This window comes from Mycobacterium sp. NGS58 (assembly GCF_059812385.1).
The window spans coordinates 1-57,671 of sequence record NZ_JCALCO010000002.1 but is presented as its reverse complement, the minus strand read 5'-3'; the positions used below and the strand labels follow the sequence as shown (position 1 = coordinate 57,671).

Annotated in this window: 48 protein-coding genes and 3 tRNA genes (1 of these 51 running past the window's edge); 19 read left to right on the top strand and 32 right to left on the bottom strand. The window is 67.5% G+C overall.

Translation table 11 applies throughout. The annotated features are described in order from the left end of the window. The 9 genes from AC5Y4H_RS02190 to AC5Y4H_RS02150 form a co-directional block, all read left to right on the top strand. Nucleotides 1-357: the 3' portion of a phosphatase PAP2 family protein gene (locus tag AC5Y4H_RS02190; RefSeq protein WP_499978212.1), read on the top strand. It extends 186 nt beyond the left edge of the window; 357 of the gene's 543 nt are visible here — the last part of the coding sequence; its start codon lies beyond the left edge, outside the window; the stop codon is at nt 355-357. Beyond that, complete coding sequence (locus AC5Y4H_RS02185; RefSeq protein ID WP_499978210.1) at nt 354-1,262, top strand: decaprenyl-phosphate phosphoribosyltransferase; 909 nt, start codon at nt 354-356, stop codon at nt 1,260-1,262. Before AC5Y4H_RS02190 ends, AC5Y4H_RS02185 begins: the two co-directional genes overlap by 4 nt. Beyond that, nucleotides 1,249-3,222: a terminal beta-(1->2)-arabinofuranosyltransferase gene (gene aftB / locus AC5Y4H_RS02180; protein ID WP_499978208.1), complete on the top strand. Its 1,974-nt coding sequence runs from the start codon at nt 1,249-1,251 to the stop codon at nt 3,220-3,222. Before AC5Y4H_RS02185 ends, aftB begins: the two co-directional genes overlap by 14 nt. Before the next feature lie 391 nt (nt 3,223-3,613). Next, a complete protein-coding gene (gene ag85A, locus AC5Y4H_RS02175) occupies nt 3,614-4,657 on the top strand; it encodes a diacylglycerol acyltransferase/mycolyltransferase Ag85A (protein ID WP_499978205.1) in 1,044 nt (347 codons plus the stop codon). Nucleotides 4,658-4,815: 158 nt separating this feature from the next. Continuing rightward, complete coding sequence (locus AC5Y4H_RS02170; protein ID WP_499978607.1) at nt 4,816-5,718, top strand: esterase family protein; 903 nt, start codon at nt 4,816-4,818, stop codon at nt 5,716-5,718. A gap of 168 nt (nt 5,719-5,886) precedes the next feature. Continuing rightward, the gene (culp6, locus tag AC5Y4H_RS02165) at nt 5,887-6,897 is read left to right on the top strand and encodes a carboxylesterase Culp6 (RefSeq protein WP_499978203.1); all 1,011 of its coding nucleotides are present in this window, start codon (nt 5,887-5,889) and stop codon (nt 6,895-6,897) included. Nucleotides 6,898-7,227: 330 nt separating this feature from the next. Continuing rightward, nucleotides 7,228-9,126, top strand: a complete 1,899-nt coding sequence (gene fadD32 / locus AC5Y4H_RS02160) for a long-chain-fatty-acid--AMP ligase FadD32 (RefSeq protein ID WP_499978200.1) — start codon at nt 7,228-7,230, stop codon at nt 9,124-9,126. A gap of 13 nt (nt 9,127-9,139) precedes the next feature. Further along, nucleotides 9,140-14,578 carry a polyketide synthase Pks13 gene (pks13, locus tag AC5Y4H_RS02155; RefSeq protein ID WP_499978198.1) on the top strand — a complete coding sequence of 1,813 codons (5,439 nt, stop codon included), beginning with the start codon at nt 9,140-9,142 and terminating at the stop codon, nt 14,576-14,578. Nucleotides 14,579-14,589: 11 nt separating this feature from the next. Further along, nucleotides 14,590-16,164, top strand: coding sequence for an acyl-CoA carboxylase subunit beta (locus tag AC5Y4H_RS02150; RefSeq protein WP_499978606.1), 1,575 nt, complete (start codon nt 14,590-14,592; stop codon nt 16,162-16,164). Between the two features lie 27 nt (nt 16,165-16,191). On the opposite strand, the gene AC5Y4H_RS02145 is transcribed toward AC5Y4H_RS02150, so the two are convergent. From AC5Y4H_RS02145 to AC5Y4H_RS02050, 20 genes are all read right to left on the bottom strand, one after another. Then, nucleotides 16,192-17,967 carry an acyl-CoA dehydrogenase family protein gene (locus AC5Y4H_RS02145; protein ID WP_499978196.1) on the bottom strand — a complete coding sequence of 592 codons (1,776 nt, stop codon included), beginning with the start codon at nt 17,965-17,967 and terminating at the stop codon, nt 16,192-16,194. 113 nt (nt 17,968-18,080) lie between these two features. Further along, on the bottom strand, nt 18,081-18,527 hold the full coding sequence (locus tag AC5Y4H_RS02140; protein WP_499978193.1) for an FHA domain-containing protein: 447 nt from the start codon (nt 18,525-18,527) through the stop codon (nt 18,081-18,083). A 122-nt stretch (nt 18,528-18,649) separates the two neighbouring features. After that, nucleotides 18,650-19,165 (bottom strand): hypothetical protein, encoded by a 516-nt coding sequence (locus AC5Y4H_RS02135; RefSeq protein ID WP_499978191.1) that lies wholly within the window; start codon nt 19,163-19,165, stop codon nt 18,650-18,652. Nucleotides 19,166-19,338: 173 nt separating this feature from the next. After that, on the bottom strand, nt 19,339-22,566 hold the full coding sequence (locus AC5Y4H_RS02130; protein WP_499978188.1) for an arabinosyltransferase domain-containing protein: 3,228 nt from the start codon (nt 22,564-22,566) through the stop codon (nt 19,339-19,341). Then, a complete protein-coding gene (locus tag AC5Y4H_RS02125; RefSeq protein WP_499978186.1) occupies nt 22,563-25,898 on the bottom strand; it encodes an arabinosyltransferase domain-containing protein in 3,336 nt (1,111 codons plus the stop codon). Before AC5Y4H_RS02125 ends, AC5Y4H_RS02130 begins: the two co-directional genes overlap by 4 nt. 144 nt (nt 25,899-26,042) lie before the next feature. After that, nucleotides 26,043-26,666 (bottom strand): maleylpyruvate isomerase family mycothiol-dependent enzyme, encoded by a 624-nt coding sequence (locus AC5Y4H_RS02120; protein ID WP_499978184.1) that lies wholly within the window; start codon nt 26,664-26,666, stop codon nt 26,043-26,045. After that, nucleotides 26,663-27,148 (bottom strand): SRPBCC family protein, encoded by a 486-nt coding sequence (locus tag AC5Y4H_RS02115; RefSeq protein WP_499978182.1) that lies wholly within the window; start codon nt 27,146-27,148, stop codon nt 26,663-26,665. The genes AC5Y4H_RS02120 and AC5Y4H_RS02115 overlap by 4 nt, the downstream gene beginning before the upstream one ends. Beyond that, nucleotides 27,145-27,468 carry an ArsR/SmtB family transcription factor gene (locus AC5Y4H_RS02110; RefSeq protein ID WP_499978179.1) on the bottom strand — a complete coding sequence of 108 codons (324 nt, stop codon included), beginning with the start codon at nt 27,466-27,468 and terminating at the stop codon, nt 27,145-27,147. The genes AC5Y4H_RS02115 and AC5Y4H_RS02110 overlap by 4 nt, the downstream gene beginning before the upstream one ends. A 108-nt stretch (nt 27,469-27,576) precedes the next feature. Then, nucleotides 27,577-30,861 (bottom strand): arabinosyltransferase domain-containing protein, encoded by a 3,285-nt coding sequence (locus tag AC5Y4H_RS02105; protein ID WP_499978175.1) that lies wholly within the window; start codon nt 30,859-30,861, stop codon nt 27,577-27,579. Nucleotides 30,862-30,867: 6 nt separating this feature from the next. Continuing rightward, complete coding sequence (locus AC5Y4H_RS02100) at nt 30,868-32,790, bottom strand: galactan 5-O-arabinofuranosyltransferase (protein ID WP_499978173.1); 1,923 nt, start codon at nt 32,788-32,790, stop codon at nt 30,868-30,870. Nucleotides 32,791-32,792: 2 nt separating this feature from the next. Beyond that, the gene (gene dprE2 / locus AC5Y4H_RS02095) at nt 32,793-33,557 is read right to left on the bottom strand and encodes a decaprenylphospho-beta-D-erythro-pentofuranosid-2-ulose 2-reductase (protein ID WP_499978171.1); all 765 of its coding nucleotides are present in this window, start codon (nt 33,555-33,557) and stop codon (nt 32,793-32,795) included. Then, nucleotides 33,557-34,957 (bottom strand): decaprenylphosphoryl-beta-D-ribose oxidase, encoded by a 1,401-nt coding sequence (gene dprE1 / locus AC5Y4H_RS02090; protein ID WP_499978170.1) that lies wholly within the window; start codon nt 34,955-34,957, stop codon nt 33,557-33,559. Before dprE1 ends, dprE2 begins: the two co-directional genes overlap by 1 nt. A gap of 32 nt (nt 34,958-34,989) precedes the next feature. After that, the gene (locus tag AC5Y4H_RS02085) at nt 34,990-35,424 is read right to left on the bottom strand and encodes a GtrA family protein (protein ID WP_499978168.1); all 435 of its coding nucleotides are present in this window, start codon (nt 35,422-35,424) and stop codon (nt 34,990-34,992) included. Between the two features lie 43 nt (nt 35,425-35,467). Then, a complete protein-coding gene (locus tag AC5Y4H_RS02080; RefSeq protein WP_499978166.1) occupies nt 35,468-35,947 on the bottom strand; it encodes a GreA/GreB family elongation factor in 480 nt (159 codons plus the stop codon). Between the two features lie 101 nt (nt 35,948-36,048). Further along, entirely contained in the window at nt 36,049-36,936 is an 888-nt protein-coding gene (locus tag AC5Y4H_RS02075; protein ID WP_499978164.1) for a TauD/TfdA dioxygenase family protein, read from the bottom strand. 97 nt (nt 36,937-37,033) lie between these two features. Then, nucleotides 37,034-37,864: a galactan export ABC transporter permease subunit Wzm/RfbD gene (gene wzm / locus AC5Y4H_RS02070; RefSeq protein ID WP_499978162.1), complete on the bottom strand. Its 831-nt coding sequence runs from the start codon at nt 37,862-37,864 to the stop codon at nt 37,034-37,036. Next, complete coding sequence (gene glfT1 / locus AC5Y4H_RS02065; RefSeq protein ID WP_499978161.1) at nt 37,861-38,844, bottom strand: galactofuranosyltransferase GlfT1; 984 nt, start codon at nt 38,842-38,844, stop codon at nt 37,861-37,863. Before glfT1 ends, wzm begins: the two co-directional genes overlap by 4 nt. Continuing rightward, nucleotides 38,837-39,676, bottom strand: a complete 840-nt coding sequence (wzt, locus tag AC5Y4H_RS02060; RefSeq protein ID WP_499978604.1) for a galactan export ABC transporter ATP-binding subunit Wzt/RfbE — start codon at nt 39,674-39,676, stop codon at nt 38,837-38,839. The genes glfT1 and wzt overlap by 8 nt, the downstream gene beginning before the upstream one ends. Before the next feature lie 20 nt (nt 39,677-39,696). Beyond that, nucleotides 39,697-40,146: a bacterial proteasome activator family protein gene (locus AC5Y4H_RS02055; RefSeq protein WP_499978603.1), complete on the bottom strand. Its 450-nt coding sequence runs from the start codon at nt 40,144-40,146 to the stop codon at nt 39,697-39,699. 81 nt (nt 40,147-40,227) lie between these two features. After that, nucleotides 40,228-42,201 carry a DUF6541 family protein gene (locus AC5Y4H_RS02050; protein ID WP_499978159.1) on the bottom strand — a complete coding sequence of 658 codons (1,974 nt, stop codon included), beginning with the start codon at nt 42,199-42,201 and terminating at the stop codon, nt 40,228-40,230. A 117-nt stretch (nt 42,202-42,318) separates the two neighbouring features. On the opposite strand from AC5Y4H_RS02050, the gene AC5Y4H_RS02045 reads away from it, so the two are divergent. After that, nucleotides 42,319-43,515 (top strand): cysteine desulfurase-like protein, encoded by a 1,197-nt coding sequence (locus tag AC5Y4H_RS02045; RefSeq protein ID WP_499978158.1) that lies wholly within the window; start codon nt 42,319-42,321, stop codon nt 43,513-43,515. Here AC5Y4H_RS02045 and AC5Y4H_RS02040 read toward each other — a convergent pair. Continuing rightward, entirely contained in the window at nt 43,512-44,480 is a 969-nt protein-coding gene (locus AC5Y4H_RS02040) for an NAD(P)H-quinone oxidoreductase (protein ID WP_499978157.1), read from the bottom strand. The two genes, AC5Y4H_RS02045 and AC5Y4H_RS02040, sit on opposite strands and share 4 nt — an antisense overlap. 37 nt (nt 44,481-44,517) lie before the next feature. On the opposite strand from AC5Y4H_RS02040, the gene AC5Y4H_RS02035 reads away from it, so the two are divergent. Further along, a tRNA-Ser gene (locus AC5Y4H_RS02035) sits at nt 44,518-44,604 on the top strand. Between the two features lie 6 nt (nt 44,605-44,610). Here AC5Y4H_RS02035 and AC5Y4H_RS02030 read toward each other — a convergent pair. The 4 genes from AC5Y4H_RS02030 to AC5Y4H_RS02015 are packed head-to-tail and all read right to left on the bottom strand — an operon-like array spanning nt 44,611 to nt 48,070. Then, on the bottom strand, nt 44,611-45,729 hold the full coding sequence (locus AC5Y4H_RS02030) for an Rv2629 family ribosome hibernation factor (RefSeq protein WP_499978155.1): 1,119 nt from the start codon (nt 45,727-45,729) through the stop codon (nt 44,611-44,613). Between the two features lie 37 nt (nt 45,730-45,766). Continuing rightward, nucleotides 45,767-45,955 (bottom strand): hypothetical protein, encoded by a 189-nt coding sequence (locus tag AC5Y4H_RS02025; RefSeq protein ID WP_499978154.1) that lies wholly within the window; start codon nt 45,953-45,955, stop codon nt 45,767-45,769. A gap of 29 nt (nt 45,956-45,984) precedes the next feature. Beyond that, a complete protein-coding gene (lipE, locus tag AC5Y4H_RS02020; RefSeq protein ID WP_499978152.1) occupies nt 45,985-47,220 on the bottom strand; it encodes a lipase LipE in 1,236 nt (411 codons plus the stop codon). A 25-nt stretch (nt 47,221-47,245) separates the two neighbouring features. Beyond that, nucleotides 47,246-48,070 carry a crotonase/enoyl-CoA hydratase family protein gene (locus AC5Y4H_RS02015; protein WP_499978150.1) on the bottom strand — a complete coding sequence of 275 codons (825 nt, stop codon included), beginning with the start codon at nt 48,068-48,070 and terminating at the stop codon, nt 47,246-47,248. Between the two features lie 23 nt (nt 48,071-48,093). Between AC5Y4H_RS02015 and AC5Y4H_RS02010 the strand changes: the two genes are divergently transcribed. Next, nucleotides 48,094-48,678, top strand: coding sequence for a TIGR03086 family metal-binding protein (locus AC5Y4H_RS02010; RefSeq protein ID WP_499978149.1), 585 nt, complete (start codon nt 48,094-48,096; stop codon nt 48,676-48,678). Nucleotides 48,679-48,805: 127 nt separating this feature from the next. Here AC5Y4H_RS02010 and AC5Y4H_RS02005 read toward each other — a convergent pair whose 3' ends face one another. Both AC5Y4H_RS02005 and hisC read right to left on the bottom strand, forming a co-directional pair. Continuing rightward, entirely contained in the window at nt 48,806-49,270 is a 465-nt protein-coding gene (locus tag AC5Y4H_RS02005; protein WP_499978147.1) for a DUF4334 domain-containing protein, read from the bottom strand. A 9-nt stretch (nt 49,271-49,279) separates the two neighbouring features. Next, complete coding sequence (hisC, locus tag AC5Y4H_RS02000; protein ID WP_499978146.1) at nt 49,280-50,347, bottom strand: histidinol-phosphate transaminase; 1,068 nt, start codon at nt 50,345-50,347, stop codon at nt 49,280-49,282. An 80-nt stretch (nt 50,348-50,427) separates the two neighbouring features. Here hisC and AC5Y4H_RS01995 point away from each other — a divergent pair. Then, nucleotides 50,428-50,519 (top strand) — tRNA-Ser (locus tag AC5Y4H_RS01995). A gap of 37 nt (nt 50,520-50,556) precedes the next feature. Continuing rightward, nucleotides 50,557-50,629: transfer RNA gene (locus AC5Y4H_RS01990), tRNA-Arg, on the top strand. Between the two features lie 106 nt (nt 50,630-50,735). Here AC5Y4H_RS01990 and AC5Y4H_RS01985 read toward each other — a convergent pair. After that, nucleotides 50,736-51,215, bottom strand: coding sequence for a MarR family winged helix-turn-helix transcriptional regulator (locus AC5Y4H_RS01985; RefSeq protein WP_499978145.1), 480 nt, complete (start codon nt 51,213-51,215; stop codon nt 50,736-50,738). Nucleotides 51,216-51,310: 95 nt separating this feature from the next. Here AC5Y4H_RS01985 and AC5Y4H_RS01980 point away from each other — a divergent pair, with 95 nt between their 5' ends. Beyond that, nucleotides 51,311-51,931 (top strand): NADPH-dependent F420 reductase, encoded by a 621-nt coding sequence (locus tag AC5Y4H_RS01980; RefSeq protein ID WP_499978144.1) that lies wholly within the window; start codon nt 51,311-51,313, stop codon nt 51,929-51,931. Between the two features lie 78 nt (nt 51,932-52,009). Beyond that, entirely contained in the window at nt 52,010-52,909 is a 900-nt protein-coding gene (locus AC5Y4H_RS01975; protein WP_499978143.1) for a TIGR03619 family F420-dependent LLM class oxidoreductase, read from the top strand. A 189-nt stretch (nt 52,910-53,098) separates the two neighbouring features. Here the strand turns inward: AC5Y4H_RS01975 and AC5Y4H_RS01970 are convergent, their stop codons facing one another. Genes AC5Y4H_RS01970 through AC5Y4H_RS01955 form a run of 4 tightly spaced genes read right to left on the bottom strand, consistent with a single transcriptional unit; the run spans nt 53,099 to nt 55,575 of the window. After that, nucleotides 53,099-53,671, bottom strand: a complete 573-nt coding sequence (locus tag AC5Y4H_RS01970) for a GNAT family N-acetyltransferase (RefSeq protein WP_499978142.1) — start codon at nt 53,669-53,671, stop codon at nt 53,099-53,101. 9 nt (nt 53,672-53,680) lie between these two features. Further along, a complete protein-coding gene (locus tag AC5Y4H_RS01965) occupies nt 53,681-54,160 on the bottom strand; it encodes a hypothetical protein (protein WP_499978141.1) in 480 nt (159 codons plus the stop codon). An 11-nt stretch (nt 54,161-54,171) separates the two neighbouring features. Beyond that, nucleotides 54,172-55,176 (bottom strand): phosphotransferase family protein, encoded by a 1,005-nt coding sequence (locus AC5Y4H_RS01960; protein WP_499978601.1) that lies wholly within the window; start codon nt 55,174-55,176, stop codon nt 54,172-54,174. Nucleotides 55,177-55,215: 39 nt separating this feature from the next. After that, a complete protein-coding gene (locus AC5Y4H_RS01955; RefSeq protein ID WP_499978140.1) occupies nt 55,216-55,575 on the bottom strand; it encodes a nuclear transport factor 2 family protein in 360 nt (119 codons plus the stop codon). A 125-nt stretch (nt 55,576-55,700) separates the two neighbouring features. Between AC5Y4H_RS01955 and AC5Y4H_RS01950 the strand changes: the two genes are divergently transcribed. From AC5Y4H_RS01950 to AC5Y4H_RS01940, 3 genes are all read left to right on the top strand, one after another. Continuing rightward, nucleotides 55,701-56,645 (top strand): class I SAM-dependent methyltransferase, encoded by a 945-nt coding sequence (locus AC5Y4H_RS01950; protein ID WP_499978139.1) that lies wholly within the window; start codon nt 55,701-55,703, stop codon nt 56,643-56,645. A gap of 98 nt (nt 56,646-56,743) precedes the next feature. Beyond that, entirely contained in the window at nt 56,744-57,157 is a 414-nt protein-coding gene (locus AC5Y4H_RS01945; RefSeq protein ID WP_499978138.1) for an MmcQ/YjbR family DNA-binding protein, read from the top strand. Nucleotides 57,158-57,261: 104 nt separating this feature from the next. Further along, entirely contained in the window at nt 57,262-57,501 is a 240-nt protein-coding gene (locus AC5Y4H_RS01940; RefSeq protein ID WP_064880197.1) for a hypothetical protein, read from the top strand. Nucleotides 57,502-57,671: the final 170 nt, after the last annotated feature.

Here is a 57,671-nt window from a genome sequence, read left to right as displayed (position 1 = left end):
TCGGACTGGCTGGCGGCCGGGGCAGGGGCGTTCGTCGCACACGCGGCCGCCGTCGTCGTCAAGCGGATCGTGCGCCGCAAACGGCCGCACGATCCCGCCGTCGTGGTGAACGTCGGCACGCCGAGCCAGCTGAGTTTCCCGTCCGCACATGCCACCTCGACCACCGCCGCGGCCGTTTTGCTGGGCCGGACCACAGGCCTGCCACTGCCCGCGGTCTTGGTGCCGCCGATGGCGTTGTCGCGCATGCTGCTGGGCGTGCACTACCCCAGCGACGTGGCCTTCGGCATCGCCCTCGGTGCCGTCGTTGCGGCGATCGCGCGCCGCGCACAAGAGGTCGCAAGAGGTGGAGCCGAATGAGTGAGGACGTCGTGACCCGACCGCCGGGCAACCTGGTCACCGGGGTGATCAAGGCGATACGCCCCCGGCAGTGGGTGAAGAACGTTTTGGTGCTGGCCGCGCCGGTGGCCGGGCTGGGCAGCGGTATCCGGTACGACTACGCGCAGATGCTCACGCAGGTGGGGCTGGCGTTCGTGGTGTTCAGCCTGGCGGCGTCGTCGGTCTATCTGGTCAACGATGTGCGCGACGTCGAGGCCGACCGCGAGCACCCGACCAAAAAGTTCCGCCCGATCGCGGCGGGCATCGTCCCGGAGTGGCTGGCCTACTGTCTGGCGGTGCTGCTGGGTGTGGCTTCGCTGGGTATCGCATGGGTCGTGACGCCGAACCTGGCGCTGGTGATGGCCGTCTACCTCGCCATGCAGCTGGCGTACTGTTTCGGCCTCAAACATCAAGCCGTGCTTGACATTTGCATCGTGTCGTCGGCATACCTGCTGCGGGCCATCGCCGGCGGTGTGGCCACCGACATCCCACTGTCGCAATGGTTCCTGCTGTCGGCCGCATTCGCCTCGCTGTTCATGGTGGCCGGCAAGCGCTATGCCGAATTGCAACTCGCGGAGCGCACCGGCGCGGCGATCCGCAAGTCGCTGGAGAGCTACACCAGCACCTACCTGCGATTCGTGTGGACGCTCTCGGCCACCGCCGTGGTGATCTGCTACGGCCTGTGGGCGTTCGAGCGCGACCACCACTCCGGGTCGTGGTTCGCGGTGTCCATGGTCCCGTTCACCATCGCGATCCTGCGCTACGCGGTCGACGTGGACGGCGGGCTGGCCGGCGAACCCGAGGACATCGCGCTGCGCGACCGCGTCCTGCAGCTGCTGTTCCTGGCGTGGATCGCAACAGTCGGAGCGGCCGTTGCCTTCGGTTAGCCCCGAACTGCAGGCTCTCAAAGCGCGGATGATGCGCAGCCGGCCGGTGATCAGGCGGCCCGGCTGGCCGGTGTTTCCGTACACCACCATGGTGCGGGTCAGCTTGTGGATCAGCGTGGCGCTGGTCGCCGTCCTGTTCGGCTGGGGGAGTTGGCAGCGCCGGTGGATCGCCGACGACGGCCTCATCGTGCTGCGCACCGTGCGCAATCTGCTCGCGGGCAATGGGCCGGTGTTCAACCAGGGTGAGCGGGTGGAAGCCAACACCTCCACCGCCTGGACCTACCTGATGTATGTCGGCAGCTGGGTCGGCGGCCCGCTGCGCATGGAGTACGTGGCGCTCGCGCTCGCGCTGGTGGGATCGGTGGTGGGTGTGGCGCTGCTGATGCTGGGCGCCGCGCGGCTGTATGCGCCGAGCTTGCGGGGACGCAGGGCCATCATGTTGCCCGCGGGCGCGCTGGTGTACATCGCGCTGCCGCCGGCGCGGGACTTCGCCACGTCCGGTCTGGAGAGCGGTTTGACGCTGGCCTATCTCGGGCTGTTGTGGTGGATGATGGTCTGCTGGGCGCAGCCGGTGCGTAACCGCGCGGATAACAAGGTGTTCGCCGGCCTTCTGGCGTTCGTTGCCGGGTTCAGCGTGCTGGTCCGGCCGGAACTTGCGCTCATGGGCGGCCTGGCGCTCATCATGATGCTCGTCGCCGCCCGAACCTGGCGACGCCGGGCGCTGATCATCGTGGCCGGAGGTTTCGTGCCGGTCGCCTACGAGATCTTCCGGATGGGCTATTACGGCCTGCTGGTGCCCGGCACGGCCCTGGCCAAGGACGCGGCCGGGGACAAGTGGTCGCAGGGCATGATCTACCTCTTCAACTTCGACGCGCCGTATGCGGTGTGGATACCCCTGGTGTTGCTCGTACCGCTGGGCGTGCTGCTGTTCGCCGCCCGCCGGCGGCCGTCGTTCCTGCGTCCCGCGCTGGCGCCCGACTACGGGCGCGTGGCCCGCGCCGTGCACAGTCCGCCCGCGGTGGTCGCGTGGGTGGTGGTCAGCGGCCTGCTGCAGGCCTTCTACTGGATCCGGCAAGGCGGCGACTTCATGCATGCCCGGGTGCTGCTGGCCCCGCTGTTCTGTCTGCTGGCTCCGGTCGCCGTCATCCCGATCGCCATCCCCGACGGCCAGGACTATTCGCGGGAGACCGGTAACTGGGTCGCCGGTGCCGCCGGCGCGTTGTGGCTTGGACTGGCCGGCTGGTCGCTGTGGGCGGCGAATTCACCGGGGATGGGCGACGATGCCACCCACGTCACCTATTCGGGGATTGTGGATGAACGCCGCTTCTACTCCCAGGCCACGGGCAACGCACATCCGCTGACCGCGGCGGACTACCTGGGCTATCCGCGGATGGCGGCCATCCTCACCGCCCTCAACAACACCCCCGAAGGCGCGCTGCTGCTGCCGTCGGGCAACTACATCCAATGGGATCTGGTGCCGCAGGCCCCGCCGCCGCCGGGTGACAAGTCCGTGCAAAATCCCCAGCATGCAGTGTTTTTCACCAACCTCGGCATGGTCGGCATGAACGTCGGGCTCGATGTCAGGGTGATCGATCAGATCGGCTTGGCGAATCCGCTTGCGCAACACACGGAACGGCTCAAGCACGGCCGCATCGGGCACGACAAGAACCTCTTCCCCGACTGGGTGATCGCCGACGGCCCCTGGGTGAAATTGCCTCCGGGGATCCCGGGCTACCTGGATCAACAGTGGGTTGCGGAGGCCGTCTCGGCGCTGCAGTGCCCAGAGACGAAGGCGGTGCTCAGCTCGGTGCGCGCACCGATGACCCCGCACCGCTTCTTGTCCAACCTGGTGAATTCCTTCCGGTTCACCAGGTATCGGATCGACCGCGTGCCGCGCTACGAACTGGCCCGGTGTGGACTGCCCGTGCCCGAAGAGGCGCCGCCCCCACCTCGCGAGTGAGAGTCGCGCAGAAGAATTTTCGGCACACGGCGAACAAATCACAGCTCGCCGGCCGCGAAAGAATGGCAGCAACATCACATTTGGCCTCTCACCAGCTGGCAACGGACGTCAAGCACATGCAAAATCACCCGCTTTTACACACATGTTCGAATTGAAAACCGCTGGGTAGGAGGGCTGCTCGACGGTTGGTGCCCCTGCCTCGATGCGACCGAATGGTGCAACGTGTGGTTGACTACACGGGCACTCCTGCGCTTAGCGCGGCGACGATGCGGGCCGGGATGGCCCGAGAAGGAGCCGTGCATTCGGGTTCGTGCAGGCAGTTCGACCAATCAAGACAGTGACCGATCGGTGAAATGCGCCGAAAGGCCGCAAGAAGGATGAGGAAGCAAGGATGACGCTTGTCGACAGATTGCGCGGCGCCGTGGCGGGTATGCCGCGCCGGCTCGTCGTGGCGGCCGCGGGTGCGGCGCTGCTCTCGGGCCTGATTGGCGCCGTCGGAGGCTCGGCGACCGCCGGGGCCTTCTCTCGCCCGGGTCTGCCGGTGGAGTACCTGCAGGTTCCGTCCGCCGCCATGGGCCGGGACATCAAGGTTCAGTTCCAGAGCGGTGGCGCGAACTCGCCGGCGTTGTACCTGCTCGACGGTATGCGCGCGCAGGACGATTTCAACGGTTGGGACATCAACACCCCGGTGTTCGAGTGGTACCTCCAGTCCGGCATCTCGGTTGCCATGCCGGTCGGTGGTCAGTCCAGCTTCTACTCCGACTGGTACAAGCCCGCCTGCGGTAAGGCCGGCTGCACCACCTACAAGTGGGAGACCTTCCTGACCAGCGAGCTGCCCCAGTACCTCTCGTCGCAGAAGCAGGTGAAGCCGACCGGCAGCGCCGTGGTCGGTCTGTCGATGGCCGGTTCGTCGGCGCTGATCCTGGCCGCCTACCACCCGCAGCAGTTCGTGTACGCCGGCTCGCTGTCGGCGCTGCTGGACCCGTCGCAGGGGATGGGCCCGTCGCTGATCGGTCTCGCCATGGGTGACGCCGGTGGCTACAAGACGGCCGACATGTGGGGTCCGAAGGAGGACCCGGCGTGGGCCCGCAACGACCCGTCGCTTCAGGTCGGCAAGCTGGTCGCCAACAACACCCGTATCTGGGTGTACTGCGGTAACGGCAAGCCGTCGGACCTGGGTGGGGACAACCTGCCCGCGAAGTTCCTCGAGGGCTTCGTGCGGACCAGCAACCTGAAGTTCCAAGACGCCTACAAGGCCGCCGGTGGCCAGAACGCGGTGTGGAACTTCGACGCCAACGGCACCCACGACTGGCCGTACTGGGGCGCGCAGGTTCACGCCATGCTGCCCGACCTGCAGTCGACGCTGGGAGCCACCCCGGGTGCGGGTCCGGCCACGGCCGCGACCACCAACGCCGGCAACGGCCAGGGCACCTAAACACGCCAAGCAGCACGACCAGCGGCGGGAACCCTTCGGGGTTTCCGCCGCTAGTCGTTGCGGCGTGTGACTTGTTTCACTACCCGGCGCGCGGGGGAACTACGGCCCTGGCTAATGTGCTTGCAGCGACTACACGATGGAGGGTGGACATGACGGTCGTGCGGGGTATGTCGGCGCTTTTCCGGGTGTTCTGCGTAGCCGTGCTGGCGGTCGGGTTGGCCTTCGCGCTACAGACCGCGGCGACTATCGGCAAATCCAGAGCGGCCGGCTACGAAAGCCTGATGGTTCCGTCGGCGGCGATGGGCCGCGACATACCGGTGGCCTTCATGGCCGGTGGGCCGCACGCGGTCTACCTGCTCGATGCCTTCAACGCGGCCCCGGACGTGAGCAACTGGGTCACCGCCGGTAACGCGATGAACACGCTCGGCGGCAAGGGCATCTCGGTGGTGGCACCGGCCGGCGGCGCGTGGAGCATGTACACGAACTGGGAGCAGGATGGCAGCAAGCAGTGGGACACCTTCTTGTCCAGCGAGCTGCCCGACTGGCTAGCGGCCAACAAGGGCCTGGCCCCCGGCGGCCACGCCGCCGTCGGTGCATCGCAGGGTGGCTACGGTGCGATGGCGTTGGCCGCCTTCCATCCGGACCGTTTCGGCTTCGCCGGATCTCTGTCCGGGTTCCTCTATCCGTCGAGCACCAACTACAACGGCGCGATCCTGGCCGGCCTGCAGCAGTTCGGCGGTGTTGACGGCAACGGCATGTGGGGGGCCCCGCAGCTGGGCCGGTGGAAGTGGCACGACCCCTACGTGCACGCCTCGCTGCTGGCGCAGAACAACACCCGCGTCTGGGTCTACAGCCCGACGAACATGGGCGGCGACGACGCCGCGATGATCGGTCAGGCCGGCGCGGCGATGGGCAGTTCGAGGGAGTTCTATCAGCAGTACCGGAGCAACGGCGGCCACAACGGGCACTTCGATTTCCCCGGCGGCGGCGACAACGGCTGGGGTTCGTGGTCGGGGCAGCTCGGGGCGATGTCGGGTGAGATCGTCGGCGCCATTCGCTAGCGACGATCGCAACCCGGCCGGCCCACGCTGCGGGTCGGCGCCATCGGGTAGCGCTAGCGGGTCGCTGCCCGGCCGGCCCACCCGGCCGAGCCGGTACCGTGTATTGGGTGCAGCGGGGGTCGGGAGGACCGCGTAGCTGCGATCCACCGACACTGCTGGCAGGAGAACATGGCTACAAGCGCGCGGCGTAAGCGGCAACGCACCCTCGCCTGGATCGCCGCGCTGTCGGTCGCCGCGGTCGTCCTGCTGGGAATCCTGGCCGCGGTGACCTTGCTGCGCGGGCACCAGTCGGAGCCCAGCGCGGTTCCGCCCGGCGTCCTGCCGCCGTCGTCGACGACGACGCACCCGCACAAGCCGCGTCCCGCGTCGCAGGACGCTTCCTGCCCCGACGTGCTGCTGGTCGACGTCCCCGGCACGTGGGAGTCCTCGGTGCAGGACGATCCCGCCAACCCCGTCCAATTTCCCAACGCGCTGCTGCACAAGGTGACCGCCAGCCTCACCCAGCAATTCCCGTCGTCGCGGGTGCAGGCTTACACCACTCCTTACACCGCGCAGTTTCACAATCCGCTGAGCGGTGACACGCAGATGTCCTACAACGCCAGCCGTGCAGAAGGCACGCGCGCCACTGTGCAGGCGATGACCGACATGAACGCCAAGTGCCCGCTCACCAGTTACGTACTGATGGGCTTTTCGCAGGGCGCGGTGATCGCCGGCGACATCGCCAGCGATATCGGCAACGGACGCGGACCCGTCGACGACGACCTGGTGTTGGGTGTGACGTTGATCGCTGACGGTCGTCGACAGATGGGAGTCGGCAACGACATCGGGCCCAACCCGCCGGGGCAGGGCGCCGAGATCACCTTGCACGAGGTGCCCATCCTGTCCGGAATGGGCCTGACCATGACGGGTGAGCGCCCGGGCGGTTTCGGCAACCTCAACGGGAAGACCAACGAGATCTGCGCGCCGGGTGACCTGATCTGCGCCGCTCCGGAGGAGGCGTTCAGCATCGCGAACCTGCCGACCACGCTGAACACCTTGGCCGGCGGGGCCGGTCAGCCGGTCCACGCGCTGTACGCAACGACGCAGTGCTGGAGCATCGACGGGGCACCGGCGACCGACTGGACGCTCAACTGGGCTCACGGTCTGATCGCAAATGCGCCACAACCAAAACACGGGTGATCTCCGGCGGCGGGACACAAGCGTCAGGTGGCGGTTGCCGATGTCGATCAGCGGTACCTTGTGATTTGGTCTGCCGCAGGCAGCCCCGTAACATTAAGAGGAATTTAAGAGCTATCGGACCGTTGTCGCGCACCCGATCGGGGTGGATGCTGGCTGGGGCTGGCACATCAACCGGCATTCCCCAAACGGGTGCGGTGCGCGGTCTGACGCGTGTGATCAGACATGTAACCGTCGGCGCAGCCGGCATGAAGAACGAAGCCGTCGGCGCAGCCGACCGAGAACAAGGCGTCGGGCGAGCCCGACCCAAGACAGGTGCGACAGGAGAGCGGCATGGTGTACCACAACCCGTTCATCGTGAATGGAAAGATCAAGTTCCCGGACAACACGAACTTGGTCAAGCACGTTGAGAAGTGGGCGAAGGTTCGCGGCGACAAGCGCGCCTACCGGTTCCTGGACTTTTCCACCGAGCGCGACGGCGTCGCCTGCGACATCTCCTGGTCGGAGTTCAGCGCCCGCAACCGCGCCGTGGGCGCCCGGCTGCAGCAGGTCACGCAGCCCGAAGACCGCATCGCCATCCTGTGCCCGCAGAACCTGAACTACCTCGTGGCGCTCTTCGGCGCGCTGTATGCCGGCCGGATCGCGGTGCCGCTGTTCGACCCGAGCGAGCCGGGCCACGTCGGCCGCCTGCACGCCGTGCTCGACGACTGCACCCCGTCGACGATCCTGACCACCACCGAGGCCGCCGAGGGCGTCCGCAAGTTCATCCGCGCCCGTTCGGCCAAGGAGCGGCCCCGCGTCATCGCCGTCGACGCGGTACCCAACGAGGTCGCGTCGACCTGGGAGCCGCCGGAGGCCACCGAGAACACCATCGCCTACCTGCAGTACACGTCCGGGTCCACCCGTACCCCGACCGGCGTGGAGATCACCCACTTGAACCTGCCCACCAACGTGCTGCAGGTGCTCAACGGTCTGGAAGGCAAGGAGGCCGACCGCGGCCTGTCCTGGCTGCCGTTCTTCCACGACATGGGGCTGATCACCGCGCTGCTGTCGCCGGTGATCGGTCACAACTTCACCTTCATGACACCGGCCGCCTTCGTGCGCCGTCCCGGCCGGTGGATCCGCGAGATGGCGCGCAAGCCCGAAGACGCCCCGGACTGCGAGGTCATCACCGTGGCGCCGAACTTCGCGTTCGAGCACGCCGCCGTCCGCGGGGTGCCCAAGGAGGGTGAGCCGCCGCTGGACCTGAGCAATGTCAAGGCGATCCTGAATGGCAGCGAACCGGTCTCTCCGGCCTCGATGCGCAAGTTCTACGAGGCGTTTTCGCCGTACGGTCTGCGCGAGACCGCGATCAAGCCGTCCTACGGCCTGGCGGAGGCGACGCTGTTCGTCTCCACCACGCCGATGGATGAGGCGCCCAGGGTCATCCACGTCGACCGGGACGAGCTGAACAAGCAGCGCTTCGTCGAGGTCGACGCAGATTCGCCGAAGGCCGTTCCCCAGGTTTCCGCCGGCATCATCGGCGTGGACGAGTGGGCCGTCATCGTCGACCCGGAGACCGCGAGCGAGCTGCCGGACGGTCAGATCGGCGAGATCTGGCTGCACGGGAACAACCTGGGCATCGGCTACTGGGGCAAAGAAGAAGAGACCAACGACGTCTTCCGCAACATCCTCAAGTCGCGGATCAGCGAGTCGCACGCCGAGGGTGCCCCCGACGACGGCATGTGGGTCAAGACCGGCGACTACGGCACCTACCACAAGGGCCACCTCTACATCGCGGGCCGCATCAAGGACCTCGTCATCATCGACGGCCGCAACCACTATCCGCAGGACCTTGAATACTCGGCGCAGGAAGCCAGCAAGGCGCTGCGCACCGGTTACGTCGCCGCCTTCTCGGTGCCGGCCAACCAGCTGCCGAAGGAAGTGTTCGACAACCCGCACGCCGGCATCAAGTACGACCCCGACGACGGCTCAGAGCAGCTGGTGATCGTCGCCGAGCGGGCCGCCGGCACACACAAGCTGGACTACCAGCCCATCGCCGACGACATCCGGGCCGCCATCGCCGTACGCCACGGCGTGACGGTCCGCGACCTGCTGCTGGTGCAATCGGGAACCATCCCGCGCACCTCCAGCGGCAAGATCGGGCACCGCGCCTGCCGCGCGGCCTACCTCGACGGCAGTCTGCGAAGCGGCGTCGGTTCCCCGACGGCCTTCGCCAGCTCCACTGACTGAATCTCTAAGGACCATGGCTGACACTGAGCACCCCGAAAACCAGACCCCGGGCCCTGACGGGGAGGTGCCCGCCAAAAAAGTCGACATGCGCGCCGGCGACGAGGCAGAGCGAAGCGATGTGGGGGCACCTCCCGCTTGCGGGGGAGAGAAGCGGCGCATAACAACCGTGCCCGAGATGCGCGAATGGCTGCGCAACTGGGTAGGCCGGGCCGTCGGGAAATCGCCCGACGAGATCGATGAGTCGGTGCCGATGGTCGAGCTGGGCCTGGCGTCGCGCGACGCCGTGGCGATGGCCGCCGACATCGAGGACATGACGGGTGTGACCCTGTCAGTCGCAGTCGCATTCCAGCACCCGACCATCGAATCGCTGGCCACCCGCATCATCGAGGGCGAACCCGAGGTCACCGACGACGAACTCGACGGCGCGGACTGGACGCGGACCGGTCCGGCCGAGCGCGTCGACATCGCGATCGTGGGCCTGTCGACACGGTTGCCCGGGGACATGAACTCCCCGGACGAAACCTGGGCCGCGCTGATGGAGGGCCGCGACGCCATCACCGATCTGCCCGAGGGCCGGTGGTCGGAATTCCTCGAGGAGCCGCGCATCGCCCAGCGCGTCGGCACCGCCCGCACCCGGGGCGGCTATCTGAAGGACATCAAGGGCTTCGACTCCGAGTTTTTCGCGGTCGCCAAGACCGAGGCCGACAACATCGACCCGCAGCAGCGGATGGCGCTCGAGCTCACCTGGGAGGCGCTCGAGCACGCCCGCATCCCGGCGTCGAGCCTGCGCGGCGAAGCCGTCGGCGTGTACGTCGGCTTCTCCAACAACGACTACCAATTCCTGGCCGTGTCCGACCCGACCGTGGCGCATCCCTACGCGATCACCGGGACGGCCAGCTCGATCATCGCCAACCGGGTGTCCTACTTCTACGACTTCCGCGGACCGTCGGTCGCGCTGGACACCGCCTGCTCGAGCTCGCTGGTGGCGACGCATCAGGCGGTGCAGGCGCTGCGCAACGGCGAGTGCGACGTGGCGGTCGCCGGTGGCGTCAACGCGCTGCTCACGCCGCTGGTGACGCTCGGTTTCGACGAGATCGGCGCGGTGCTGGCCCCCGACGGCCGGATCAAGTCGTTCTCCTCCGACGCCGACGGCTACACCCGTTCCGAGGGTGGCGGCATGTTCGTGCTCAAGCGGGTCGACGACGCCCGCCGCGACGGCGACCAGATCCTGGCCGTCATCGCCGGCAGCGCGGTCAACCATGACGGCCGGTCCAACGGCCTGATCGCCCCCAACCAGGACGCCCAGGCCGAGGTGCTGCGCCGGGCCTACAAAGACGCCGGGATCGACCCGCGCACCGTCGACTACATCGAGGCGCACGGCACCGGCACCGTCCTCGGTGACCCGATCGAGGCCGAGGCGCTGGGCCGCATCGTCGGGCGGGGGAGGCCCGCCGACCGTCCGGCGCTGCTGGGCGCGGTGAAAACCAATGTGGGACACCTGGAGTCGGCCGCCGGCGCGGCGAGCCTGGCCAAGGTGGTGCTGGCATTGCAGCACGACAAGCTGCCGCCGTCGATCAACTTCGCCGGCCCCAGCCCCTACATCGACTTCGACGGCATGCGGCTGAAAGTCGTTGACAGTGCCAGCGATTGGCCACGTTACGGCGGCTACGCCCTGGCCGGGGTGTCCAGCTTCGGTTTCGGTGGGGCCAACGCGCACCTGGTGGTGCGCGAAGTGCTCCCCCGCGACGTCATCGAGCGCGAGGCCGAGCCGCAGCCCGTGGCCGCCGCCCCGGCCGCCGACGCGGCAGAAGCGCCGGCGATGGAGAGTCACTCGCTGCGATTCGACGACTTCGGCAACATCATTCCGGACGCCTCCGAGGCGGAGGAGCCGGAGTACGAGCTTCCGGGCGTGACCGATGAGGCGCTGCGCCTCAAGGAGATTGCACTGGAAGAGCTTGCCGCACAAGAGGAGTCGGAGCCGACCAAGCCACTGATTCCGCTCGCGGTGTCGGCGTTTCTGACGTCGCGCAAGAAGGTCGCCGCCGCCGAGCTCGCGGACTGGATGGAGACCCCGGAGGGGCAGGCGTCGTCGCTGGAATCCATCGGCCGGGCGCTGTCGCGCCGTAACCACGGCCGCTCGCGCGCGGTGGTGCTCGCCCACGACCACGAAGAGGCCATCAAGGGTCTGCGCGCGATCGCCGAGGGCAAGCAGCGGCCAGGCGTGTTCAGCACCGACGGGCCGGTGACCAGCGGCCCGGTATGGGCGATGGCCGGTTTCGGTGCGCAGCACCGCAAGATGGGCAAGAGCCTGTACCTGCGCAACGAGGTCTTCGCCGAGTGGATCGAGAAGGTCGACGCGCTGATCCAGGACGAGCGCGGTTACTCGGTGCTCGAGATGATCCTCGACGACTCGGTCGACTACGGCATCGAGACCAGCAACGTCGTCATCTTCGCGATCCAGATCGCCCTGGGCGAGTTGCTCAAGCACCACGGCGCCAAACCCGCTGCGGTGGTTGGTCAGTCGCTGGGCGAACCCGCGTCGGCATACTTCGCCGGCGGCCTGTCGCTGGCGGACGCGGCCCGCGTGATCGCATCGCGCTCGCACCTGATGGGCGAGGGCGAGTCGATGCTGTTCGGCGAATACATCCGCTTCATGGCGCTCGTCGAGTACTCCGCCGACGAGCTCAAGACCGTGTTCGGCGACTTCCCCGGCCTGGAGGTGTGCGTCTACGCCGCGCCCAGCCAGACCGTGATCGGTGGCCCGCCGGACCAGATCGACGCGATCGTCGCGCGCGCCGAGGCCGAGGGCCGCTTCGCCCGCAAGCTGCAGACCAAGGGCGCGGGCCACACCTCGCAGATGGACCCGCTGCTCGGTGAGTTCTCCGCTGAGCTGCAGGGAATTCAGCCGCTGAGCCCGACGGTCGGGATCTTCTCGACCGTGCACGAGGGCACCTACATCAAGCCCGGCGGCGAGCCGATCCACGATGTCGCCTACTGGGTCAAGGGAATGCGGCATTCGGTCTACTTCACCCACGGCGTGCGCAACGCCGTCGACAGCGGGCACACCACGTTCCTGGAGCTCGCGCCCAACCCGGTGGCGCTGATGCAGATCGGCCTGACCACCGCCGCCGCGGGTTTGCATGACGCCCAACTGATTCCGACGCTGGCCCGCAAGCAGGACGATGTCGAGTCGATGATCTCGGCCATGGCGCAGCTCTACGTCCACGGCCACGACCTGGACATCCGCACCCTGTTCACCCGCGCGCGGAGGGCCCCAGGACCTGAAGATTTTGCGAACATTCCGCCGACCCGGTTCAAGCGCAAAGAGCACTGGCTCGACGTGCACTTCTCCGGCGACGGCTCGGTGATCATGCCGGGGACGCACGTCGCGTTGCCGGACGGCCGCCACGTCTGGGAGTTCGCACCGCGCAACGGCGAGACGGATCTGGCCGCTCTGGTGAGATCCGCTGCAGCACAGGTGCTTTCAGATGCGCAGTTGGTGGCGTCCGAGCAGCGCGCGGTGCCCGCCGCCAGCGCCCGGCTGGTGACGACGATGACCCGGCACCCCGGTGGCGCGTCGGTGCAGGTGCACGCCCGCATCGACGAGTCCTTCACCCTGGTCTACGACGCGCTGGTGTCGCGGGCCGGCCAGAGTGTGGCCGCGTTGCCGACCGCGGTGGGCGCCGGTGCGGCCATCGCCGCCCCGACCACAACCACCGCGGTCCAGGCGGCGGGTCCTGTGTCCGAGCCGCAGGCCGAGGAGGACGACGCGGAGACGTTGTCGGACAGCCTGACCAACCGCTACCTGCCGTCCAGCGTGGGCAGGTGGACACCGGATTCCGGCGAGACGATCGGCGAGCGGCTGGGGATGATCGTTTCGGCGGCCATGGGTTACGAGCCCGAGGACCTGCCGTGGGAGGTGCCGCTGATCGAGCTCGGCCTGGACTCGCTGATGGCGGTGCGGATCAAGAACCGCGTCGAGTACGACTTCGACATGCCGCCCATCCAGCTGACCGCGGTGCGCGACGCCAACCTCTACGCCGTCGAGAAGCTGATCGAGTACGCGGTCGAGCACCGCGACGAGGTCCAGCAGTTGCACGAGCACCAGAAGACGCTGACGCCCGAGGAGATCGCCAAAGAGCAAGCCCAATTGCTCAGCGGGGCAACGCCGATTTCGGCCGCCGCACCCGCGCCGGACCCGCAGGCCGAGCCCGAGACCCAGCCGGATCCGCCGGCGTCGGACGCGTCGATCCCGCCGCCACCGACGGATCCGTCCGGCCCGAAGGGTGCGGCGACCAACGGCGCGAAGCCGGACCTGGCGGGGGCCCTCAGCCAGGAGGCGGTGGCCAAGGCACTGAATTCCGATGTGCCGCCACGTGATGCCGCCGAACGGGTGACCTTCGCGACGTGGGCGATCGTCACAGGCAAGTCGCCGGGCGGCATCTTCAACCCGCTGCCCAAGCTCGACGAGGACACTGCGGCCAAGATGGCGCAGCGGCTCTCGGAGCGCGCCGAGGGAACCATCACCGCCGAGGATGTCCAGACGTCGGAGACCATCGAGGCGCTGGCCGAAAAGGTCCGTCAGTTCCTGGAGGCCGGTCAGATCGACGGCTTCGTCCGCACCCTGCGGGCCCCGCGGAACGAGTCGCAGGTCCCCGTCTTCGTGTTCCATCCCGCCGGCGGTTCGACCGTGGTCTACGAGCCGTTGTTGAAGCGGTTGCCGCCGGACACGCCGATGTACGGGTTCGAGCGCGTGGAGGGCACGGTCCAGGAACGGGCCGCCCAGTACGTGCCGAAGCTGTTGGAGATGAACGAGGGCAAGCCGTTCATCCTGGCCGGTTGGTCGCTCGGCGGGGCGCTCGCTTACGCCTGCGCGATCGGGCTCAAGCGGGCCGGGGCCGACGTGCGTTTCGTCGGGATGATCGACACCGTGCGCGCCGGCGAGGAGATCCCGCAGACGCAGGAGGAGACCCGCAAGCGCTGGGACCGGTACGCGAAGTTCGCCGAGCGCACCTTCAACGTCGAGATCCCCGCGATCCCCTACGAGCAGCTCGAGGAGCTCGACGACGAGGGGCAGGTCAAGTTCGTGCTGGACATCGTCCAGCAAAGCGGTGTGCAGATCCCGGGCGGCATCGTCGAGCACCAGCGGACGTCCTACCTGGACAACCGGGCGCTCGAAACCGTCCAGATCGAGCCGTATGACGGCCACGTGACCCTGTACATGGCCGATCGCTACCACGATGACGTCATCCAGTTCGAGCCGCGATATGCGGTCCGTCAGCCCGACGGCGGCTGGGGCGAGTACGTGGCCGACCTCGAGGTCGTCCCGATCGGCGGCGAGCACATCCAGGCCATCGACGAACCGATCATCGGCAAGGTCGGTGCTCACCTCGCCGACGTGCTGAATAAGGTGGAGGCCGAAATCAGTCAGACGAGTGAGGTGGGCAAGTAGTGACGGAGACCGTGCCAGCTCCGGGGGCAGCTCCCATCCAGCACACCACCGCCGAGAAGCTGGCCGAGCTCCGTGCTCGCCTGGAACTGGCCAAAGAGCCCGGCGGTGAGAAAGCCGCCGCCAAGCGCGACAAGAAGGGCATCCCGAGCGCTCGCGCGCGGGTGCACGCTCTGGTCGACCCGGGCACCTTCCTGGAAGTCGGGGCGCTGGCCAAAACGCCCAACGACCCGAACGCGCTCTACGGCGACGGCTGCATCACCGGCCACGCCATGATCGACGGCCGCCCGGTCGGGGTGTTCTCCCACGACCAGACCGTGTTCCAGGGCACCGTCGGCGAGATGTTCGGCCGCAAGGTCGCGCGGCTGATGGAGTGGTGCGCGATGGTCGGCTGCCCGATCATCGGCATCCAGGACTCCGGTGGCGCCCGCATTCAGGACGCGGTCACCTCGCTGGCGTGGTACGCCGAGCTGGGCCGCCGCCACGAGGCTTTGAGCGGGCTGGTGCCGCAGATCTCCCTCATCTTCGGCAAATGCGCTGGGGGCGCGGTGTATTCGCCGATCCAGGACGACCTGCTGGTCTCGGTGCGCGACCAGGGCTACTTCTTCGTCACCGGCCCCGACGTGATCCGGGAAGTCACCGGCGAGGACGTCACCCTCGACGAGCTCGGTGGTTCGGATGCGCAGGCCCGCTACGGCAACATCCACCAGGTGGTGAACTCCGAGGCCGAGGCCTTCCAGTACGTGCGTGACTTCCTGTCGTTCCTGCCGTCGAGCGCCGTCAGCGAGCCGCCGATCGTCAACCCGGGCCTGGAGCCGGAGACGACCCCGACCGATCTGGAGCTCGACACGATCGTGCCGGACTCGGACAACATGGCCTACGACATGCACGAGATCCTGTTGCGGATCTTCGACGACGGCGACTTTCTCGAGGTCGCCGCGCAACACGGGCCGGCCATCATCACCGGGTACGCCCGCGTCGACGGGCGCCCGGTGGGCGTGATCGCCAACCAGCCCATGCACCTGTCGGGGTCGATCGACAACGAGGCCTCCGACAAGGCGGCGCGATTCATCCGGTTCTGCGACGCGTTCAACATCCCGCTGGTCTTCGTGGTGGATACGCCGGGCTTCCTGCCGGGCGCCGAACAGGAGAAGAACGGCATCATCAAGCGCGGCGGCCGGTTCCTCTACTCGGTCGTCGAGGCCGACGTGCCGAAGGTGACGATCACGGTTCGCAAGTCCTACGGCGGCGCCTACGCCGTGATGGGATCGCGCCAGCTGACCGCCGACTTCAACTTCGCCTGGCCGACCGCGCGCATCGCGGTGATCGGCGCCGAGGGGGCCGCGCAGCTGCTGATGAAGCGGTTCCCCGACCCGACCACGCCCGAGGCGCAGCAGATCAAGAAGGACTTCATCGAGGGCTACAACCTCAATATGGCGATCCCGTGGACCGCCGCCGAGCGCGGCTTCATCGATGCGGTCATCGACCCGCACGAGACCAGATTGCTGCTGCGCAAGTCGATGAAACTGCTGCGGGAGAAGCAACTGTGGTTCCGCACGGCGCGTAAGCACGGCCTGATCCCGATCTAGTCGGCCGCGCGGTGACGCCGCCCAAGCCTAGAGCCGCAGCGTGCCGTCCAGCAGTTCGTCGAAGTGCTCCAACGCCTCGTCGGAGTCGGCGTCGATACCGCGCAGCGCCCCGCGATCGGCGAGATATCGCTGGGTGTAGAGCCGCGCGACGAGCGCCTTGCGTTCACCACCGCGGGTGGTGCGCTCCCAGGCTGCCTGCTCGATGAGCAACGCACCGGCATAGACGTCACCCATGAACTGGGCCAGCGGAAACAGCCGCGCCTCGGCCGTCTGTCTGTCGAGTTTGGTCCACGCGGTGATCGCCGCGTCGAGGTCCTCGATCCGGCCCGCGACCAGCCGGGTGGCCTCGCCGTCGTCGGCGACCGACACCGCATCGCGCAGCCGGGCCAACAGCGTCTCGTGCGCGCGGGTCTGTTCGATCCCGCGTCGCACGTCCAGACACAAGATGTTGTCCGGTCCCTCCCAGATGGTGTTCACCTGCGCGTCGCGTAGCAGCCGCGCCACCGGCCAGGTCTCGATATAGCCGTTGCCGCCGTGGATTTCGATCGCATCCGACGCCGCGGTGATCCCCAACCGGCATACCTTGAGCTTGGTGACCGGCACGGCGATTCGTTGGCGCATGCTGCGCGGCTGACGATGATTCGTGGCGCCGGTGCCGTCGAACACCAACGCCTGTGCGGCCTCGACGTCGACGATCATCTCCGCGAGTTTGCGCCGCATCAGCGGCTTGTCGATGAGCGCGCCGCCGAAGGCCCATCGTTGCTTGGCATAGCACAGCGATTCGACCAGGGCGCGGCGTGCATTGCCGAGCCCGAACAAGGCGATGCCCAGGCGCGCGGCGTTGGTCAGCTCCATCATGCGGCCCAGCCCCTTGCCGTCCGACGGACCCGCGGCCGCGTCGGTGGGCTCGCCGGACAGCAAAAACGCTTCGGCATCGACGAATTCGACCTCACCCGAGGCCACCGACCGGGTGCCCAGCTTGTCCTTCAGCCGACGGACGCGGACGCCGTTGCGCGAGCCGTCGCGGCGGGTGCGCAACACTAGGAAGTTGGCGACGCCTCGCGAAGTATCCGGTGCGCCTTCGGGTTTCGCCAGGACGACGAAGGCCTCCCCGGCGCAGTTGGATGCGAACCACTTGAAGCCGTTCAACAACCACGCGTCACCTTGGCGCGTCGCGGTGGTCTCCAGGGCGCCCAAATCGGAGCCGCCGGTGCGTTCGGTCAGCAGCTGCGCCGTCTCGCCGGCCCATTCGCCCGAGGCGAATTTGGCCAGCACGTGTTCGGCCACGTCGGGTGGCGCGTAGGCGGCGACCAACGACTGGACCATGCCGCCGCCGGTGCCCAAGGCGCAACCCATCCCGATATCGGCTTGATTGAGCAGATAATTCGACGCGAACATGGGCAGCGACGAGCTCACCTTCGCGTCCCGCGCCTCGGTTCGGAGCGCCTGCTGGGCGTCCAGAACGGCACGCTTGGACTGCGTGAAGGATGCCGGCATCGCGACCTCGCTGATGTCGTGACCCCACCGGTCGTAGCGCCGCAGCTGGGGTGGGTTGCGATCCGTCTCTTCGGCCCACCGCGCCACCGGGCCGCCCATCAGTTCACCGATGCGCGTCAAGTGGCGCTCGGCCAGCTCCAATTCGTCGGGCTCGAGGTAGTAGGCCATGGTGAACCGAAGCGTGGGATCGGTGAGGTACCAATTGAGCCCGACGGCTCCGCGGTAGTTCTCCGTCGCGTAGCGCTGGGTTTTCTCGTCGGTGGAAAACGGCAGCCGGTCCACCGCCTCTACGGCGTAGTCGCTCATGGGTCATGACGGTACGCGCCGAGCCGATCGTCAGGCAGTAACACGCGGCGGCCACCGTCGGCGCGGACGCGAAAAACCGTTCGGCCGGAACTGAATTCGTAGGCGGTCGTGGGTCAGTCACCCGGGGCGGTGAGGAAGATCAGCCGGAAATTGCCGACCTGGAGCACGTCGCCGTTGGTAAGCACCGCGGAGTCGACCGCGGCGCGGTTGAGATAGGTGCCGTTGAGGCTACCGAGATCGACGACACGGAATTCGCCGCTCGCGGCGTGGAATTCTGCGTGCCTGCGACTGACCGTGATGTCGTCGAGAAAGATGTCGCTGGCCGGGTGCCGACCCGCGTTCATCACCGGCTGGTTCAACTCGAACTTCGCCCCCACGTTGGGGCCCCGCTTCACCACGAGCATGGCCGAGCCGCGGGGCAGCGTCGCGGCCGCTTCGGCGACGACCGACGACGTGTCGATCTCGTCCCGGGGGTCGGCAGGCGACAGCGAACCGATGTCGCCGGTGGCTTCACCCGTTACTATCGGTTGCTGGCTCGTCTCCTCGTATGACGCCGACACCGCTGCCTTTCACACCATCCCGCCGACACCTACATCGCAGCATCTGCCGTAAGTGTCAAGCAAGGGACGGAAGTCCCTGTTTCGTCCGGGGCGGGTGCTGCCAAGGAGCCTGCCGGCGGAGGTTATGCCCGCACCGGCACCAGGTACTCGGACGTATAGAACTCCCCGGGATTCTGCGAATTGGCATTCGGCCGCTCGATGATCACCCATACACCGGTGGTGCCCGGTCGAATTGCGTCGGTAACGGTGGCCGTTCCGTTTCCGGCGCCGTCCAGATCCATTCCGGTAAAGGCGGTTCCCGGGTCTCCGGGTCCGCAGGTCGACGACGACGGGCGGGGTTCTTCGATGAGGCCGACGTCGTAATGCATGCCCGGCTCGGGACCGTCGACCAGATGCACCTCGGCGACGGCTCGGCCCCCGCCGGTGCGGATGATGGCCGAACCGGTGCCGAGCATCGGGCCCGGCACCTTGGGGGCGATAGCGACCTTGCTGAAATCGCAACGCCGCAGGTAGTTGTCGAACACGACGGTGGTGCCGCCGCCCTCGGCCGCCGCCGTGCCGATGGCCGAAGTCGAGGCCGGGCCGATCAGCAGCGCGCCCGCGGCCGCGCAGGTTCCCAGGCGTGTCAGCGCGTGCATAGGGCCACCCTTTTCCATCATGTGAAATGGATCACAGCGGAATAAGTATTGACCCGGAAATGGCGCGCTTAAACCTCGAAAAGAAATTACTACGTCGTTAATTCACGCGCACTATTCAACCGATGAATAATGACGCGGCGACGCCATTTGCGAGCCGGTGCTCAGTTCGCGCGCTACGGCTTGATGCGAATAGGTCCGGGCGACCACCATCCGGTGCGGACGGCGGTGCCCAGGTCGAGTTGCGCCGGGCGCGCGTCGGCGATGGTGTCGAATTTACGCAGTGATCCCCAGTCACGGCCCCAGTCGTGCGACAAGTACGTCGACATGACGTGGGCCCGCAGCAACAGGTCGGTGATGCCCAGCAGCCCGCCGTTGACGCCATCCTGCCAGGTGTCGGTGTCCTGCTTCTTGGCGTTGTAGTCGGGGGTGATACGGAACTCCGGGATCTCGGTGACGCCGTTGGAATGCAGCATCGGCTGCTGGCAGGGGAATGCCAGCCCAACAGCCCAGTCCATCAGAACCGGCCGCTTGGAACCGATGTACTCCTGCAACGAGCGCAGCTCCGGCACCCGCGGCGGCGTCAGCGCGATCCAGTCGTCGGGTGTCAGCGACAGGTCCTCGGCGACCACCCGCACCGCGATGGCGTCGGCGGGCATCTGGGAGCGCGCGAAGCGCAGGTTCCGCCACACCTTCGGCTGCTCGCCGTACAGGTCGTAGGGCACTAGGCGGCCGGCTGGCTGCACCGCACCGCCCGGGCCGGGCCTGCCGAATTCCAGCTCCACGGTCTGTCCGCTGGTGTGGCCGTGCAGGATGCTATTGCCGGCGATGGTGCCCGCGGCGGTCACCACGACCAGCGGGTGTCCGTCGTCGGGCTTCGGCAGCTGGTACCACGCCGACGTAAGCCTGCTCTGCTGTTGCGCGCCGGTGGTGTAGCTGCCCGCCAGCGGAACCCGGCCGGGGTCGAGGCCGTACGGCAGCGGGACCGTCGAGCCGTTGACGCCCGGGGCCTTCAGCTTGAGCGGCGCGTCCCAGTCGTAGTCGGTGCCGGGCTGCGGCACCTCCGTTTCCTTGACCGACTCCGCCAGCGTGCGATCCGGTACGCCGTTGGGACTAAAGCCCGTGGGGTTCACACCACCCAACGGCCCGAGCGGGCCGAAATTGTCGGGCAGCGGCACCATGAAGCCGGCATTGCTGTCCGGCTCGACGAGCACGTCGTCTGCCAGCCCGCAGCCGCCGCTGAACTCGCGCAGGTTGTCCCAGGCGTTGGAGTAGGTGGGGTACTGGCGCACGATGCCGGCCACCATCGACGCGATGAACACCAGCGCCATGAACCCGGCCGCCAGTGGGATTGGCGCGGCGGTCAGTGCCCGCGCCAGTCGTCCTTCGCCACGGTCCCTCGGTGCGAAATGCAGATACGCCGCGTACAGCGCGACGATCACAAACAGCGCGAAAAAGACTGTGCTGATGCTGATTCCGTGGAACCTCGGCATCACGTTGTTGAACGGGACGCCGAAGCTCGACACGTACCACCAGCCGTTCGTGGTGGCGAAACACAGCGCCAGCACGAACAGCAGCGCCGCCAGGAATGCCATGCGGTTGCGCGACCAGCGCAAGCTCTCGTGCGACACCAGCACCGTCGTCAGCGCGGCCATCGCTGCTCCCACCGCGGCGAACAGCCCGAAGTGGTGCACCCACTTGGTGGGGGTGAACATCAGGAAGAACATGGTGCCGAAGATGACGCCCATCAGCCGCCAGGCCGGCCCGCGCGCAACCCCGGGAATCCGCTTGCGCCGCAGCATGATAAAGACGGCCGTGAACAGACACAGCGCCGCGATCAGGAACCCGAAGCGGCGCGACAGCGAGCCGTCGACGGTGGGCAGGATCAGGTAGTAATAGCGCAGGTTCTCGGTGTACCAGGCCTGGCTGGGACCGATGGCGGTCCGAATTCTAGTTGCTTCCAACACCGTTGACAGCGTCTGGTCGGCGAACACCACGGTAAGGATGACCGTGCCGGCGGCCAGCATCGGCGCCACCAGCGGCCAGGTACCGACCAGGCGATGGCGTTTCACCAGAATGCGCAGGATCGGGCGGCCGCCGGCGACCAGCGCGGCCACCGCGATCAATCCGGTGGGCTGGACGCCGAGGGTGAATGCGGCGGTGATGACCGCCAGCGCCGCGGGCGTCAGCCGGCTGTAGCGCATGGACCGCTCGATCAGCACATAGGTAATCAGCGACCCGACAGCGATGATCGGTTCGGGGCGCAGCCCGTTGTCGAACGGCATCCAGGCCGTCAACAGGACCATGCCCGCCGCCCAGTTCGCGGCCTTGCTGGCGGCCACCGCGGGCCCCAGCCGGGGCAGCACCTCGCGCGAGAGCAGCAGCCAACAGACGATTCCGGCGATCAAGTCCGGCAACCGCATCCACAGGCTGGCGTCGGTCACGTGAGTCATCAGCGCCAGCAGGTTGTAGTACCAGCCGAAGGGGTCCTCGGGGCTGCCGAACCAGCGGAAGTAGTTCGACATGTAGCCGGCGCGGTCGGCGACGCGGGCCATGCCCAGGATGTAGCCGTCGTCGGACGAGTTCGCCCCGATCACATGCCACAGCACGAAGCCGGAGATCACCGTGACGTCGGCAAGGGTGAACGTTCGCCAGTTCGCCGGGATGAGCCGGCGCATCCGGTGACCGTCCAGCTGATCGAGCCGCCACAAGGCGATCAGCGCGACGATGGTGGACACGATCGCCAGCACCATCGCGACCAGTTTCAGCGTCGTCGGCGTGGTGGAGAACCGGGTGTCGATGGTCGCCGAGAGCTTCAGATCCGCCGGGGCCGGCCCGTTCAGGTCGGTGAACACCCCGACGATCTGTGGCCGCAGGTTCGGGTCGGGGAAGCCGCCACCGAGCGGTTTGCCCGCCGGATCGTTGAGCCCGACGAAGTAGGCGAAGGCGCCCGCTTTGGTCGAGGTGATGTCGATGCGCTGACATTGTGGTGAGTCCACCTGATCCCGCGCCGCGCTGGCGATTACCACGTTGCGGTCGGTGACGTCGACGCGCTTGCCGTTGACGACCACGAACAACGCGTTGAGGGCGGCGTCCTTGCCCTTCTTGGGCGCCGTCGAGAGCACGACGCCGCCCTCCGGCGGCAGGGCGCGCACGACCGAGCACGGCACGGTCACGTGCACGTCGACCGGGGTCAGCGAAATCAGTGGCGCGGTAACGCTGTTCAGCTTGCCGTTCTGCGGCCAGTTCAGCGTTGCGGTGGTCTGCACGACGGGCAGCAGCGGCGTCGCGACCGACAGGATGAAACCGATCAGCCCGGCGATCGTCGCGACCCAGCGCGTCACGCGCACGTCTTGGCGGGGTGCCGTTTTGCCCTCGCGGTTGTCGACGGTCGTGACGCTCATGGCAGCGCCCGAATCGGTCCCTGGCGGCTCCAGCCGTGCACTGTCATCACACCCTGTTCGATTACGGCGTCCGGCGCCTGATCAGCCGGCACCAACCGGAAGTACTGCTCCACGGATCCCCAGTCGCGATGCCAGTCGCCACGCAGGTACGTCGCGATCGTCGAGGTACGCAGCATCGCCTGAGTGATCAGGAACGGACCACCGTCCTCGCTGGCCTGCCACCCGTTCGACGACGCCGCCGTTTGTTTGTGATCGGGCAGGATGCGGTACTGCGGAAGTTCGGCAACGCCAAGGTGTTCGGAGAGCGGATGCTGGCAGGGGAAGTTCGCGGCGGTGGCGATGTCCATCAGCACGGGCGTGTGCGAGCCCATCAACTGCTGCAGGGTTTGCAGCACCGGGACGCGCGGCGGCGTGACCGCGAACCACTGATCCGAACTCAGGTTCGGGTCGTACGCGACGATGCGCGCCACATTCGCCTCCGGCGGCGCCCAGGTCAGCGGGAACCGGAGGTTGCGCCACGCCGGCTCCGGCCCGATGTCGATCGGATACACCTCCGCCAGCGGCTGGGTGGTGCCGTCGGGACGGGCCAAGTCGCGGTGGCCCCACTGCAGTTTCAGCTGCTGGCCGTAGGTGAAGGTGCCGTCCTCTTTGTACGACCAGATGGCGCCGGCCGCCGTCACCACGACGATCGGCCGGTCCGGGCTACGCGGCGGCAGCTGGTACCACGCCGAGGTCGCGGTGGCGGCCAGCGAATTCTCGCCGTAGCTGCCCATCACCGGGGTGCGGGCCGGGTCCAGTCCGAACGGCAGCGCGGCATGCGACCCGTTCACCCCGACCGGGCCTTTCCCGCCGGCCGTGCCCGCGGAGTCGCTCATGGTGGCATTGGGTTTGTTTGGTGACCCGGTGGAATTCACCACGCCGGGCTTGGTGACCACCGGATAGGACCTGAGGTCATCGCCGACACCGTCGGGTTTGAACCCGACCGGGTTGCTGCCGCCGAGCGGGCCGTCCGGGCCGAAGGTCTGCCCGGGCGCCGGCTGCAGCATGCCGGCGTTGGGATCCGGCTCGGTCAGCACGTCGTCGGCCATGGCGCAGCTGGCCGGCGAGAGCCCCGAAGTGATCGCGGCGAGGTTGGCCTTGCCGGTCGTGTACAGGGGATAGCGGAACACCGCGCCCTTGGTCAGCGAGGCGACTTCGCCGACCACCATGATCGTCGCGACCACCAACAGCGGGGTCGACGCCAGGACCCGGTTGCGCCGGTTGTCCTTGACCTCGGTGTGCCCGGCGTAGTCCATCCGGAAGTGCTGCCAGGCGGCCAGCAGGCCGGTCGCGATCGACAGCGCCAGGAACATCGACGTCACCGGGTGGCTGGCGATGACCGGCTGGATGTCATACCACGGCACCCCGTAGTTACCGACGTAGAACCAGCCGTTGACGCCGGAGGTCGCCACCGCGAGCACGAACAGCAGCGCCGTCACGTACAGCGTCAGGTTGCGGCGGTTGTGCAGGCCGATCCGGGCCAGGGCGAACGCGGTCACCGCACCCAGCGCCCCGGCCAGCCCGGCGAACGCGCCGAACTGGACCGCCCACTTCGTCGGCGTGAACGTCAACAACAGCAGGCCGAACGCGGTGGTACCGATCAGCCGCCACGCCGGGCCGCTGGCCACGCCCGGGATCCGGCCCCGGCGCAGCAGGGTGACCAGCATCCCGAACATGCACAGCAGCAGCACCAGCACCGCGAATCGCCGTGCCATCGATCCGTCCGGGTTGGATTCCACCGTGAGGAAGTAGTAACGCAGCCAATCCTGGTACCAGGCGATGGTCGGGCCGACCTTGTACTTGATCCGGGCCGACTCGCCGACCGTGGCCAGCGTCTGACTGCGGAACACGACCACGAGGATCAGCGACAGCGACGCAGCCAGCACCGCCAGCGGGGCCAACAACCCGTCGGTCGCCCGGCGGCGCCGGATCGTCTGGGCGACGGCCCGCGCCCCGGTCAGCAGCGCCGCCACGGCGACCAGGCCCTGCGGCGCGAGCGTCGCGCTCAGCAACGCCACGATGACGGCCACCGCCGCGGGCGCCAACCGCCGCAGAGCGATCGCACGTTCCATCAGCATCCAGGTGACCAGCACGCCCAGGGCGATCAGCGGTTCGGGCCGCAGACCGTTGTTGAACGGCAACCACGCCGCCACGAACACCGCACCCGCCGTGAAGACCGCCACCCGGTTGGCGGCGAGGCCGCCGCGGCCCGGCCCGAGCCGGCGCAGCACCCAATGGCTGATGATCAGCCAGCACGCGATCGCGGCGACCGTGGCGGGCAGCCGCATCCACACGCCGGCCGTGCTCACCGTGGCCATCTTGGACAGCAACCCGAGATACCAGTCGAAGGGCGCGTCCGTGGTGCCGAAGTAGCGGTAGTAGTTGGCGATGTAGCCGGCGCTGGGGGCGACGCGCGCGATGGTCAGGTTGTAGCCGTCGTCCGACGAGGTGGCGCCGATGACGTGCCACAGCAGCAGGGTCGCGATCACCCCCGCATCGGCGATCCAGGTCGCGATTCCCACCCGGCGCCAGTTGCCCAGGCGCGTACCGGGGCGGTACCTGGAGAGCCAGGCGATTGGGGAACGCCAGTTGAGCAGCGTGCTGCCGCCTCGGCTGCGCCGATCCAGCACCGCGAGCGCGACGATGGCCGTCAGCACCGCCAGGGCCCCCAGGACCATCACGACTTCCTTGAGGACGGTGGGTGCGGTGATGAATCGGGTGTCAACGTCGATCCGGGCCGACAGCCCCGGCCCTGCGGACACCTTCATGTCGGTGAAAACCCCGCCAACCTGAGGCTTCTTTTCGGCCGGCAGCACCCCGGAGGCGCCGGGTATGCCGATGAATTCGGCGCCCGTCGCGCCGGCGTTGGCCCAGACGTGCAGCGCGCTGCAGCCCCCTGCGGCGACCGCCGAGCGCTGCGCGACCGTGGCGACAGTGTCCCGGAATGCGACGACGACCACGTCGGTGTTGGCCCGCACGAAAAGCCCGTTTTTCCCGGCGTCTACGCCGCCGGGCGGCAGCGTGGAAACCACCAGGCCGCCGGCGGCGGGCAGGGTGGCGATGTCCGGGCAGGGAATGGAGATATCCAGCGCCCGCGGGGCCCCCGACACCAGAGGAGCGGTGATCTGGCTGACGTGCCCGTCCGTGCTGCCTTGGGGCCACAGGACCGTGGCGGTGGTCTGTCGCACCGGAAGCAGCGGGACGGACAGGCACAGCAGCAGGCCCACGATCCCTGCGATCGCGGCCACCGACCGGGGCATCCGCTGCGATCGCTCTTTACCGTCGTGGGGCACGAGGCTCGATCGTAAGCGACGAGGCTTTGTCCGATGAGGACGCGGGGCCGCGCAGCGGCCCGGCGACGGGTCGGACCGCCGCGGTTGTCCGATGCGCACGAGGGACCGCGCAGCGTCTCAACACAAGAAGTCCGCCACCGAAAGCTACGTGCGGACGCGGCTTGCCAGCGTGGGGAGCCCGGGCCCGGCCAGGTCGGGCAGGGCGGCCGGACGCCCCGTCATGGCCAGCAGCAGTGCCTCGCCGGGGCCGGTCACCTCGGGACCGTCGCCGTGCGTCCACTCGACATCGGTCGCGCGCAGGCGCAGGCCCCGGATCCTGCGTCCCGCGCCGAGCCGGGGATTACCGGGCACCAGGGGAAGGATTCGCGCGACCCGATCGGGCGGCACGACGCGCGGCCGATCAAGCGCGCGCCGGATGTCCTGGTGATGGATGGTGCCGTCGACGAGTGCGATCATCCCGCCGAAACCTGCTGTGAGTCCGCGTGGTTGGAGGTGGCTGCGCAGGAAATCCAGCAGTTGCTGCGGGGTCAGGGCGGCAAATTCGTCGACACCCACCTGGTTTGCCCGCACGATCCAGCCTTTGGCGAACCTTTTCAACAACCCCAGGGCGCCGAGCTCCTCGTAACTGATCACGTGCGCGACAACGTCTTTCACGGTCCAGCGGGTGCAGAGGGTGGGCGCATCCCAGTCTCGCGGTGTCAGGGTGGCAAGGAACTCCGCGAGGTCGGCCCGCTCCTCGCGGGCCATGGTCATCAGGTCGGGACTCATCGCGGGTCGCCTACGCTGAACAGCCCCGCGTACCGGTCTAGGTACAACGGCCAACCCGCATCGCCGTCGATGCCGTCGGCGACGGACTCCCAGCCCGGTCCGTGCCGGTCCAGATGGCGGTGTTGCAATTCGACCCGGGTGCGGTCGTCGGACTCGGCGGTGAAGCGCACTTCGACCTCGCTTGTCTTGGCCGAGTCGGTTTCCACCTGCCATGTCGGGCCGATATCCCAGCTGAACATGACGCGGTGGGGCGGCTCGTAGACCAGGATTCGCGCCCATCGGCACACGCTGCCGTCGACGCCGCGGTCGTAAATATGGCCGCCCACTTGGGGTTCGAACACGGTCTCGGCGATCGGGACCGCCAACAGATTGTGTTCACGCGGCTTGAATGCGCCGAACTGTTCGGTAAAGACGGCGAACGCGCGCTCGATGGGTGCGTTGACGACGACGCGGTGGTTGACGTCGGGAGTCCGCTGCGTCATGTTGCTCCTTCGTTCATCTCGTCGATGGTTTGGGCGTAGCCGGCCAGCGCCTGTGTCCAGAACCGGTCGAGATCGGCGCGTAGTGCCTGCAGGCCGGTGGGGTCGAGTTGATAGACCCGACGGGTTCCCGCGGCGCGGTCGCGCACCAGCCCGGCGGACTTGAGCACTTTGAGATGTTGGGACACAGCCGGCCTGCTGACCGGCAGATCGCGGGCCAACTCGCCGACCGCCGACGGGCCGTGGGCAAGGCGCTCCACGATGGCCCGCCTGGTCCCGTCGGCCAGCGCCAGCCAGACGTCACCCGCTTGGTAAGTGACCACGAACCGTAAGTCTAGGCTTACCGATAACGAACCTCAAGGAACGGGGGCTGAGCTGTACACGCCTGACGCGCCAGGGCGAGCGTGCATTTTCGAGATGCGTTGTGCGCCTTAGTGCCTCAGCGGGGCCGGGCCCCACAAGCCGCTACGCGTCGCCCTCCCCAGCAAGAGGTGGGCAGGCTCGGCGTCGGGGTAGTAGGGCGTCAGCCGTTGCAGCGAGCCCCAGTCGCGAGACCAGTCGTCCTTGAGATAGGTGGCCATGGTGGTCGCCTTGGTCAACAGCTCGGTGACGCCTAACGGGCCGCCGCCGTTGTTGTCCATCACCGGTGAGTTGGCCTCGGCGCCGAACCGGTCCGGCAGGATGCGCCATCTGGGCGTCTCGTCGACGCCGTTCTGATGGCCGAACGGTCGCTGGCAGGGGAAGGCCAGCCCGACGAGCCAGTCCAAGAACACCGGGTCGGTGGAGCCCACCACGTCCTGCAGCGTGCGCAACTGGGGAATCCTGGGCGCGGTCAGCGCGATCCAGTGCTGCGGAGCCAGATCTTCGTCGTCGGCGACCAACCGAATCTGGGTGGCGGCGTTGGGAATCGCGGACATCGCCAACCGCAAGTTGCGCCAGGCCGGCGACGCGCCCACGTCCGCGAATTGGAGCGAGCCTTGCGCGTGCCCGCCGGCCGCCTGGTCGTCGGTGGCCCACTGGACCTGGACCTCGCGGGGGTCGAAGCGACCGGCCGCACTCACCACCAGCAGCGGCCCCGCCTTGTCCCGGGCGGGCAGTCGGTACCAGCTGGACCGCAGGTGCGCGGGCACCTGGACGCCGGAGCGCCAGCTGCCCAGCACCGGTGTGCGCGCGGGGTCGAGGTTGAAGGGCAGCTGAGCGGACGAGCCGTTGATCCCGGGTGCGGGGGTGGTGCCGCCCTCGGTGCCGGCCTGGTTACTGCCGGTCTTCTCTTCGTCGTTGACGAAGCTGCGGTCACCCGGGCGTTCCATCACCGGGTCCGCGCGGACGTCGGCGGGAATCCCGTTGGGCGTGAACGCTTCCGACAGGCCCGCTCCCAGGGCTTCTCCCACTGAAGGGCCCACCGACGCGCTCACCGGGGTCAGCATCCCGGCGTTAGGGTCCTGTTCCACCAGCACGTCTTCGGCCAGTCCGCAGGACTTGCCGGTCAGGGCCTGCAGGTTGGAGCGACCGACCGACCAAGCCGGATACTGGCCGGTCATGGCGAGCGTCAGCGAGGCGACCTCGAACACCACCAGCAGCCAGGTCGCAATTGCCAAGGGGGACTGGACGATTCCGGCCGCCCGTGCGCCCAGGCGGGTCTTGGGTGGCCCATTGTCCGGGTCGACGAAGTGGAACCACGCCGCCAACAGCAGCACCACCACCGTCAGTCCGAGCAGCGCGGTGGCGAAGGCGTAATGCCAGGCCGGGAACTCATTCGACCAGGGCACACCGAAATTCGACACGTACCACCAGCCGTTGACGCTGGCGAACGACAACGCCACCAGGAACAGGACCACGGCGGCGTACACGGTGCGGTTACGCCGGGAGCGCATCGCCACGGAGGTCACCGCGACCGCGGCCAGCGCGCCCAGCGGCCCGGCCAGTCCGGCGAACACCCCGAAGTGGTGGGTCCATTTGGTGGGGGTGAACATCATCGCCACGAACGAGATGATGGTGATCCCGACGATGCGCCGGCTCGGCCCGGTGGCCGTGCCCGGAATCCGGCCCTTGCGCAAGGACATTGCGACGGTGATGCCCAGCGCGAGAATCAGCGCCAGCACGGCGAAGCGGCGGGCGACCGACCCGTCGGGGCTGGCCATGAACAACCGCTCGTAGCGGATGTGTTCGTCGAACCAGCTGAGGCTGGGCCCGACGGCGCGCTTGAGCATGCTGGCCTGAATCTCGCCGGTCAGCGTCTGGTCGCGGAAGATCAGGATGGCGGTGACGGTGACCGCGGCCAGCAGGGGCGCGATCAGCGGTAGCGCGCCGAACCGTTTGGAGCGGCGGTGCAGGATGGTTCGCAGCGGCCCGATCGCGACCAGCAGCGCGCCGATCGAGGCGATGCCCGTCGGACCCGAGAACAGGGTCAGCGCGCCGATGATGCAGGCGATCGCCACCGGCAGCAGCCGGCTGGTGGCCACCGCGCGCTCCACCGAACACCAGGTCAGCAAGATGCCCAGGGCGATGATCGGCTCCGGGCGCAGGCCGTTGTCCAGCGGCAGCCAGACGGCCAGGAACATGCCCGCCGCCGTCCAGGCCGCGGCGCGGTTCTGTTTGACGGCATGGCCCAGCCGGGGCATGACCTCGCGACTGATCACCCACCAGCACGTCAGCGCCATCGCCAGGGTGGGCAACCGCATCCAGACACTGGTGGTGCTGACGTGTGCCCACAACGCCAGCAGGTCGTAGTACCAGCCGAACGGCGCCTCGGGCGTGCCGAGCCATCGGTAGTAGTTGGCCATGTAGCCGGCGTGCTCGGATACCCGGGCCATGGTGAGGATGTAGCCGTCGTCGGAGGTGTTGGCGCCGACGAAATGCCACCACACCAGGACGCCGATGACCAGTGCGTCCAGACCGCCGATCGACCACCAGCGGGCGGGCAGGAACCGGCGGTGCCGGGTCCCGTCGGCGGTGTCCAGAACGTGCAGGGCGACCAGGGCGGCGGCCGTGAGCACCAGCCCGAGGATCATCGCGGCCATCTTCAGCGGGGTGGGGCTGCTGCTGTAGCGGGTGTCGATGGTCGCCGAGAAGTTGAGGCCGGACGGCGCCGGTCCGCTCAGGTCGGTGAAGACGCCGACGATTTGGGGCCGGAAGTCGTAGCCGCTTTTCTCGCCGCGCAGCGGCGCCCCGGGATGCTCGGCGTTGGGTCCCTGGGTCAGCCCGACGAACTCGGCGGTGACCCGGTCGGCGTGCGCGGTGAAGGTCAACCGCTGGCACGCCGGACTGAGCACCTGGCTCAGCGGCGCGGTCACCACCGGGACGTTGCGCACCACCAGCACCAGGTCGTTGTTGGCGCGCACGATCAACAGGCCCCGGTCGACGGCCTTCGGCGCCTGCTTGGGCACCGTCGACAACAGCACCGTCTTGCCTGCGTTGCCCCCGCCGGCCAGTCCGGCGGCCGCCTCGCACGGGACGGTGACGGTCAGGTCGGTGGCGACGTAACCGATCAGCGGTGCGTCGACACTGCCGAAGGTGCCGTGCGTGCCATTTTGGGGCCAGTTCAGTTGCGCGGTGGTCTGGTCGACCGGAAGCAGCGGGGTGGCGATCGCCAGCAGCACGCCGAGCAGCCCGGCGACAGAGGCAACCAGCCGGGCGATCCGGTGATTCGCTTCCCTGTCGTTCACGGAGCTAGATGCTAGTTCTTCGGCCCTTGGAGGCGCAGTGTCGGTGCTCATCAGCGGTTACGCCCCCGGCTTGCGGATGGCCAGCACAAATGGGCCGACGCTTTGGACGACGAAGCGCGGATTGTCGAAGAGGGCTCCGCGCAGATCGACGGTGTAGCGCCGCACGTTGGGCTGGTTGGGGTAGACATCCTCGGCCAGTCGCAGCGTGTAGTTTCCCGATGCGCCGCGGCGCATCAGGAAAACGGTCGGCGGTGGCCATGGGCATGTGTCCAGGGCATGGATCAACTCGTCGGCGGTCTTGAGGTTGGACCACTTGTTGATCTGCGCGGCGCGCAGGTCGAACTGGGCCAGCGGGTTGGCGTAGTGCGAGGTGAGTCCCTGGAATCCCCAGTACGGGTAGAAGGACAGGAAGCTGTAGTCGGCCGTCATCACGACGGTCTGATCGCGGGGCTTGCCGGTCACCTGCGTGATGGCGTGATCGATGGTGGCGTAGAACTTCTCGGCGCTGGGCGGCCGGCGGTCCCCGCGCTGCCCGTGACCGTCGGTGTCGGTGTAGGCGATGGTGAGGTCGGGCCGCAGCACGTCGGGGATGTCCTGGCTGAACGCGATCGCGGCGGCCAGGCCGAGGGCGCCGGCCACCGGGGCGATAGCGCGGCCCCAGCTGCGGTCGCGGCCCGCGGCGGCGAGCGCCTGCGCGAGTTCGAGGAAGCCGAACGCCCCGGCGGCGACCAGCAGCACGCTCAGGGTCGGCTGCAGCCGGAACGACAACAGGGTGGTGCGCGCCAGCGTGGTGAGCATCGACAGCAGCGACCACAGATAGATGGCCAGCACGCCGATGGCCAGGGCGCCGGCCCGCACCGAGGAACGGGCCCGCAGCACCAGCCACAGGGTGCCGATCAGGCAGACGACGCCCAGCAGCGTGAACTGCAGCATCGGGAACGTCAACTCGGCGCCGTCGGCCGGCAGGTAGTGCATGGCGCTGCCGGAGTTGCTGACCGGGCTGTGGACGGCTCGCACCACGAACGGGAGCCACGTCGTGCTGGCGATCACCACGGCGATGCCGGCGATGACGGCCAACCGCCGCAGAGGATCGAGCGCCGCTCTGAAGCCACCGGTCTGCCGGTTCCGCCACCAGCGCACGCCGGCCAGCCACAGGGCCATCAGCGCAAGCGTGAACGCGCTGAACCCGGAGAGCAGCGTGTACCAGGTCGCCGTCCAGCCGAGAAACAGCCCGGCGGCGATCACCGCGCCCCAGCCCGCGCGACTGGGCGCGTCCGGGCGGTCACCGGCGCGCAGACCCGACCAGGTCAGCACCAGCATCGGCGGCAACAACATGGTGATCATCGCCGAGTAGGGCTCGGGCGAGCCGTAGGCCAACGTCACGGCGGCCGTCGCGGTGGTGACGATCAGGGCGTATTCGAAGCGGACCATCCGCCACCACAGCACCAGCGCGACCGCGACGGCGATGGTGATCGAGGTGATGGCCCACGGCTTGAAGATCTCCCACGCCGGCGTCCCGGAGAGCGCCGCGGCGCGCCCACCGATCCAGAACCAGCCCGGCGGGTAATACGCCGGCAGGCCGAGATAGGTCATGTCACGCAGGGCGGGGCTGTCCGCCAGGCGGGTCACGTATTCGGTGCGGAACTGCTGGTCGACCGAGATGCCGAACAGATACAGCTTGGTCGCCCCCAGCGGCATGCCCAGCGTGACGACGGTGAACGCGGACACGAAGCCCAGCCCGGCCAGTTGGGTCAACAGCCGGCCGCGCGGACGGGCGCAGCGCCGCCACGCGAAGCCGACGGCGACCAGCCCGGCCAGGCAGCCGACCTGCCCAACGGTGGTCAGCGCGTGCAGTTGGTTGGACGACGGGAACGCCGGCCACTGGACCCGGGCGATGGCGCTCAGCGATACCACCGCGACGGCAACCGCGACCAGCACCGCCAAAGCCATCTGGCCGAGAGTGGCCAGCGCGTTGCGCATTATCAGATGGGAAGCTTGCGGAAGACGGGACGTGGGACGTGTCGCAACACCATCATCACGTAGCGGAATGCTGCTGGTGCCCAAACCAATTCCTTACCTTTGGCGGCCGCGGTCACCGCGAGGTTGGCGACGTACTCTTTGTCGACGGTCAGCGGCGCTTCCTTGACGTGCGCGCTCATCCGGGTACGCACCTGGCCGGGCCTGATCACCAGCACGCGAACGCCGTACTCGCGCAACGCTTCTGAAAGTCCCAGGTAGAAGCCGTCCAATCCGGCCTTGGTGGAGCCGTAGACGAAGTTGGACCGCCGCACCCGCTCGCCGGCCGCCGAGCTCATCGCGATGATCTGACCGAAGCCCTGGGCGCGCATCTTCTCGCCCAGCAGCACACCCACCGAAACCGCCGCGGTGTAATTGATCTCGGCGGCCAGCACCGCCTTGTGCTGGTTCTGCCACAACTCCTCCGCATCCCCGAGGATGCCGAACGCGACGATGGCCACGTCGACGTCGCCCTGGGCAAAGGCCGCCTCGATCATCTTGGGGTGGGTGTCGGGATCGGTGGCTTCGAAATCGATCAGCTCGACCGAACGAGCGCCCGCGGCCTGCATCTGCGCCACCGCGGCATCGCGACCCGGGTCACTGGGCATGGCGGCCAACACAATTCGCGCGTGCGCGTTCTGCAGGTAGCGCTCGCAGATTGCCAGGCCGATCTCGGAGGTTCCGCCGAGCAGCAGGATGGTCTGCGGATTCCCTACGGCATCGAGCACCATTAGAGCAGCTCCAAACGTCGGGCCATGTCCGAGGCGAATACCCGCAAGGGGTCGGCCTTACGGCGCACGGCGATCCATTCGTCGATGCGCGGGTACATGGCGTGGAAGGTTTCGGCGCTCACGCGGGAATCCTTGGCGGTGTACACCCGGCCGCCGAATTCCAGCACGCGCCTGTCGAGTTCGTTGAGGAACTCGTTGATCCCCGGCTTGTTGGGGAAGTCCATGGCGACGTTCCAGCCCGCCATCGGGAAACTCAGCGGCGCGCGGTTGCCCGGACCGAAGAGCTTGAACACGTTCAGCGCGGAGTAGTGGCCGCTGGTCTGGATCCAGCGAATGATGGCCTTGAATTCGTCCATCGCGTCCGGCGGGACCAGGAACTGGTGCTGGGCGAAACCCCTTGGGCCGTAAGCGTTATTCCAGCCGCTGACCAGGTCGAGCATGTGGTAGAACTGCGACAGATTCTGGATCTTGCCGCTGTACGTTCCGCCCAGCCGGTAATACACCTCGCCGATCGCCATGAACGACAGCTTGTTCATCGCGCTGACCGGGAACACATCGGGCACCGTCAACAGCTGCGGCGCATCGAATTTCAGCGGGTTCTTGGCGAGCTTCTTCGGGAGCTGATCGAGCTTGGCCAGGCTGCCGCGGCTGACCGCGGCCCGGCCCAGCTTCGGCGGCGGGCTGATCAGATCGAACCAGGCGCTGGAGTACGTGTAGTTGGCCTCGCTGCCGTCGAGGTGAATGGCGACGGTTTCGTCGAGGTCCTTGGTGGCAACGCCGTCGGCGATGAAGTAGGCCGTCTCCGTCGGCGTCATGGCGATGGTGGCGCGCAGCACGATCCCAGTCAGGCCGTTGCCGCCGACGGTTGCCCAGAACAGCTCGGCCTCTGAAGCGGTTGGGCCCTCGGGGGTGATGGTGCGCACGGTGCCGTCGGCCATGAGCAGATCTACCGAGCGGACGTGGTTACCGAAGCTGCCCGCGCTGTGGTGGTTCTTGCCGTGGATGTCGCAGGCGATCGCGCCGCCGACGGTGACTTGGCGCGTTCCCGGCAGCACCGGGACCCACAGCCCGAACGGCAGGGCCGCCTTCATCAGCTGGTCCAGGCTGACGCCGGCGTCGACGTCGACCAGACGGGTATCGGCGCTGATCGAGTGGATGCGATTCAGGCCGGTCATGTCGATCACCAGGCCGCCGCCGTTTTGCGCGTTGTCGCCGTAGGAGCGGCCCAGCCCGCGGGCGATCACGCCGCGGCTCTTGGGATCGCCAGAGTCGGCCACCCGGGCTACCGCCTTGGCGATCACCTCCGGATCGCGGGTGGAGAGCACCTGGGCCACCGACGGGGCGGTGCGCCCGAAGCCCATCAGCTGGGCGGGCTTGGTCGGGGGATCGGTGCTCGACATCGTCAAAGAGGGTACCGCTTGCGCAGCGCGGCTCAGCGGATGCGGAAGATTACGGCCCGCTGCACGACGAAGTTGATTACCGTCGCGGTGCCTTGCGCGATGACGAACGCGACCAGGGGCGCCCAGCCGCGATAGTGCAGAAGCGCCAGACACAGATGGTTGAGCCCGACCTGGACGGCGAACGTGATGGCGTAAAGAACCATGACCGCGACGAACCGGGCGGTGCTGGGGGTCGCCTGGAAGGTCCAGCGGCGGTTGATCAGGTAGGCCGTGATGGTGCCGACGATGAAGCTGGTGGCCTTGGACAGGTCGACCTGTACGCCCACGACCTTCCACAGCAGCAGGTAGAGACCGAAGTCCACGATCCCCGCCAGGCCGCCGGTGACGACGAACCGGGTGACCTGCGTCGTCAGGCTCAAGTCCGGGCGCACGCCCTGGGACGTGGAATCGGGCAGCGGGGCAACCATCGAGGGGAGTCTAACGGGGTCGCCGGGAACTCCCGGGCAAGCGTCAGCGGGGCAGCTTGACCGAGATTAGCTCGACCTGGTTCTCGCCCTGCGGCGTCGAGTAGGTCACGGTGTCGCCGGGTTTCCGCCCGGCCAGGGCCTGGGCCAGCGGGCTGCGCGCGGTCAGGGTCTCGCCCTCCCGGCCGATCGGAGTCTCCTCGACGATCGAGATCACGTGCATCGTGACGACCTCGCCGTCGGCGAACCGCAGGGTCACCTCGGTGCCGCCGGGCAGCGTCACGGACGCGTCGGTGTGCGACGGCCCGGCCCGCAAGCGCCGGTCCAGTTCGCCGATCCGGTCGGTGAGCACCACCAGTTCCTCGGCGCGCTGGATCGCCTCGGCCGCGTCGCCGTGATCGCCCACCATGCCGCGGTCGTTTTTGACCTCGGCCTCGAGGCGGTCACGCCGTTGCCGTAGCCGGTCCAGCTCCGCTTCGAGGTTGTTCCGCGCGGCGTCCGCTGCCGATGGGACTTTTTTGCTCACGTCGGTGGACCTTTCGCCCGGTTGCTCAGGTGGCGTTCCAGTGTGACACCACGACGAGCGGGCCGCCAGCGCCGGCCGCACAGCCTGCACCGCCCGCGCCGTCATTGCGCCGCCCGGCGCGCGGGCGTCCGCATCGCATCGAGCCCGTCGGCCGCCGTGGCGGCGATTGTGCTCCGCACCATGTAGCGCGGCTCTGCCGCCGGCCACGGCCGGCCGCGATGCATGACCGCGCGGTTGTCCCACATCACCACGTCGCCCTCGCGCCAGGAGTGCAGATAGCTCATGCCGGGTGCGGTCGCCGCCTGGGTCAGCTCGGCGAGCAAGTCCTGCGCGGCTTTCCGCTCCATGCCCTCGATCGAGTAGGTGTGGGAGGCCATGTACAGCGCCTTGCGGCCGTTGACTGGGTTCTTCCAGACAAGCCGCCAACATTGCGGCGGCAACGCCGCGCGTTCAGCCGGTCCGACGAGGTCGGGCGCGATCTTGCCGCGCGAATGAGCGTATTCGTGCCAAGCGAAGGAATTTTCCAGGCGCCGCTGCAATGCCGGATCGAGGCGCTCGAACGCAAGCCGGGTGGAGACGTATTCGGTCTCGCCTCCCAGCGCCGGCACGATGCGCGACGACAGCACCGAAGCGAGCGCCGGCACCGCCTTGAACGAACTGTCGGTGTGCCAGAGCTGGTTCGCCTTGTTTTCCAGTGCGAGCCGGTCGTCTTCCGGCACCACGTTGCCCTGCCCGTCGAGGGTCGTGAGGATCACGAGGTTGGTGCCGTGGCCCTGCGTTTTCGGCTTGGCCACCTCGAGCGGCCCGAAGCGGCGCGAAAAGGCGAGCTGCGCCTCGTCGGTGACGTCCTGGTCACGAAGGACCAGAACCGAATGCTCCTCGAACGCGGCGCGCACCGTCGCGTATGCGGCGTCGGTGCCCGCGACGTCGTGGATGGTGACTCCGCGCAATTCCGCGGCAAAGCCCGGGCCCAACGGCACGATTTGCATCGGCGCCCTCCGTCGTTCGTCTGAGCACGACTGTCCACCCAAGTCGGGCGCCGGGCAAGCACGCGGGCCTTGCGCGGATGGCGACGGAAAACCGCCCCTACACCCAGTAGGGCACCCGGGCGCGGTACTGGCGCATGGCGAAGGCAGCCAGCAGCCAACCAATGGCGGTCAACACCAGCACCACGGCCCAGTGCCGCAGTTCCTGATGCGAACCCAGCAACGGCGCGCGCACGATGTCGAGATAGTGCAGCAGCGGGTTGAGTTCGACGATTTTCGACCAGCGCCCCGCACCTTGCTGTCGCAGGGTGTCGTCGTTCCAGATGATGGGCGTCATGAAGAAGAGCAACTGCACCACCGAAAAGAGCAACGGTCCGATGTCGCGGTAGCGGGTCGCGAGGATGCCGAAACACAGCGACACCCAGATACAGTTGAGCACGATCAGCACCAACGCCGGGATCACCGAAAGGTCGGCCCACGACCAGGGTTTGGGGAAGATCATCGCGATGACGACATAGATGACGATGTTGTGCGCGAACAGGATCATCTGTCGCCACACCAGCCGGTAGACGTGCACGCTCAGCGGCGTCGGCAGTTGCTTGATCAGCCCCTCGTTGGCGACGAACACGTCGGCGCCCTCCAGGATGGCGGCGTTGATCAGGTTCCAGATGATCAGCCCCAGCGTCACATACGGCAGATGCAGCGACAGTTCGAGATGAAAAAGCTTGGAGTACAAGCCGCCCATGGCGACGGCCGTGGTTCCGGTCGCGATGGTGATCCAGAACGGTCCCAGCACCGAGCGGCGGTAGCGCTGCTTGATGTCCTGCCAGCCCAGGTGCAGCCAGAGCTCGTGCCGGCGGAAGCCGTCGACCAGGTCGCCTCGGGCGCGGGTAAGGGTGCGCGACTGCGCCGCCGCGTCGATGAACGTCATCGGGGTCCTCCCGGTGTAGATGGTGGCGACCCGCTTCGCCCGGCTATGCCGCGCTCGCGATCGCCACGAGGCTTGCCGAACTGCTCGCGACGCCCCAAGCGCCGCAACCGGATCCATTCCAACAGGCCGCGCGGGTCGCGACGGGTCACCAGGAAGAACCAACCGAACCGCACCCACTCCTGCACCAGCAGCTTTCGCAGGCCGGGCTGCGACAGCAGGTAGCCGCGGTTGCGGTAGGTGTAGAACCGCTTGGTGTGGTTGTCGGGGTACTGGGTGTGCATGCGGCCACCCAGAATCGGCCGAAACTCCTCGGATCCGCACGGGTGCAGGTAGATCGTGTCCAGGCAGGTGCCGAACGGCAGCCCGGACCGAACCAGCCGCCGGTGCATCTCCACCTCGTCGCCGCGGATGAACAGCCGCAGGTCCGGGACGCCCACCGCGTCCAGGGTTTCGGCCCGAAACAGCGCGCCGTTGAACAGCGAGGCGATCCCGGGGAGCAGGTCCTGGCCCGCTTCTGTGCGCAATTCGCTTGCGCGCCTGCGCCATACCAAGCCGCGGCGCAGCGGGAAAGCCAGCCGCTCCGGGTCGTCGGCGTTGCAGACCATCGGAGATACCTCGGCAAGGCCGTGTTTTTGGGCACAGGCCAACAGGGTGGCCAGAACCCTCGAGTCCTGCGGGCGCCCGTCGTCATCGGCCAGCCATACCCAATCGGCGCCCTGGGCCAACGCATGCAAGATGCCCAGCGCGAAACCCCCTGCGCCGCCGAGGTTTCGGCGTGAGGGCAGGTAGGTGGTCGGGATTGGTTGGCCGGCCACCAGGTCGCGGATCCGCCCGGAGCCCGGGCCTTCGCCGGAAAAATCGTTGTCCACCACGATGAGGTGATCGGGCAGCCTGGTCTGCGTGCTCAGCACATCAAGCGACTTGGCCAGCTCGTCGGGGCGCCGGTGGGTGACAACGACGGCGAAGACGGTCTCACTCATCCCCGGATGCTCTTTGGGCCAGGGGTGTCTCGAGCCGATTCGCGGGCTGGGTCTCCTCCAGCACCTCGCGGACGTGCCGGGCCGCGTCCTCTCCTTCGTAGGCGCGCACCACGTCTTCGATGCCGCCGGACATGCGGATGACGCCATGGTCGATCCACATCGCCGTCTTGCACAGCCGGGCCAGGAATTCGTTGGAATGGCTGGCGAATACCAGAATTCCGGAGCGTTCCACCAGGCTCTGCAACCGCGACTGCGCCTTCTTCAAGAAGTCGGCGTCCACCGCGCCGATGCCCTCGTCGAGCAGCAGGATCTCGGGATCGATGCTGGTGACCACGCCCATCGCCAGCCGGACACGCATGCCGGTGGAATAGGTGCGCAGCGGCATGGACAGGTAGTCACCCAGCTCGGTGAATTCGGCGATCTCGTCGACCTTGGACAGCATCTGCTTTCGCGTCTGCCCAAGGAACAGACCGCGAATGATGATGTTCTCGTAGCCGGAGATCTCCGGGTCCATGCCGACGCCGAGATCGAAGACCGGTGCGACCCGGCCGGTGACCGTCGCCCAGCCCCGGGTGGGTTCGTAGATGCCCGAAAGTAGGCGCAGCAGAGTCGATTTGCCGGCCCCGTTGTGACCGACCAGGCCGACCCGGTCGCCCAGCTCGAGGGACATGGTGATGTCGCGCAACGCTTCGACCACCACAACGTTGGAGCTGTTTCGCCCGATCGTGCCGCCGGCCTTGCCCAGGAAGGCCTTCTTCAGCGAGCGCGACTTGGCGTCGAAGATGGGAAACTCCACCCACGCGTTGTGCGTCTCGATGTGCGGACCCGGCACCGTCAACTACTTAAGTTGGCTTACAGGTACTGGCCGTGCCCGGCCGCGCCGCCCGGCTTACCGAGGCCCGGAGGAAGCGCGCCCTGGCGCATCTTTTCCAGCTGCGCGCGGGCGGCCATCTGCTGGGCGAACAGCGCGGTCTGGATGCCGTGGAACAGTCCTTCCAGCCAGCCGACCAACTGTGCCTGGGCGATGCGCAATTCGGCGTCGGACGGGGCGGCGTCCTCGTTGAAGGGCAGGGTGAGGCGGTCCAGTTCCTCACGCAGTTCCGGCGCCAGGCCCTCCTCCAGTTCTCGGATGCTGGTCGCGTGGATCTCGCGCAGCCGGTTACGGCTGGCCTCGTCCAGCGGTGCGGCCCGGACCTCCTCGAGCAGCTGCTTGATCATCGTTCCGATTCGCATCACCTTTGCCGGCTGCTCGACCAGGTCGGTCAGGGAACGCTCGTCTGCGTCGTCTTCGGTGAGCGCCATCACTCGCGGGTCGACGCCGCCGATGATTTCGACGTCGTCGTCATCGTTGCGGGTACTCAATCCTTCACCATCCTTTGTGGACTATGGGTGTGGCGTTGTGCCGTTTCCGCGCCATTCATAGATTCGGGCACCGCCATTGTCGTAGATCAACGCCCACGACTTCGACTTATCCAGTGACACTAGTCCTTCGGGTACGGCGAACCCCCGGACAGTCGGCGTGCTGGTGTAGATGTACCGAATATTGAGCGCCTTAATCGCTTCGAGGACCCGCGGATCGGATTCGCCTTTGCGGGCCGAGGTCCAGAATATGTACCGGTTGGGACCCGGGCCCATCTGTTGTGGGTAGTCGTAGTGGGTCCACAGCGGATGCAGGTCGGCGACGGCGTACATCCAGGCGGTGCCGTCGGTGTTGGCGTTGCCGATCAACGTGTCGTGTGCGCCGGGCAGCTTGGCGAGATAGGCCATGGCCATCAGGTCGCGCTGGTCGATGATCACCGAGTCGTACTTGTCGCCGAATAACACCAGGTGCCGATACAGATAGTGGCGTCCGGTGAGCACGGTGATCGCCACCAGCAGCACGGCGGTGGCCCCGACCCAGACCGGGGCGGGCAGTGGTTTGAATCGGCCGGTCAGCCGTTTGGCGCCGGCCACGATGCCCATGACGATGGCGAACAGCGCGACTCCGGCCATCGGCTCCAGCAGCAGGGTGATGGCGGCCGAGATCCGGCGCGGATCCTTATAGAAGAACTCGCCGAACATCCCCGCCACCGCACCGATCGGGCCGCCGAGCGGCGTTCCCGCGTCGACCTCGACCACCACGAGGAGCAGCCAGACCGCCAGCGGCCACCAGATCCTCTTGTAGGCGAACAGCAGGCCGCCGAGGATCGCGAGCGCCATGAGCCCGTACTGGTATGGAAAGTCATTGAGGTGGCGGGAGTGCTGGAAGACGGCGTCGAAAAGTCCCCGCTTCTTGCTGAGGTGGGTCAGAAAGGAATGCCCGGCGATGATGTCTTCCTGTCCCTGGACGCTGATGAACTGTGGCAACAGGATCAGGCCGGAGGCCACCGCGACGCAGGCCAGGGCGACGAGGTCTACCAGCCGGCCGCGCACGGGACGCCACACCGCATCGATGAGCCACCAGGCCACCAGGAACAACAACACGATCACCCCACCGGTGATGTGCACGGACATGACGCCCACCCACGCCAGGACGGCCGCCGGAATGCGGTCGCGGTGTCGCAGCGTCGTGGTGATCAGGACGAAAGCCGGAACCGCGACCCCGTAGGCCGCGAGGTTGGGCATCGCGGCCACGCCGAACTCCACATAGGGGACCGCCGTGAACGACGCCGACAGCGCCGCCGCGGTGGCCGCCGCCCCGGCGCTGCGCCATTCGGTGGTGTGCCGCCGCACCAGATGCCAGGTCAGCATCGCCGCACTGGTGGGGAAGAGCCAGACCGAAGCGGCGACCGAACTCAGCGTGTAACCGGTGGTGGGCGCTGCCCCGGTCAGCTGGCAGAACACGGCGGTCAGGGCGTGAAACACCGAGGGGTAGTACAGCGTCTTGTGGGTCTCGACGTTGCGGAGCTCGCCCATGTGCGTCGACGACGCCTGGCCGGTGTCCAGGATGAAACGCACCTCGTTGGCGTGCCATACGGCGTCCCAGGTGCTCGGGATGGTCTGCCAATGGGCGGCGAGCCCGCGGTAGGCGGCCCACATGATGAGCAGCGCGCCCAACAGCACGCCCGCCCCCACCGTGATGGCGGGCCACCGGCTGACCCCGCGGGCTTCCGATTCGCGGTCGCGGTACCTGGCCAGCAGTAGCTGTAGGACGATCATCAGCAGGCACACCACGACCAGCGCCGCCAGCGCGGTCCAGCCGTTCCACGGAATCCCGATGGCACCAAACGGAATAATGGCGAGCGCGACCACGCCGAAGGTCAACGCAGGGCCGACCGCGACAGCGACCGACCAAGACAACTGACTGATGCGTGCGATGATCGCCCCGGGCGCTATCAGCAAGAACAATGCAATGAGCGTTCCGAACCAGAGCCCCACTCGACTAGTATGGCTGGCCGGGTGCCCTGGCTCGGGAGGCCACCAACTGGCCGGAACGACTGTGGGACCCGCTACCGTCACAGTTTCGCGAAAAGCGGAAGCCCTAAGGTGGCCCACATGGCATATGACGTCGCCCGGGTGCGCGGACTGCATCCGTCGCTGGGTGACGGCTGGGTACACTTCGACGCCCCGAGCGGGATGCTGATTCCCGATTCCGTCGCGACCACGGTGTCGACGGCTTTCCGCAGGTCCGGTCCCACTACCGCGGGTGCGCACCCGTCGGCGCAGCGCAGTGCCGCTGTTCTGGAGGCCGCGCGCGCGGCGGTGGCCGATCTGTTCAACGTCGACCCCGCGGGTGTCGTGCTCGGCGCCGATCGTGCGATCTTGTTGTCGGCGCTGGCCGAGGCGTCGTCGTCGCGGGCCGGCCTGGGCTACGAGGTCATCGTCAGCCGCCTGGACGACGAAGCCAACATCGCCCCGTGGCTGCGCGCGGCACACCGGTACGGCGCCAAGGTCAAGTGGGCCGAGATCGACATCGAGACGGGCGAGCTCCCGACGTGGCAGTGGGAGGGCCTGATCGGGAAGTCGACCAGGTTGGTCGCCGTCGCCTCCGCCTCCGCGACGCTGGGCACGGTCACCGACCTGCGCGCGATGACCAAGCTGGTGCACGACGTGGGCGGCCTGGCGGTGGTCGACCATTCCGCCGCCGCCCCGTACCGGTTGCTCGACGTCAAGGAAACCGACGCCGACGTGGTGGCGGTGAACGCCGCGGCGTGGGGCGGTCCGCCGATCGGGGCGATCGTGTTCCGCGATCCCGCCCTGCTCAACTCGTTCAGTTCCATCTCGCCGGACCCCAAGGCCGTCGGGCCGGCTCGCCTCGAGCTCGGCGCGCACCAGTTCGGCCTGCTGGCCGGGGTGGTGGCCAGCATCGAGTATCTGGCGTCGCTCGACGAATCCGCCCGCGGGAGCCGGCGCGAACGCCTCGCGGTGTCGATGCAATCCGCCACGTCGTACCTGAACCGGATCTACGACTACCTGATGGTGTCGTTGCGGTCGCTGCCGTTGGTGATGGTGATCGGCCGCCCGGAGGTGCGGATTCCGGTCGTCAGTTTCGCGTTGAACGGCGTGCCCGCCGAACGAGTCGTTCAGCGGTTGGCGGACAACGGGATCCTGGCCGTCACCAACGAAAGTTCGCGCGCCCTAGATGTGTTGGGCGTCAACGATGTCGGCGGCGCAGTCACCGTCGGCCTGGCGCACTACTCGACGACGGCCGAAGTCGACCAGTTGGTGCGCGCCCTGGCGTCCCTGGGCTAGACGGTCAGGACGACCTTCCCGGTCACCTTGCTCGACGTCAGCTGTTGATGTGCCTCACCGGCCTGCTGAATAGGCAGGCGCGCGCCGATGATCGGCCGGACGCGGCCCTCGGCGATCATCGGCCACACCGACGCGATCACGGCCTGCACGATCTCGGTCTTGCTGTTGGGGCCGGTGATCGGGCGAGCCCGCAGCGTGGTGCCGATGACCCGCGCCCGCTTGGCCAGCAGCTTGCCGATGTTGAGCTCGCCCTTGATGCCGCCCTGCATGCCGATGATCAGAAGTTGCCCGTCGGTGGCCAGGGCGTCGATGTTGCGGTCGAGATAGGAGGCGCCCATGATGTCGAAGATCACGTCGGCGCCGCCGGCCTCCTGCATGCGCGCGACGAAGTCCTCGTCGCGGTAATTGATGGTGATCTCGGCGCCGAGTTCGCGGCAGAACTCCAGCTTCTCCGCCGACCCGGCGGTCACGGCCACGCGCACGCCCAGCGCGCGTGCCACCTGGATGGCGTGGCTGCCGATGCCGCTCGCCCCGCCGTGCATCAGCAGCAGCTGACCCTTGCCGAGATGGGCGGTCAGCACCAGATTCGACCACACCGTGCAGGCCACCTCCGGCAGCCCCGCGGCGTCCACCAGGTCGACGCCAGGCGGAACCGGCATCACCTGGCCGGCCGGCACGGCTACGTATTCGGCGTAGCCGCCGCCGGCGAGTAGAGCGCAAACCTGCTGTCCGACAGACCAAGTCGTGACATCCGGCCCGACATCGGCGATGACGCCCGACACCTCCATGCCGATGATCGAGCTGGCACCCGGCGGTGGCGGGTATTTGCCGGCGGCCTGCAGCAGGTCGGCGCGGTTCACGCCGGCGGCGGCGACCTCGACCAGCACCTCGCCGGGGCCGGGGGAAACATCGGGTACTTCCTGCCACGAAAGCTGATCGGCGGATTCGGCGACGATGGCGCGCATGGTGGCCACGCTACCGAGTCCCGCTACCCTAATCAGCGGTGGCGTGGCAGAGCGGCCTAATGCACTCGCCTTGAAAGCGAGAGACGGCTAACACCGTCCGGGGGTTCAAATCCCTCCGCCACCGCTTCGGTCAGCCGACAGGCTGATGCAGCGTCGGCGCATACCGCAGCACCGCGCCCACGCCGTCGGCCGGAGAGATCCGCTCGTCGGTGCGCACCAGGGCGGCGCCGACCGAGATCGCCGACACCGGCAGCGCCTCGTCGGCCCGTAGGGTCTTGGCGGGGGCCGCGCCCTGTTCGGACAGCACGTTCTCGTCGGGTGCGATCGTCGTCAAGGCCTCATCGGCGACGACGGTCGCGTCGCCGATGTCGCCGATGATCAACGTCTCCACCGCGCCCTGACGCAGCGCCGAGCAAACCGCGCCGAGCCCCTCGGCCGCCAGTCCCGACTGCCGCCCGATCTCGGCGGTAAAGCGCTGTGCCGCATCGTCGATCGTGCGCAGCTGGCGTTTGACGAATTCGCCTTCGATGGCGTGCTCGATCTCGCCGAAGTCGTGACCGCTGTGCCGTGCCCCGATCTCGAGTGCCACCGTGCGCTCCCGCATTCGCTCGGGCAGCGCGGCCAGAAGATCGGAGCGCGAGCGCACCTCGCCCACCACGAAGATCACCTCGATCGCCTTGTCGTCGGCGAGCTCGGCGACGCGGTCAGCGACGGCACGCAGGTTCTTGCGCGCTGCCTCTTCGGTGCGCAGCTGCGGGTCGCCGTAGCCCGCGGTCTCGGCTCCGGCGGATTTGTGCACCGGATAGCCACCGCCGTCGACGGTCTCGGTGCGCAGCGTCCCAGCGATGTGGGTGGTGATGTCGGCGCCGCTGTGGTCGACGATCACCAGCACGTAGTCCGGATGATCGAAGCTCTGCTCGAGAATCGGCACCAGATAGGGCAATTCGGAGACGCGAACGATATCGGTCGCGGCGGGGCGGGCCAGGTGCTCGTTGATCACCACGCCGTCGGCACTGGCGATCACCGCACGTCCGCTGCGGCCGATCGGTGGACGCAGGTTCATGATCGCGTCCTCGATCTGGCCGATGACCGCTGCGCTGGCGCGCAGCCGTTCCAGCTCTTCCTTGACCGCTCGCCACTTCAGCTCGAGTTGGGCCTCGGCGTCGTGGGTGTCGTGTGAGTCGTCGAAGTACACCGAAGCGAACGGCCCCGGTGCGTCCAGCAGCTTGCGGAAGCGTTGCGAGTCCATGCTGTGTTGGTTGCCCCACGAGCCGGGGGACAAACACCTAGCTTCGATCGCCCTCGCTGTCGTCGAAGAAGTGCCATTCGCTGTCGTGCTGGACTTCCATGCGCCAGCCGAGTTCGCTGTTGTCGGCCTTTTGGTCGACGAACCATGCGTGCGCGTCGTCGGCGCTTTCGATGTCTTTGGTCGCGACGACGTCGCCCTTCGGGTCGAGCACTCGATAGGTAGCCATGGATGGCAGTGTTCCCACTGCCGCGGTTGTCAACCGGTCGGGATTTCGGCGGTGATCGTGTCCAGCAGCGCGGTGTACCGGCGGGATTCGGGATCCCGCCCGGGTTTGCCGCTGCTCACCACGCCGGCCGACAGCCCGCGGGCGGGGTCGGCCCAGATCGCGATGTTCACCAGTCCCAGATTGCCGAACGCGTGCGGCGCGTCGCGTCCGAACGGACCCCACCGTTTGGTGCCGAGGATGTACCCGGTGCCCCAGCGGGCCGGTTGCAACCCGACAGCGAAATCCGGTCGCAGCCTTCGGCATTCGGTTACAGCACCGTACATGGTCTCCGGACTGATCACCCGCACGCCGTCGAGTTCGCCTCCGCGCCGCCATATTTCGGCGAACCGCGACATCTCCTGCGCGGTCGACACCGTGTTCGACGACGGAATGATGGTGGTCAAGAACATCGGGGAGTTCGTGTACGGGATCATCTCGTGCACCGTGCCGCCGATCGCCTTGCGGAAGATCTGCGCGACCACCGGCGGGAGCGTCCGCCCGGTGGCGTGGCTCGGGGCGACCAACGGGACATCCTCCTTCGCGACGCCGAAGTTGGTCCAGCGGAAGCCGAGCGGGTCGAGGATCTCGGTGGCCAGGATCTCGCGAATCTCCTTGCCGGTGGCCGCGTAGACGATCTCGCGCACCAGCGGGCCCCAGGTCAGCGCGTGGTAGATGTGCACCAACCCGGGCCGGTAGAGCGGCCGCAACTCGCCCAGCTTCTGCTGCGCGTATTCGTGGTCATCGGCGCGGGTGACGTCCGGCCTGGGCCCGGTGGGGAAGGGCAGCCCCGCGCTGTGTGTCATCACGTGCCGAATGGTGATCCGGTGCTTGCCATGACTGGTGAACGTGGGGATGTATTCGCACACCCGGTCATCGAGCGAGAAGACGCCGCGCTCGACGAGCATGTGCACCACGGTCGCCGCCATCCCCTTGGCCGCCGAATACACGCAGAACGGTGTGTCGGGCGTGACCACGATCTTCTCCGCGTCGGGCGGATCAGTCGGCGCGTTGCCCCAGCCGTGGCCGATCGCACGGTTGAGCACAACGCGGCCGTGCTGTCGGATGCACAACTGGATCGCGGGATGGAAGCCGGCGCGGTACCAATGTCGCGCTGCCTGCCAGATCCGCTCCACGGCGGCGCTGTCGATTTCCGAGTGGTCCTCGGCGCCGATCGCCGTCACAGAGTCCAGGTCTGCCGGGAGGCGGATCTTGCCGTCGGGAGTCACCTCAGCGAGGGTACGTGGCGAAAAATCATTCCCCGGTGAACTGCGGCGGACGCTTCTCGAACGTCGCCGAGATGCCCTCGGTGAGGTCCTTGGACGGCAGGAAGGCCGCGTTCCAGGCCGCGACATACCGCAGGCTCTCCGAGACCGCCGCGATCCGCTGCTGGTCGAGTACGTCCTTGACGCCGTGCACGGTCAGCGGGGGATTGGCGGCGATTTCCGCCGCGGTGGCATGCGCCGCGGCCAGGGCGGCGTCGGCGTCCGCGTACACGTCGTTCACCAAACCGATCTTCTCGGCGCGGGCCGCATCGATGTCCTTGCCCGTCAGCGCCAGTTCGCGCAGGTGCCCGTCGTTCAGGATCATCGGCAGGCGGGCCAGGCTACCGACGTCGGCGACGATGGCGAGCTTGACCTCCCGCACCGAGAACTTGGCGTCGGCGCTGGCGTATCGGATGTCCACCGCGGAGATCAGGTCCACGCCGCCGCCGATGCACCAGCCGTGCACCGCGGCGATGGTGGGGGTCCGGCAGTCGGCCACCGCGCTGATGGCGCCCTGCATGCGCTTGACCTCGCGGTGAAAGACCGCGCGCGGCCCGGCCAGCGCGTCGCCGGACAGCAGCGGGGTGAACGAACCGCCCATCGCCGGCACGTCCAGGCCGTAGCTGAAGTTCTTGCCCGAGCCGGTCAGCACGATGGCCCGCACCTCGGGGTCCGCGTCCAGCGCCGCGAACAGCTCGGGCATTTCCGACCAGAAAGCCGGTCCCATCGCATTGCCCTTGCCCGGCCCGATCAGCGTCACCTGGGCGACGTGGTCTTTCGTCTCGACGGTGACGGATTCGTATGCTTGCGCCATATCGAGACCGTAGCGTGGCGAATATGGCCCCTGACTTGCGACCCGGACCGCATTCCCCGCCCACCGACGAGCTGCACAGCGCCGAGGACACCTTGGGGGTCCTGCAACGGGTGCTGCACCCTATCGCCTCCGAGGACCTGTCACGACAAACGCCGTGCACGGAATTCGACGTGTCGGATCTGACGGGGCATCTGCTGAACTCGATCTCGGCGCTCGGCGGCATGGTGGGCGCGGAGATTCCGGAGCGCGACGAGGGCGACTCGGTTGAGCGCCAGGTGATCGCGGCCGCTCGGCCGGCCCTGGACGCCTGGCACCGCCACGGTCTGGAGGGCTCGGTCCCGTTCGGCAAGGGTGAGATGCCCGCGAAGAGTGGGTGCGCCATCCTGTCGATCGAATTCCTGGTCCACGCATGGGATTACGCCACCGCGGTGGGTCACGACGTCGACGCTCCCGAGCCGCTGTCCGAATACGTGCTGGGGCTCGCGCGTCACATCATCAGGCCGGAGCTACGCGGACAGGCCGGATTCGACGACCCGGTCGACGTGCCCGCGGGCGCCGGCGCGCTCGAGCAGCTGGTCGCGTTCACGGGCCGCAATCCCGCGGGGTAGTTCGGCGCTGGGGCCTCGGGCGCGTCAAGTGTGAATCCTGGGCGTTGAGTGGAAAGCCACGGCGGCGTGTCGCCGCCCTCGACGCACACTCGAGGCCGTCAGTTCACACTCGATGAAGGCGACAAAGCTACTGCTCGCGTTCGAGGTAGAAGTAGTAGTACTTGCCGTTGTCCCGGACGCCCTTGCCGTTCATGATGCCCATTACGGCGTCGTCGTCGATCTTCTTGAAGTGATCGTGCACCGGCTGACCGTCGTAGACCATGGTGGCGGTGACCTCCCCGCGGAAGTCCTCCAGCCACAGGCTGGCCTCGCCCTTGCCCATCTCGACGTTGGAAAACTTGTTGCCGTCGGCGTCGAGGCAGACGAGTGGCTGCACGTCGCGGGCGGACTTGAAGGTCTTGCCGTACCAGCCGGCCTTTTCCAGTTGGCCGTTCATCTTGTGGCCGGTCTGGAACTCGCCGCCCTTCCACTCGCCGAGCATCCCCTCGATCGTGGCGGGAGCCAGCTCCGCCCAGAATCCGTCGAGCTCGGAATCCGCGATGTCGCCGCTGCGCTCCTTGAACTCGGTGAACTTCTTCCGCGCGAGATCCACGGCGTCTCCTTATGATTCGGTGCGGGCTATCCAGTCGCGGGCAAAATGCAGCAGGGCGTCATTCTCCTTCGGCGCCCCAATGGTGACACGGACGCCTTCGTTCGTGAACGGGCGCACCACCAGGTGCGCATCGGCGGCCTGCTCGGTGAAATCCATGGTGCGCTCACCCAGCGGTAGCCAGAGGAAGTTGGCCTGCGACGGGGGCAGCTCGAAACCGGCATCGCGCAGTGCGTCACCGACGCGGGTGCGCTCGACGACCAGCGCGTCAGTGCGGGCCATCAGCTCGTCGGAGGCCTCGAGCGACGCGATCGCGGCCGCCTGTGCGACGTTCGTCACCGCGAACGGCATGACCACCTTGTCCAGCGCGGTGATCAGGTCCGGGTGGCCCACCGCGTAGCCGACGCGCAGCCCCGCCAACCCGTAGGCCTTCGAAAAGGTCCGCAGCACAACGACATTGTTGTGGGTCAGCGCCAGGTCCAAGCTGTTGGGCTGCATGCCGTCGCGGATGTATTCGACGTAGGCCTCGTCGATGGCGATCAGGACGCGGGGCGGCACGGCCTCGACGAATCGCGTCAGCGCGCCCGGGTCGACGACGGTGGACGTCGGATTGTTGGGGTTGCACACGAAGATGAGCCGGGTGCGGTCGGTGATGGCGGCGAGCATCGCGTCGAGGTCGTGCGTGTGGTCGGTCAGCGGCACTGTGACGGTGGACGCGCCGGACACCTGGATGATGGGCCGGTAGCACTCGAAGCTGCGCCAGCCGATCATCACCTCGTCGCCGGCGGCGGCGGTGATCTGAACAAGCTGCTGGCACAAGGTGACCGAACCGCTGCCGACCGCGATGTGCTCGGGGGCGACGTCGGAATCCAGGTGCATGGCCAGCGCGGCCTTGAGGTCGACGCTGGCGCTGTCCGGGTAGCGGTTGACGACGGCGACCGCGCGCTCGATCGCCGCATGCACGCTGGGCAGCGGGCCGTAGACGGTCTCGTTGCTGGCCAGCTTGATCGACCCGGGCACGTTCTTGCCGGGGACATAGACCGGCAGTCCGTCCAGTTCGTTGCGCAGGCGGGCGGTCATTTCGACAGTTTATGTCTCCACTGTGTAAGGTATGGCTCCGCGCGAGCGGAAAGGGGTCCGGTACCCTCAGAAAGTCCAAGGGAGGCGTGCCAGAGCGGCCGAATGGGGCTCACTGCTAATGAGTTGTCCCCCTCAAAGGGGACCGGAGGTTCAAATCCTCTCGCCTCCGCCACGGAAACGGAACATACGCAACGACAACTAGATAACAGGCGCCCGTAGCTCAACGGATAGAGCATCTGACTACGGATCAGAAGGTTAGGGGTTCGAATCCCTTCGGGCGCGCTTCAGGTTTGCGGCCCAGCGATGCTGACGTTTGGTTCCAGGTGATGGCCGGCTGGTCCTGCGCAGCGGTCTCGTTCAATCCTTGACGCTCCCTGCCTGGGAGCGGCTATGAGGGCTGGTCTTCGGCGGAGAAGTCGTCTTTTTCCAAGTGGCGCAGGACTCGTTCGTTGAGGGCGGCCAGCATGTCGAGCTCAGCGGGAGTGAGCAGGTCGATGAAGTTTCGGCGGACATCCTCCACGTGCCGGGGCGCCGCCTTCTCGATCGCGGCACGGCCGGCCGGGAGCAGGCAGACCATGGTGCTGCGGGCGTCGTCGGGGTTGGGCTCGCGGCAGACCAGCCCGTCCTGCTGCATGCGCCGCACCTGATGGGAAACACGGCTTTTCTCCCAGCCCAGCGCGTTGCACAGCTCGTGTGCGGGCATGCGGTCCCCGTCGTGACTTGAGAGCACCGCCAGGACTTCGTAGTCGGACCCGGACAGGCCGGATTCCTGCAGACCCCGGTTCAGGCGCACGCCGAGCTGATGATGCGCGTGCATGAAGGCCCGCCAGGCGCGGTCTTCACGAGTGCTCAGCCAGTTCGGTTTCATCGATCCCATGCTAGCTGTTTGGTTGACGTGTCAACAAGTCTAATTTAAGGTTGAGTCGTCAACCTTTTGAGTCGTCAGTTAGGACGGGACACCACATGAGCAGCATCAGCATCATCGGCACCGGCAACATGGCCCGTGCCATCGGCGCACTGGCTGTAGCGGGCGGCAACACCGTTGAGGTCATTGGCCGCGATCAGGCCAAGGCCGCGGGCCTGGCCAAGGATCTCGGCGGCAGCACCGCAACAGGAGAGTTCGGCGCCGTGCCGGCCGGGGACATCGTCATCGTGGCCGTGTTGTACGCCGACGTCGTTCCCCTCGTCACCCAGTACGGAGATGCCCTCGCAGGCAAGGTCATCGTCGACATCAGCAACCCCTTCAATGCCGCGGCCGACGGGCTCGCCATCCCCGACGACACCTCGATAGCGCAGGAAGTCGCAAAGGCCGCCCCGGCCAGCGCCGGCGTGGTAAAGGCGTTCAACACCACCTTCGGTGTGGTCCTGGCCCAGGGCCGGCCGCTAGACGTCTTCATCGCCGGCGACGCGCGCGCCAAGGAGGGCGTGGCGGAGTTCATCGAGAGCCTCAACCTGCGCCCGCTGGACGTTGGCGACTTGAACATGGCGCACTGGCTGGAAGGCGCGGGCCTGGTCATGATGGGCCTCGCCCGCCACGGGGTGGGGAACTTCGACTTCGCCCTCGGCGCCACCGTTTTCGGCTGAGCCACTGCCCAAGGGGCGAACGAACAGGAGCGACGTGCCCCCCCGCGATGGTTGATACATCATCGAAAGGAACCTCCAATGAAACTAGGATTCGCACTTCCCTTTGTCGGGCCTGCCGTCAGCAGCGCCGCTGGTCTGAGCGCGTTCTGCCGCGCACTGGAGGACCTCGGCTACGACACGCTGTGGGTCGGCGATCGCCTGGTCACGCCGGTTGATATGCACAGCATCTATCCGGGCAAAGAGCAGCCGTACCCGCCGCAGATGACCCGTTACCTCGATCCGGTGCTGCTGTGGACGGTCGCCGCGACGGCAACCAGCCGGGTGCGGCTGAATTCCAGCACGCTCAGCACGTTCTACTACGAGCCGCCGCACCTGGCCCGGCTGCTGACCACGCTCGACGTCCTCAGCGATGGCCGCCTCGACGTTGGCGTGGGAATCGGATGGATGAAGGACGAACACGACATCGCCCGCGGCGCGGACTGGAGCCGGCGCGGGCAGATGCTCGATGACCTGCTGGCGTTCCTGCATAAGTGGTGGACGACCACCCCGGTGTCCTGGGACAGCGAGTTCTTCACGCTGCCACCGGTACATGCCGACCTGCGCCCGGTCCAGGCCGGCGGTCCGCCGATCTGGATCGGCGGTGCCAGCGAGGCCGCGATGCGCCGGGTCGGCCGCAGCGGCACCGGCTGGCTCGGGGTCGAGGGGCTGCAGGACGAGGTCACCGACCACTTGTGGTCGATTGCGCGCCGTGCGGCAGAAGATGCCGGCCGCGATCCTGACGCGCTGAAGACGGCCATGCGGATCAACCTCGAACCGGGCACGTCCATTGACTCGGTAGCCGACAGGCTCGAGCGCTTGGCCGGGTCGGGTACTGATGAGGCGATCGTGGACGCCTTCGCGATGTTCCCCAGCCTTGACGAGTTGCTTGACTTCGCCGCAAAGGTAATCGCCCGACGGAGCGATTATGGGAAAACTTGACGGCAAGCTACAGCTTCGGCAACCCGAAATGATTCGAATCGTTAAGACCCAGTTTCTTGTGGGCGCGGCTCTTCGCCGATACCTTCCGCCCATGACTTACAGCATTGACGGAATCGGCGGTGGCGCCGGCGGCGGCTTCGTGGGTGGGGGCGCCGGTGGCGGTTTCCTCGGCGGTGGCGGCGCGGGCGGCTAAGCCCCGGACTCGTGCACCCGGCCCGGCCGAACGATCGGGCCGGGTGGCCCATCCGGCCCGGCACGGGACAGCAACTCGAGCTGCATCCACGCAACGTCGTGCCAGCTGCCGTGTTTCCACTCGACGCGCCTGTACAGCCCGGCGTCGGTGAACCCGAATGAGCGGTGGAAGGCCGTGCTGGCCTCGTTCGGCTGGGTGATGCCGGCGAACGCCTGCCGGTAGCCCCGCTCGGTGAGCCTGCGCAATAGTTCCGTGTACAGCTTGCGACCCCCACCGCTACGGCGATGGCCGGTGTCGACGTAGATCCCAATCTCGGTCGACCACTGGTATGTGGCAAGGCGATTGAAGGCGTGCCCGTAGGCGAAGCCGATCACTCGGCGATCGCGTTCCAGGACAAGCCATTCGTGGGCGGCCTGGGCGGCGGCGATGCGCGTGGCCATCTCGTTTTCGGTCGGGACGTCGATCTCCCAACTGATGGCCGTGCGCTCGACGTAGAACCGGTAAACGGCAAGGCACGCAGCCGCATCCGTTGCCGATGCCGGCCGGACCAGGTCGCCGCTCGCGTGCACGCCGCCGCGCTACGGGCGTGGCTGGAAGGGGCCGCCGAACGGACCCCGGCGGGGCGGTTGGGTCACGGTCTGCGTGACGGTGCTGGTTTCGGTGCTCGGTTCCACCGTCGTCGACGGCTGCGTAGTGCTCGTGTCGGTGCTCGGCGGCGGGGCCGTCTCGGTCACGGTCTCGGTCGGGCCTCGACCGCCGCCACCCCCGTGGTGCCGCGGCGCCTCCTCCGTGGTGGTCACCGGCGCGGTGGTGGATGGGACTGGCGTCGTGGTTGCGGGGCTGGGCGCACGCGACCCGCTGGTGAGCTTGACCACCGCGAACACCAGCGCGGCCAAGAGGATCACCCCGATGGCGCCGGCCGCGACGAGCACCGCCGGACGGCGGTACCACGGCGTCGGCGGCTCCGGCGGCCGTGGCTCGGGCTCGTAATACCCGCCGTACCGCGCGGCCGCGGTCGGCTCGGAGTAGAAATCCGGTTCCTCGGGATAAGGCGGCACGAGAGGAGATGTTAGTAGGAGCCCTTGTCGGAGATGAGGCCCAGCGCCCGCTCGAAAAGATGCACCGTGGCCGCGTGTAATTGGTCGCCGACCTCCTTCTCGGCTTTGCCGGCGCAGGCCCGGGCCAGCGTCCCCTCGATCACGATCCCGAGCTTGAAGCAGGCCAGCACGGTGTACCAGGTGATGTGGGACAGGTCGCGGGTGGTGTTGGCGGCGTAGCGCTCGAAGAGTTCGCCGGTGCTGGCCAGCCCGTCCTGCCCGCCGAGGGCGTGGCTGAACACGCTGGAGCCGTCGGGCTGACGCCAGGTGGCCAGCAGCCAGCCCAGATCCAGCAGCGGGTCGCCGATCGTGCACATCTCCCAGTCGACGATCGCGACCACGTCCGGGCCGGTGTGGGAGAACATCACATTGGCGGCGTGATAGTCGCCGTGCATGATGCCCGGCGTCCAGTGGGCCGGCCGGTGCCGGTCCAGCCAGGACGACACCTCCTCGATGCCGGGGATGTCCGGACCGGGGTAGCCGTCGTACTCGTTGTAGGACTCCAGCTCCGAAAGCCAGCGCGGCACCTGGCGTTCCAGGAAGCCCTGCGGCTTGCCGAAATCGGCCAGGCCCACCGCAACGTGGTCGACGGCGCCGAGCTTGGCCAGCGCGTCGGCCATCGACAGGCCCATGCCGTGGCGCACGTTGGCGTCGCCGGCGTGCAGGGGTGGCAGACCTTCGCCCGCGTTGAATCCGTCGACCGGATCCATCAGGTAGAAGACGGCGTCGCCCAGCACAACCGGGTCGTCACAGGCGGCAATCAGGTGGGGGTGGGGGACGTCGGAACCAGCAAGTGCGGCAAGGACTTTCGTCTCCCGCAAAATCACGCTGTTGCTGCGCGGACGCAAGTGGCGTGGGCCGCGCCGCAGCACATAGGGCCGGCCGGCCCTGGTGAAGCGCACCATCACGTTCTGGGTTCCGCCGGTGACATTGGAAACGTCCTGTAGCGGCCCCTCGCCGAGTCCCTGCGCGGACATCCACTCCGCTACGGCTTCCAGGTTCACGTAATCCACTCTTCAGCCCTTCGGGTGCGGCGTGTATCGGACGGTTTGCGCGCGGATCATGCCGTCGCGAAACACGAAGGTGTCGACACCGTCATCGACCCGGTTGACCGCCGAGTCGGCGGACCATTGAAGGAACAGCACGTCGTCGTCGAATAGCTGGGTTTTCAAGTCCCACTTGGCATCCGGCAGATCGGCGAGCAGTGTCTCGAAGACTCTGCGAATGGCGTCCTTGCCGCGAGCGACCCCGGCGGGGCTGAGCAGCACGGAATCCGCGGTGTAGTCGTCGACGATCTCGTCCAGGTCGCCCGCGGCCAGTGCGGTGCCGTGGTGGGCGAATACCTCCTGCGGCGTACGTGACGGGGTGGGCGTCATGGCACTCCCTTGCAACCTGTGGACCGTCTGGGAAAAAGACTAGGACAGGGGCGAGGGGCGCCCCCGGCCGGCGGCGACTGGAAGAATAGTGTGCATAACTTACTTTCTGGGGAAGGGAACTGGCGATGCCGCGGACCGACAATGACTCCTGGGAGATCACTCAAAGCGTGGGCGCCACCGCCTTGGGTGTCGCGGCAGCTCGCGCGGCCGAAACCGAGAGCGAGAACCCACTGATCAATGATCCGTTCGCGCGCGTGTTCGTCGACGCCGCGGGCAAGGGGATGTGGAGCATCTACGCCGACCCGGCGCTGCTGGCCAAGGCGGGCGACATCGAGCCGGATCTGCGGAACCGGCTTCAGCTGATGGTCGACTTCATGGCCACTCGGACGGCATTCTTCGACGAGTTCTTCCTCGGTGCCGCGGACGCCGGCGTTCGGCAGGTGGTGATCCTGGCGGCCGGCCTGGACGCGCGCAGCTGGCGCCTCCCGTGGCCCGACGGCACCGTCGTGTACGAGCTCGATCAGCCCAAGGTGCTGGAATTCAAATCCAACACCTTGCGCGAGCACGGGGCGCAGCCCAAGGCGCGGCTGGTCAACGTCCCGATCGATCTGCGTCAGGATTGGCCGAAAGCGCTGCAGGAGGCTGGATTTGACGCCTCCAAGCCCGCCGTGTGGTCGGCCGAGGGGCTGGTTCGTTACCTGCCCGCGCAGGCCCAGGACCTGCTGTTCGAACGAATCGACTCGCTGAGCGCAGAGGGCAGTCGGCTGGCGTCCAACGTGCCCGCCTCGGGTTTCACCGATCCCGCTCGTGTGCAGCGCCAGCGCGACGACATGCGACGCATGCGCGCCGCAGCCGCCGAACTGGTCGACGCCGAGATCACGGACTTCGATGACCTCTGGTACCCCGAGGAGCGCACGCCCGTCGACGGCTGGCTGCGTGACCGCGGCTGGGACGTCACGACGGCCTCGTTCTCGGAGTTGCTGGCGCGGTATGGCCGCAGCGTTCCGCCGGGCGCGGAGGACTCGATGCCACCCACTCTCTATGTGTCCGCTCAGCGGACGGCGGGCTGATCCGCTTGGCGGGTCGCCGCAAGGCTTAAACGTCAACCACCGCAACGTCTCTCGCCGGGACGATGAGCGGTCCCGGGACAGTCGGTACCCTCGCCGTTATGGCTGCGCGACGTGCCCGGCTCGGCGACGTGCATGAGATCGCGGGCGCGATGCCACACGTCCAGCGCCTGGAGGGTCCCAAGGGCAATGCGATTTACCAGGTGGGCGGGAAGTCGTTCGTCTTCTTCCGCACGCCCCGGCCCGACGCGACCGATCCGGACACCGGCGAGCGTTATGCGGACGTGATCATGCTCTGGGTGGAATCGGAAAGCGACAAGTTGGCGTTGATTTCCGATCCCACTTCGCCGTTCTTCACCACCGACCATTTCGATGGGCACCCTTCGGTCTTGGTGCGGGCCAGTCGGCTGGCGGAAATCAGCAGGACCGAGTTAGCTGAGCTGATCCAGGACGCCTGGTTGTCACGGGCGTCGAAGAAGCGGGCCGCCACCTGGCTCGCCGACCACCTCCTCTGACGTCCTGGGCACGCCGACAAGCACTGTTGCATAACCCATTGCATGTTTAGACATAAGTCAAATGGGTAACTTCACGTCCACGAGAAAACTCCTTCTCGTCCACATTGGAGGTCACGATGCGTGGCAGCGGGATCATCGGAACGGTTGCGTTGGTGTGGTTGCTGATCGGAGTATTCGCGGCATGGCAGCGCGACTACTTCAAAAACGACAACACATCATGCGCCTCAGCGGGCACGGTTGCGGTAACCGTGATCGCTGGACCCTTGAATTACTTCGGTGTCAATCCGAAAGTGACGGATTGCCATCTGCCGCAACCAAGTTCAATGCAATCGATCAACCTCTAACCACTCACTCAAAGGAAAGTCGACATGGTTATCTTAGGGATTATCCTGCTTATTCTGGGATTCTTTTTCCACGTACCAATCCTGACCACGCTGGGCATCGTGTTACTGGTCATCGGCGTGATTCTCTGGATTCTCGGCTCGGTCGGCCGCCCGGTGGCCGGTCGCCGCTA

What these genes read in the sequence shown, in the direction of transcription:
- AC5Y4H_RS02185 (WP_499978210.1), top strand. Translation starts at nt 354, where the DNA reads ATGAGTGAGGACGTCGTGACCCGACCGCCGGGCAACCTGGTCACCGGG.
- ag85A (WP_499978205.1), top strand. Translation starts at nt 3,614, where the DNA reads ATGACGCTTGTCGACAGATTGCGCGGCGCCGTGGCGGGTATGCCGCGC.
- culp6 (WP_499978203.1), top strand. Translation starts at nt 5,887, where the DNA reads ATGGCTACAAGCGCGCGGCGTAAGCGGCAACGCACCCTCGCCTGGATC.
- fadD32 (WP_499978200.1), top strand. Translation starts at nt 7,228, where the DNA reads ATGGTGTACCACAACCCGTTCATCGTGAATGGAAAGATCAAGTTCCCG.
- pks13 (WP_499978198.1), top strand. Translation starts at nt 9,140, where the DNA reads ATGGCTGACACTGAGCACCCCGAAAACCAGACCCCGGGCCCTGACGGG.
- AC5Y4H_RS02145 (WP_499978196.1), bottom strand. Translation starts at nt 17,967, where the DNA reads ATGAGCGACTACGCCGTAGAGGCGGTGGACCGGCTGCCGTTTTCCACC.
- AC5Y4H_RS02135 (WP_499978191.1), bottom strand. Translation starts at nt 19,165, where the DNA reads ATGCACGCGCTGACACGCCTGGGAACCTGCGCGGCCGCGGGCGCGCTG.
- AC5Y4H_RS02130 (WP_499978188.1), bottom strand. Translation starts at nt 22,566, where the DNA reads ATGAGCGTCACGACCGTCGACAACCGCGAGGGCAAAACGGCACCCCGC.
- AC5Y4H_RS02120 (WP_499978184.1), bottom strand. Translation starts at nt 26,666, where the DNA reads ATGAGTCCCGACCTGATGACCATGGCCCGCGAGGAGCGGGCCGACCTC.
- AC5Y4H_RS02115 (WP_499978182.1), bottom strand. Translation starts at nt 27,148, where the DNA reads ATGACGCAGCGGACTCCCGACGTCAACCACCGCGTCGTCGTCAACGCA.
- AC5Y4H_RS02105 (WP_499978175.1), bottom strand. Translation starts at nt 30,861, where the DNA reads ATGAGCACCGACACTGCGCCTCCAAGGGCCGAAGAACTAGCATCTAGC.
- AC5Y4H_RS02100 (WP_499978173.1), bottom strand. Translation starts at nt 32,790, where the DNA reads ATGCGCAACGCGCTGGCCACTCTCGGCCAGATGGCTTTGGCGGTGCTG.
- dprE2 (WP_499978171.1), bottom strand. Translation starts at nt 33,557, where the DNA reads ATGGTGCTCGATGCCGTAGGGAATCCGCAGACCATCCTGCTGCTCGGC.
- dprE1 (WP_499978170.1), bottom strand. Translation starts at nt 34,957, where the DNA reads ATGTCGAGCACCGATCCCCCGACCAAGCCCGCCCAGCTGATGGGCTTC.
- AC5Y4H_RS02085 (WP_499978168.1), bottom strand. Translation starts at nt 35,424, where the DNA reads ATGGTTGCCCCGCTGCCCGATTCCACGTCCCAGGGCGTGCGCCCGGAC.
- AC5Y4H_RS02075 (WP_499978164.1), bottom strand. Translation starts at nt 36,936, where the DNA reads ATGCAAATCGTGCCGTTGGGCCCGGGCTTTGCCGCGGAATTGCGCGGA.
- wzm (WP_499978162.1), bottom strand. Translation starts at nt 37,864, where the DNA reads ATGACGTTCATCGACGCGGCGGCGCAGTCGCGCACCCTTACCCGCGCC.
- glfT1 (WP_499978161.1), bottom strand. Translation starts at nt 38,844, where the DNA reads ATGAGTGAGACCGTCTTCGCCGTCGTTGTCACCCACCGGCGCCCCGAC.
- AC5Y4H_RS02055 (WP_499978603.1), bottom strand. Translation starts at nt 40,146, where the DNA reads ATGGCGCTCACCGAAGACGACGCAGACGAGCGTTCCCTGACCGACCTG.
- AC5Y4H_RS02045 (WP_499978158.1), top strand. Translation starts at nt 42,319, where the DNA reads ATGGCATATGACGTCGCCCGGGTGCGCGGACTGCATCCGTCGCTGGGT.
- AC5Y4H_RS02040 (WP_499978157.1), bottom strand. Translation starts at nt 44,480, where the DNA reads ATGCGCGCCATCGTCGCCGAATCCGCCGATCAGCTTTCGTGGCAGGAA.
- AC5Y4H_RS02030 (WP_499978155.1), bottom strand. Translation starts at nt 45,729, where the DNA reads ATGGACTCGCAACGCTTCCGCAAGCTGCTGGACGCACCGGGGCCGTTC.
- AC5Y4H_RS02025 (WP_499978154.1), bottom strand. Translation starts at nt 45,955, where the DNA reads ATGGCTACCTATCGAGTGCTCGACCCGAAGGGCGACGTCGTCGCGACC.
- AC5Y4H_RS02015 (WP_499978150.1), bottom strand. Translation starts at nt 48,070, where the DNA reads ATGGCGCAAGCATACGAATCCGTCACCGTCGAGACGAAAGACCACGTC.
- AC5Y4H_RS02010 (WP_499978149.1), top strand. Translation starts at nt 48,094, where the DNA reads ATGGCCCCTGACTTGCGACCCGGACCGCATTCCCCGCCCACCGACGAG.
- hisC (WP_499978146.1), bottom strand. Translation starts at nt 50,347, where the DNA reads ATGACCGCCCGCCTGCGCAACGAACTGGACGGACTGCCGGTCTATGTC.
- AC5Y4H_RS01985 (WP_499978145.1), bottom strand. Translation starts at nt 51,215, where the DNA reads ATGAAACCGAACTGGCTGAGCACTCGTGAAGACCGCGCCTGGCGGGCC.
- AC5Y4H_RS01980 (WP_499978144.1), top strand. Translation starts at nt 51,311, where the DNA reads ATGAGCAGCATCAGCATCATCGGCACCGGCAACATGGCCCGTGCCATC.
- AC5Y4H_RS01975 (WP_499978143.1), top strand. Translation starts at nt 52,010, where the DNA reads ATGAAACTAGGATTCGCACTTCCCTTTGTCGGGCCTGCCGTCAGCAGC.
- AC5Y4H_RS01960 (WP_499978601.1), bottom strand. Translation starts at nt 55,176, where the DNA reads ATGTCCGCGCAGGGACTCGGCGAGGGGCCGCTACAGGACGTTTCCAAT.
- AC5Y4H_RS01955 (WP_499978140.1), bottom strand. Translation starts at nt 55,575, where the DNA reads ATGACGCCCACCCCGTCACGTACGCCGCAGGAGGTATTCGCCCACCAC.
- AC5Y4H_RS01950 (WP_499978139.1), top strand. Translation starts at nt 55,701, where the DNA reads ATGCCGCGGACCGACAATGACTCCTGGGAGATCACTCAAAGCGTGGGC.
- AC5Y4H_RS01945 (WP_499978138.1), top strand. Translation starts at nt 56,744, where the DNA reads ATGGCTGCGCGACGTGCCCGGCTCGGCGACGTGCATGAGATCGCGGGC.